The sequence below is a fragment of the Haemophilus sp. SZY H68 genome (genome assembly GCF_018829685.1).
GTDB classification, from domain to species: domain Bacteria; phylum Pseudomonadota; class Gammaproteobacteria; order Enterobacterales; family Pasteurellaceae; genus Haemophilus; species Haemophilus haemolyticus_K.
Map to the genome: position 1 here is coordinate 1 of NZ_JAHKKB010000006.1, position 57,671 is coordinate 57,671.

Genomic DNA, 57,671 nt, shown 5'->3' on the forward strand with positions numbered 1-57,671 from the left:
AAAGAATTATCCTGGCGGCGATAGTGCGGTGGAACCACCTGACACCATACCGAACTCAGAAGTGAAACGCTGTAATGCCGATGGTAGTGTGGGGCTTCCCCATGTGAGAGTAGGGCACCGCCAGGTTTATTTTTTTAGTTTATTCCTTGAGTAAATTAAAAAAATAAAAAATTTTTGGCAGAGATAGTGCAATAGATCCACCTGATACCATACCGAACTCAGAAGTGAAATGTTGTAACGCTGATGGTAGTGTGGGGTATCCCCATGTGAGAGTAAGGCACTGCCAATTACCATACTTAGCGGAGTGGTAGTTCAGCTGGTTAGAATACCTGCCTGTCACGCAGGGGGTCGCGGGTTCGAGTCCCGTCCATTCCGCCAATTTATTCATACCAATAGGGGCGTAGTTCAATTGGTAGAGCACCGGTCTCCAAAACCGGGTGTTGGGAGTTCGAGCCTCTCCGCCCCTGCCATTAAGATATTCTTTTCAATTGATCATAAAATATCTTTATATTCATACCTTTTTCATATTATTTAATAATTCTTTTTATTTTTCTTTTTGAATTAGATATATAATTATTGAGTTCAAAATATAAAAATAATTAGTATGAAACCTCAATATTATCTTGGCATGATGTCTGGAACTAGTCTAGATGGAGTGGATGTTGCTCTCGTTGATTTTTCTGTAGATCCTCGACTTATCTTATCTGATTTTTTTCCTATGCCAGAAAATTTACGTCAGAAATTAACTAAACTCATTCAAGTTGGTGAAACTACTCTACAAAATTTAGGCGAACTCGATCATGAACTTGCTTTACTGTATTGTGATTGTGTAAATACTTTTCTACAAAAATATAATCTTATTCCAAGCCAAATTGAAGCTATTGGTTGTCATGGACAGACAGTATGGCATTCTCCTGTTTCTGCATTTCCTTTCACGATGCAACTAGGTGATATGAATTTATTGGCATCTAAGACGAGAATATCGGTTATTGGTGATTTTCGTCGTAAAGATATGGCTTTAGGCGGACAAGGGGCTCCTCTTGTACCCGCTTTCCATAAAGCTGTATTCTCAAATGCTAATTTTGCTACAGTTGTTTTAAATATTGGTGGGATTAGTAACGTTTCTATATTGTTGCCTAATCAACCTGTAATTGGGTTTGATATAGGTCCAGGTAATACATTATTAGATCAATGGATAGAAAAACACCAAGGCCTTCGCTATGACAAAAATGGTGACTGGGCTTCAAAAGGCAACATGAATCAAGTTCTGCTTGATGAATTATTAAATGAACCTTTTTTCTCTTTACCTGCTCCAAAAAGTACAGGGAGAGAATTATTTAATCTTGATTGGTTAATTGGCAAAGTAGAAAAAACATCTGAAAAACTTACCGCGCTTTGCTCCAAAATCACATTATCCCCAGAAGACGTGCAAGCGACGCTTGTTGAATTGACTGTAACAAGCATTGTCAATGCACTAAATCAACTCCAAACAGATTTACCAAAACGTTTATTAGTATGTGGCGGCGGCGCAAAGAATAGCTTTATTATGCGTGAATTGCATGATAATTTACTCGATTGGCAGGTTGGTACAACGACAGAGCAAGGTTTTGATATTGATTATGTAGAAGCTGCTGCCTTTGCTTGGTTGGCTTATTGCCGAATGAACAATTTACCAGCAAACCTGCCTAGCGTAACTGGCGCAAAAAGTGCGGTTAGTTTGGGGGCTATTTTTCCTAAAGACTAAGGCCAAAATATGAATGACATTATATTAAAAAGTTTATCCACATTAATTACTGAACAACGAAATCCGAATTCAGTTGATATTGATCGTCAAAGTGCTTTAGATATTGTTCGATTAATGAATAAGGAAGATAAACAAGTTCCTTTAGCTATTGAAGCATGTTTGCCTGAGATTTCGTTAGCGGTAGATAAAATCGTTTATGCTTTTCAACAGGGAGGGCGTCTAGTATATATTGGGGCTGGGACGAGCGGTCGTCTCGGCGTATTGGATGCGTCAGAATGTCCTCCTACATTTGGTGTATCTTCGGAAATGGTCAAAGGTATTATTGCGGGGGGGGAACGTGCTATTCGTCATCCTGTTGAAGGTGCGGAAGATAATACTAAAACAGTACTTGATGATCTACAGCGTATTCATTTTTCAAAAAATGATGTATTAGTTGGTATCGCTGCAAGTGGCCGCACACCTTATGTTATTGCAGGTCTTCAGTACGCTAAATCTCTTGGTGCTTTGACAATTTGTATTGCGAGTAATCCAAAATCTGCGATGGCTGAGATAGCCGATATTGTGATTGAGACTATTGTTGGCCCTGAAATATTGACGGGTTCTAGCCGCTTAAAATCTGGCACCGCACAAAAAATGGTACTGAATATGCTGACTACGGCAAGTATGATTTTATTGGGTAAATGTTACGAAAATTTGATGGTCGATGTACAAGCCAGTAATGAAAAGCTTAAAGCACGCGCTGTACGCATTGTGATGCAAGCAACGGATTGTGATAAAGTGCTCGCTGAGCAGACATTAATTGAAACAGATCAAAATGCCAAGCTTGCAATTATGATGATTTTAAGTAATTTATCAAAATTAGAGGCGAAGGCATTATTAGAAAGACATCAAGGTAAATTAAGAAATGCACTTTCTAAATAAGACAAAAACCTGATTTTAAAATCAGGTTTTTATTTTGGAATTCCACGTAGTAATCCTACGGGTTCAAAAGGTCCCATTGAGGTTGGTGCAGGCATTTCTGTAAATAATAAAATAAATGGTTTAGGCGGGGTTACTTTTTCATTATGCCATAAGTTGCCCATTCCAACAAGTTGGATATCTTCAGGTAAATTGTTAATTCCTGCTTGTAACACTGCTATTGTATTTGGGCGAGGATGTCCTATCGCAATCGCTGTACCATGTTTCCTTGCATATTGAATTGCTGCTTGAAATTGATGTTGAACCGCAGCTAGTTCGTTACTGTCATCTAAAAATATATGACGATCTAATGAACGAACCCCTTGTTCTTTTGCTATTTTTCCTGCTACAGATTTTCCTATTGTTCGGCTATCTAAAAAGAATAAATGTTTTTCTTGAAGTGCGGTCATTAAATAAGTCATTAATTGGGGATCGGCCGTAGCCGCACTGCCCATGTGATTATTCATGCCAATTGCATAATTCACGATATTTTTGGCTGTATTTACCCGATCATTGACCTGCGCTGAAGACATTCCTAAATGTAGTCCTCCATCCTCTATTTTCACCGCACTTACTGGTTGCATCGGCATATGAATTAAAATGTCTCGACCTTGAGATTTTGCTTCTTGATTTCGTGCTCGAGCATGAGGTGCAGCAGGAATAATTGCTACGGAAATTTCTCGCGGCATTGCAAAAATAGCCGCATCTTCTTTGAGATGATAGCCTACATCATCAATAACAATAGCAAGTTTATTTTGCGCAAGGGAGATAGAAGTATAAAGTGCGGTAGAAAAAACGATGAAATTTTTCACCGCACTTTTTATGAGAAGTTTCATTAACGGATCCATCCAGCTGGATTCACTGGTGTGCCTTTTCGGCTAATTCCAAAATAGAGTGCGGAACGAGAGATTTCACCAGTATTACCCACTTGAGCAATAGTTTGTCCAGCAGAAACAAGTTGACCAATTTTTACCAATACGGCTTGATTGAAACCATACAAACTTAAGTCGGTTTCTCCATGTTTAACGATGACCATATAACCGTAGCCATTCAAATACCCAGCTAAAATTACACGTCCAGCTGCAATGGCTTTGACTGCAGTTCCAGCGGAGGCACCAATAACCATGCCTTTCCAACGAACTTCACCGGCCTGAATAGTTCCAAAATTATGTAAAGTTGGACCTGAAACTGGTGCAGAATATTGTTTTTTTGCAATCCCTAAACCACTTGTGCTGTTAAGCAATTGACGTTCTTGTGCTGTCGGTTGATAAGGCTTGGAAGTCCGTTTTTCTTCAGCTTTTTGTCGTTGTGCAAGTGCTTCTCGCTCTCTTTTTTCTTGTTCTAAGGCCGCTTTTTCTGCTCGTTGAATTTCTTGACGGAGTGCTTGCTCATTAGCCTTTAGGCTATCTAATTTATTTTGATCTCTCGCTAAATTTTTATTAAGTTCATTTAGTGTAGATTGACGTTCTTGTTGTGATTTTTGTAATTCTTGTTGCTGTTTTTTTTGCGTTAAAAGTTGATCTCGATGATTTTTTTGTTGGCCTAAAATTGATTCTTTTTGGGATACAATTTGAGCTTGTGTTGCTTTTAAACTATCAATTATTTCGATTCGAACTTGGTTTAAATGTTGATAGTACACTTTCATGCGTTCTGCTTTTTCCGCATTTTTAGAAAACATTCTTTCAATGACGGAAGGATTTAAACCTGAGCGATAAATCATATCCATTTGTTTCGCTAAGCGTGATTTTTGTTCAGATTCTTGTTTTTCCAATTGTTTGAGTTGTTTATCTGAATCAGAAATTTGCTTACGAATTTCTTTCAAGCTCATTTCTGTTTCATGTAACTCACCCACGACAGCATTAATTTTACTTTCATGGTTTTTTAAATTAGCTTGTAACTTAGCTTGCTCGCGTTTTTGTTCAGCAATTTTAGATTCTTGTTGCTTAATTTGCTTTTGAATCTGGTTAAGATCGGAAGCATGACTTATTGGGGAAAAAATCAACAACCCGCAGCTAAAAAGTGCGGTGAAAAATGGCGATATTTTTTTGTTTAATCCCGAAGACTGCATAATTTTTCCTAAATTCTTAAAATCGCACAAATCTTATCATATTTGTTAAAAGGCGAAAAAGTTTAGCCTCTATTTTTTGCTAAAGATCAGGAAAACTCGCCTTTTTGCTTTTAAACATACTCAATTTTTGCTATAAAGTGTGAATTATCTTTTACTTAAATTTTAGGAGATTCTTATGGAATTAGTATTTATCCGTCACGGTTTTAGTGAATGGAATGCGAAAAACTTGTTCACAGGCTGGCGTGATGTAAATTTAACAGAACGCGGTGTAGAAGAAGCAAAAGCAGCGGGCAAAAAATTATTAGATGCTGGCTATGAGTTTGATATCGCATTTACATCTGTGCTAACTCGTGCAATCAAAACTTGTAACATCGTGTTAGAAGAATCCCATCAATTATGGATTCCTCAAGTGAAAAACTGGCGTTTAAATGAACGTCATTATGGTGCTTTACAAGGTTTAGATAAAAAAGCGACTGCGGAACAATACGGTGACGAACAAGTTCATATTTGGCGTCGTTCTTATGACATTTCTCCACCAGATTTAGATCCACAAGATCCAAATTCTGCACATAATGACCGTCGTTACGCAAATATTCCGTCTGACGTTGTGCCAAATGCAGAAAACTTAAAAATTACTTTAGAGCGTGCACTTCCATTCTGGGAAGATCAAATTGCACCAGCAATGCTTTCTGGTAAACGCGTTTTAGTTGTTGCTCACGGTAATTCACTCCGTGCATTAGCAAAACATATTATTGGTATTTCTGATGCTGAAATTATGGATTTTGAAATCCCAACAGGTCAACCTTTAGTGTTAAAACTAGATGATAAATTAAATTACGTAGAACACTACTACCTTTAATTTATCGCTTTATTTTTTAATTTAACATTCAAAGTGCGGTTAATTTTAACCGCACTTTATGTTTAAGGAGACATGAATGAGAAAATTGATAATGTTCATTTTGGTATTGTTGCCATTTTTTACAACATCAGTTATTGCAGCACCAGTACATAAAAATCAAATAAATAAAAAAATTGTAGTAACTAAATCTTTGGATAAAAAACAACAAACTAAAAAAACGAAAGAAACTAAATTAGTTCTAACCAAGAAAAATAGTACTAAGAATAAAAAACAAGTTGAGAAATTGACAGACAAAAAGTCTAAAGCTTTGGTAAAGCAAATTAGCTCGAAACCTAAGGTATCTATTGAGAAAAAACCGACAACAGTTGTTTCAACAAAACATGAAAAAACAGCAAAGGACAAATCAGTTTATAAGCCAGTGATCGTGCCACAGTGTAATGATTTTTCTGTATCAAAAGTGTTATCTGATGCATTTAAGCAGCAAGGAGATGCAACTAAAACCAGTATGATGGTGAAACAAATTTTTCAAGCAAGAGAAACGCAATTTTATCCACAAAAAGGCATTCGAAGCTGCCATGCTTTAGTGGTGACGGATGGAAAAAGTTATCAAACAGATTACAGCGTTATTTTGAATGATAAAGGATTCTTTATTCAAGTAGAAAATGCTCAGTAGAAAAATGCGCTTGGCTTTTTAACCTTGCGCATTTTTGTAAACTATTTATTGTTTTGTTCAAAAAAGAGTACAGTTGCGGCTACACGAGAGTGCACATTGAGTTTACGTAATAAATTACGAATATGTACTTTCACGGTTTCTTCTGAAATAAAAAGTTGGGCTGCAATTTGTTTGTTTGATAATCCTGTCGCAATTTGACGAAGTACATCCATTTCACGATCTGTTAAGCTATCTAATGGATTTTGCTCATGTCTTCGTTCAAGTAATAAATCTTTAATAGAATCACTTAAGATCACTTCACCTTGCGCTATTTGCTTAATTTGTTCTAGTAAGGTTTCGGGTTCTGTATCCTTTAGCAAATAGCCATCAGCGCCGGCGTCAATTAACGTATAAATATCATTTTTAGCATCAGAGACAGTTAAAATTAGGATCCGCGCATCAACGCCTTCTGCGCGTAATCCTTTGAGCGTATCTAACCCTGAAAGTCCTTTCATGTTGAGATCTAAAATGATCACATCAGGTGATGTTTGTAATGCCACGGAAATCCCTTCTGTGCCACTGCCTACGTCAGCCACCACTTCAAAGTTATCGTCTAATTCTATAAGTTGTTTAATGCCACGACGCATTAATGGATGATCGTCAATTAATAAAACGCTTAGTTTTTCTTGCATAAATTCCCCCTTAGTGACGATAAACGTGCCATTTTATAAATAATTTCTATTAGTTCCAATGACGAACCGATAGAAATTTGATTTTACGCATAAAGTTACTGTTTTTTAGGTATATTATAAGTGAATAAATTATATGGTTAGATTAAAATTTAATCAAAAGGTGATTAAATGGTTGACTCTAATGCCCAAAGTTCCTGTAAGGTTTCTCGACGACGAATTAAATAAGATTTATCGCCATCTACTAAAACTTCTGCAGTACGAGGTCTTGAGTTATAGTTTGATGACATGCTTGCTCCATAGGCGCCAGCTGAGCATTGAGCAATATAATCACCTTCAGAAATAGAAAGTTCCCGTTGTTTACCCAAGAAATCAGACGTTTCGCAAACTGGCCCCACAACATCATAAATGGCTTTTTCTCTTGCTAAAGTGCGGTCAATTTCTACGATATTCATATAAGCCTCATACAATGCAGGGCGGATCATATCGTTCATTCCAGTGTCGGTAATCGCGAAATTACGACTTTCATTATTTTTTAGGTATTGCACTTTGGCCACTAAAATTCCCGCATTTGCAGAAATCGCTCTGCCAGGTTCAAGAATAATTTCAAGTTCAGGATAATTTTGTAGTTTTTCTAACAATGCATTCGCGTAATCACTTGGATGCGGTGGTGTTTCATCCGTATAAGTCACGCCTAAACCACCGCCCAGATCGAGATGTTTTAATTTTATTCCATCTTCTTTTAATTGTTCCATTAGGACAATTAAGCGATCCGTTGCATCTAAAAATGGTTGTAATTCAGTGAGCTGTGATCCTATGTGGCAATCCATCCCTGTTATTTTTATATTTGGCAACGTTGAGGCTAATTTATATACCTCTCGAGCTTCATTTACGTTTACACCAAATTTATTTTCTTTTAATCCTGTTGAGATATAAGGGTGTGTATGCGCATCAACATCTGGATTTACTCGTAAAGATATTGGCGCTATTTTCCCCATCTCGCCTGCGATATGGTTAATGTATTTGAGTTCAGAAACTGATTCCACATTAAAGCAACGTATTCCAACTTCTAGTGCATGAATAATTTCTTCTCGGGATTTGGCAACGCCCGAAAAGACTACTTTTGATGCATCTCCATCTGCGGCGAGTACACGCTCAAGTTCGCCTTGCGAGACAATATCGAAACCTGAACCTAGTTTTGCCATGATATTTAATACGCCGATATTCGAGCAAGATTTTACGGCAAAGCAAATTAAGTGAGGATGCTTACCGAAGGCTGAGTCAAAAGCATGCCAATGGCGTTCAAGCGTTGCACGAGAATATACATAAAGAGGTGTACCGAATTGTTCAGCAAGTTGTTGAACCGGAATATCTTCAGCATAAAGCTTATTATTTTTATATTGGAAGAAATTCATATTGTGTTCCTGTTTTTTATTTTTGGATTGTAACTGGATAATGGTTTATTTAGTTTGTTGTGCTTGTTCTTTTTCTGGGAAATATAAAGGACCTTTCACGCCACATCCTGTTGCCATAATGCAAATTGTACTAAGCACTAAAATTGATAGTAGTTTTTTCATTTTTCTCTCTCTTACTTATCGGTAAATCCGCCTTTCACAAGTTTAAGAAAGGCTTTATAATTTGCCGCATTCTATCAGATTTAAATAGGAACATTTTATGAATATTGCAGAATTTCACCAAAATATTGAACAAGTTTGGCAAAAAATTGAAGAAGAATTAGAAGAGCAAGGTGCGGATGTAGATTGTGAAACGCAAGGTTCAGTATTTACCATCACCTTTGATAATCGCACACAAATAGTGATTAACAAGCAAGAACCATTACTTGAGCTTTGGATTGCGAGTAAATTAGGTGGTTTTCATTTTGCTTTTAAAAATGGCGACTGGGTTTCTAACGACGGAAAACGTTTTTGGGATTGTTTAGTAGAAGCTTGTGCTGCACATGGCGAGAACGTGCAGTTCTAAGATGCTTGATTCTCCTTTATCACCAAAAATAATAGAAAAACCGACCGCACTTTCTGTTTTGAAATCGGTTTTCGGTTATCAATCTTTCCGTAAAGGACAGGAAGAAGTCATCAATGCCGCATTAAACGGACAAGATGCTTTGGTGGTAATGGCAACAGGGAATGGCAAATCGCTTTGTTACCAAATTCCCGCGCTTTGTTTTGAGGGGTTAACTTTAGTGATTTCTCCGCTGATTTCCTTGATGAAAGATCAAGTAGATCAGCTTCAAGCTAATGGAATTGAGGCAGATTTTCTTAATTCTAGTCAGACTTTAGAACAGCAGCAACAAGTACAAAATAAGCTTATTTCTGGGCAACTTAAACTGCTTTATGTGTCGCCAGAAAAAGTGATGACGAACAGTTTCTTTCCACTTATTTCTTATAGTAAAGTCAGCTTTATTGCGATTGATGAAGCACACTGCATTTCTCAATGGGGGCATGATTTTCGCCCTGAGTATACCCAGCTTGGCGGTTTAAAAGCTAGTTTCCCTCATGCGCCAATTATGGCGCTCACCGCGACAGCAGATTATGCCACTCGCCAAGATATTTTGACTCACCTCAAGCTGGAAAATCCGCATAAATATATTGGTAGTTTTGATCGACCAAACATTCGTTATACCTTGGAAGAAAAATATAAACCAATGGAGCAATTGACGCGTTTTGTGTTGGTTCAAAAGGGCAAGAGTGGGATTATTTATTGCAACAGCCGGAACAAGGTTGAGCGAATTGCGGAAAGTTTACGCAATAAAGGCGTCTCTGCTGCAGCTTATCATGCGGGAATGGAAACGGCACTGCGTGAGCGCGTGCAACAAGATTTTCAGCGTGATAATGTTCAAGTGGTGGTCGCAACCATTGCTTTTGGAATGGGGATTAATAAATCCAATGTACGGTTTGTTGCCCATTTTGATTTACCTCGTAGCATTGAATCTTACTATCAGGAAACGGGGCGAGCGGGACGTGATGATTTACCAGCTGAGGCGGTTTTGTTTTATGAGCCAGCGGATTACGCTTGGTTACAAAAAATTCTTTTAGAAAAAACAGAAACGCCACAGCGTCAGATTGAGCAACATAAATTAGAAGCTATTGGTGAATTTGCAGAAAGCCAGACCTGTCGCCGTTTAGTGCTTCTCAATTATTTTGGTGAGCATAGACAAACACCGTGCAATAATTGTGATATTTGCCTTGATCCTCCTAAAAAATATGATGGATTAGTCGATGCGCAAAAAGTAATGTCTACTATTTATCGAGTGGGACAATGTTTCGGTGCACATTATGTGATTGCGGTGCTGCGTGGCATGCACAATCAAAAAATTATTGAACGCCAACATGATAAACTTTCAGTATATGGCATTGGAAAAGATAAAAGCAAAGAGCATTGGCAGTCTGTCATTCGTCAGCTTATCCATTTGGGTTTTGTGCAACAGGTCATTAGCGAATTAAATACAACGTTACAACTTACTGAAAGTGCAAAAGCGATTTTGAAAGGTGAGGAACCATTGGAACTGGCAATGCCTCGTATTTCTGCAATTAGTAAGATTGCCCATAATCCACAACGTCAAGGTGTTGCAAATTACGATAAGGATTTATTTGCACGCTTGCGTTTCTTACGCAAACAAATTGCCGATAAAGAAAATATTCCGCCGTACATTGTCTTTAATGATGCGACGTTGCAAGAAATGGCACAATATATGCCAACAAGCAATATTGAAATGCTGCAAATTAATGGTGTGGGCTCTATCAAATTAGAACGGTTTGGCCAGCCGTTTATGGTATTGATTCAGGAACATAAAGCAATTTTGGCGAAATCGCAAAATAATCAGTAAGTATCGAAAGTGCGGTTAAAAATCACCGCACTTTTTGTTATACTTACGCCAATTTTTTCAGTTCTTAGAATCTAAGGTTAAACAATGCGTACAAGTCAATATTTATTTTCCACCCTTAAAGAAACGCCAAATGATGCTCAGGTAGTGAGCCACCAATTAATGTTGCGTGCGGGTATGATTCGCCCAATGGCATCAGGTTTATATAACTGGTTGCCGACGGGTATTCGCGTATTGAAAAAAGTAGAAAAGATTATTCGCGAAGAGATGAACAAAGGTGGTGCAATTGAGGTATTAATGCCAGTGGTGCAACCTGCGGAATTATGGGAAGAGTCTGGTCGTTGGGAGCAATATGGTCCTGAGCTCCTTCGTTTCGAAGACCGCGGAAACCGTAACTTTGTACTTGGTCCAACTCACGAAGAAGTAATTACTGATTTAGTGCGCCGAGAAGTTTCTTCATATAAACAACTTCCACTTAATTTATACCAAATTCAAACCAAATTCCGTGATGAAGTACGTCCTCGTTTTGGTGTGATGCGTTCACGTGAATTTATTATGAAAGATGCCTACTCGTTTCACACTACACAAGAAAGTTTGCAAGAAACCTATGATGTGATGTACCAAGTGTACAGTAACATTTTTAACCGTTTAGGCTTAGATTTCCGTGCGGTACAAGCGGATACAGGGTCTATTGGTGGTTCTGCTTCCCATGAGTTCCAAGTGTTAGCTTCAAGCGGTGAAGATGACGTGGTATTCTCAACAGAATCGGATTTTGCCGCGAATATTGAGCTTGCTGAAGCGGTAGCTATCGGTGAGCGTCAAGCGCCAACCGCAGAAATGACATTGGTGGATACGCCAAATGCGAAAACTATTGCAGAGTTGGTTGAGCAATTCAACTTACCAATTACGAAAACTGTAAAAACCTTGATTGTGAAAGGCGCAGACGAAAATCAACCGCTTGTAGCGTTAATCATTCGCGGCGACCACGAGTTAAACGAAATCAAAGCACAAAAACACCCATTAGTAGCAGATCCTCTTGAGTTTGCAGATGAAGCTGATATTAAAGGGAAAATTGGTGCGGGAGTTGGTTCATTAGGTCCTGTGAATTTAAATATTCCAGTAATTATTGACCGCACTGTGGCGTTAATGTCTGATTTTAGTTGTGGCGCGAATATCGATGGAAAACATTATTTCAATGTAAACTGGGAACGCGATGTAGCAATGCCTGAAGTGTTCGACTTGCGTAACGTGGTGGAAGGCGACCCAAGCCCAGATGGTAAAGGCGTGCTTCAAATCAAACGTGGGATTGAGGTTGGACACATCTTCCAACTGGGCAAAAAATACTCCGAAGCAATGAAAGCGACCGTGCAAGGCGAAGACGGCAAACCGCTTGTAATGACCATGGGTTGTTATGGTATCGGCGTGACTCGCGTGGTAGCTTCTGCGATTGAACAGCACCACGACGACCGCGGTATCATCTGGCCTTCTGATGAAATCGCCCCATTCACCGTGGCAATCGTGCCAATGAATATGCACAAATCTGAAACCGTGCAAAAATACTCTGAAGAACTTTACCGCATTTTACAATCACAAGGCGTAGATGTGATTTTTGATGATCGTAAAGAACGCCCGGGCGTGATGTTCGCTGATATGGAATTGATTGGCGTGCCACATATGGTGGTAATTGGAGAGAAAAACCTAGAGAACGGTGAAATTGAATATAAGAACCGTCTTACCGGTGAAAAGAAAATGATTGCTAAAGATGAGCTATTGGCATTTTTGGAAGAGAATGTGAAGGCATAGTTTTCTTATCAAGTAAAATGCGGTAAACGTTCACCGCATTTTTATTTTATGGCTTAATATCTCTTAAAATTGGATTTTGCATTGAAATCAGTGTTTCTGTAGATTGAATCTCATCAATTAGCTGAATTTTAGTTGCCAGAACGGAATGTAATTCTGCAATAGTATGTGTCATTACTTTCAGAAAAATTGAATAATTGCCAGTTGTGTAATAGGCTTCAACAACTTCATCAAAACTTTCTAACTTTTTAATAACTTTTTCGTAGTCTTTTGCACTTTTCAAAATAATACCTATAAAGCAGCAAACGTCATAACCTAATTTTTGTTCATCAATAATGACTTTTGTGCCTTCAATAATGCCGGATTGGCGCATTTTTTCTACACGTACATGGATTGTTCCTGGGCTTACACCAAAGTTTTTAGCCATTTCGGCATAGGGAGTTCTCGCATCTTTGGTGAGTACACGTAAGATTTGCTGATCTAAATTATCAATGTTGTGCATAAAATCATCTCCTTTAGATTTTATTTAATTTTTATAACTTAGATTAGATAATATTTAACTTATAAAAGAAAGTAAATAAAATACTTGAAATAATGCTCGATTTTATTAAATAATGCTTAACAAATAAAACAACAGATTAAAAAGGTTATAAAAATGAAAAAGACATTTATTTTACAACAACAAGAAATCAGCTTTGTGAAGAATACCTTCACCCAAAACCTTATTGAACAACTTGGCATTATTGAAGTACAAGGTCCGATCTTGAGCCAAGTGGGTAACGGAATGCAAGATAACTTATCTGGTATTGAAAAAGCCGTTCAGGTTAACGTGAAATGTATTCCAAATGCAGTATTTGAAGTGGTGCATTCCCTAGCTAAATGGAAACGCCATACCCTTGCTCGCTTCAATTTTAAAGAAGGCGAAGGCTTGTTTGTTCATATGAAAGCATTACGTCCAGATGAAGACTCTCTTGACCCAACTCACTCTGTTTATGTGGATCAATGGGACTGGGAAAAAGTGATTCCTGAAGGTCGTCGTAATTTTGAATACTTAAAAGAAACGGTAAATTCTATTTATCGTGCTATTCGCTTAACGGAATTAGCCGTAGAAGCACGCTTTGATATCCCTTCAATTCTTCCAAAACACATTACCTTTGTGCATAGCGAAGATTTAGTAAAACGCTATCCAGATTTAAGCAGTAAAGAGCGTGAAAACGCAATTTGTAAAGAATACGGCGCAGTATTCTTGATTGGGATTGGCGGTAAACTTTCAGATGGCAAACCTCATGATGGTCGTGCACCTGACTATGATGACTGGACAACTGAATCTGAAAACGGCTACAAAGGATTAAACGGTGATATTTTGGTATGGAATGATCAATTAGGCAAAGCATTTGAACTTTCCTCAATGGGTATCCGCGTAGATGAAAGTGCATTACGTTTACAAGTTGGTATAACGGGTGATGAAGACCGTTTAAAAATGGATTGGCACCAAGATTTATTAAACGGAAAATTACCATTAACTATCGGCGGTGGTATCGGCCAATCTCGCTTAGCGATGCTTTTACTTCGTAAAAAACATATTGGTGAAGTACAATCAAGCGTATGGCCAAAAGAAATGTTAGAAGAGTTTGCCCATATTTTATAAGATAGGTATTAATACAAAGATACAAAAAAACACGATGATTTCTCATCGTGTTTTTTATTTCAGAAAGCAATAGCAGACTTCATTGCTAAAGTGCGGTAATGTTTTCGGCTGTTTTTAATTAATGACCGCCACAGCCACAGCTGCCGTGACCGTGTCCATGCCCGTGACCACCGCCGCAGCATCCGCTGTGCTCGTGATCATGGTCGTGATGGTGGTGATGACCGCCACAGCCACAACCGTGACCTTCTTCGTCATCATCGTGGTGGTGGCTATGTGCGCCATGAACGTGGCCGTGTGCGATTTCTTCTAATGTTGCTTCACGCGTTGCGACAACTTCAACGGTGAAGTGTAATTCTTGACCCGCTAACATGTGATTTCCATCAACGACAACTTCATCACCATCGATTTCAGTAATCACCACTGGAACTGGACCAATGTCTGTATCCGCTAAGAAACGCATGCCTACTTCAAGCTCATCAACACCTTGGAATACATCCTTTGGTACACGTTGAACCATATTTTCGCTATATGCACCGTAACCCTCTTCAGGTTGTACACGTACTTCAAATTTGTCGCCTACTTCTTTACCTTCAAGCGCTTTTTCAAGACCGATCACTAAATTATTATGGCCCTGTAAATATTCTAGTGGTTGATTCGCTGGAGCTTCATCTACCAATACGCCATCTTGTGTGCGAACTTGGTAAGCAATGCTCACCACTACATTTTTTGCTACTTTCATTATGTTTTCCTTATAAAAAAATCGGTTAAAAAAGTCGTACCATTGTAGCGAAAATTATTCCGCACGCAATGCAATTCGCGCACTAATGCGTGCTTTTATTTTCTCTTTACTATTTTCAAGATAAGCATCGCTAGAAGGATCCACCGCACTTATATCGGCAGATTTTGCCATCGCCATCATATAAGGTCGTGGGCTCATGGTTTGTTCATTCACGGAAGACACATCTAAATCTAAAATTTGATAGCCTTTCATATTCAATGAATTTTGAATTAATGTAGCTTTGTTTTTAAATTTATCCAATGCGGCTTGAGTTAATTCATTTTCTAAACTCATTAATTTTTCTGATGAAATAAGTGTATTCGTACTTTCCACCGCCATAACACCATCAAGCTCGCTAATCACTTTGGAGATAGCTTGGAAATCTTTGCTTTCTAATACAAGTTCCACACGATCAATCCAGCCAGATTGCTTGCCTTGATTGTTATAACGCACACTGGTATGACGAAAATGATCTTTGATTTCTACGGCACTTTCGTTTTTCGCGATAGAAAGCGCTTTGCTTAATTTCTCATTGATTGTTTTATTTAGGGTTGAAAGTGATGTGCCTTCTGCCTGATAAAAAAGCGTAACTTGTAACAAATCTCGTGAAACTTCTTTTTCGACTTCAGCATTAAAAGAAACAATATTATTTTGCACCGCACTTTGAGAATTATCTGCCAATGCAGGCAAAGCAAGAGGCAATGCCAATAATGCCAAGGAAAGAGATTTTAATTTCATATTGAAACTCCTAAAAAAATAACCGCACTTATCAAGTGCGGTTAAAAAGAATGATTAATGCACACGAGGCTCTTCGACATCCTCGTCATCAAAAAATTCCCCATCATCACCGTATTCATCGTCATCAGCATTCGGGTCTTCAAAATAGGTGCCCCAACCATCATAAATGCCTTTATGTTTTTCTAATAACGGAAGAATTTCTTTTTGTTGCGCATCAATAATTTCCGCTTTTAATTCTACTTCACTGATAATGTCAAAACAAAAAATTGGTTTGCCATCATCATCTTCAAATTCTTCTGCTTCGGAAACTTCATAACCGGCTTTAAAAGCATCTACGGCGATTTTTTCTAATAAATCAAAATCGTGATGAGCAATGTGATGCTCAATAATGTAAAGCGCATCCGGGTCACTACCATCGTTAAGTAAATCAGCGATAATTTCACGGGTTTCTGCTTGTAATTCAGCCAATTTTGACATAATAAAATCCTTCAACAAGAACAAAAGTGCGGTTATTTTAGTGGATAAATCACTAAAAGTCGCATAAAATTTCGTGCAATTGTTTTCTATAAAAAAGAACCCTAACCATGCTCGAACAACTCCCTTATTTGGCATTAAAAACACCGCCAAAAACCACCGCACTTTTAAAGGCTGAATGTGTGGATTTTATTGTAAAAGAGCATTTAGGCTATGAAATGTCAGGCGAAGGTGAGTTTGTTGCGTTGTATGTACGTAAAACAGATTGCAACACCTTATTTGTTGGCGAAAAATTAGCTAAATTTGCCGGTGTTTCTGAACGCAATATGGGATATGCGGGGTTGAAAGATCGTCGAGCGGTGACAGAACAATGGTTTTGTTTGCAAATGCCAGGAATGGAAACGCCCGATTTCAGTCAATTTGAATTAGATGGCGTAGAGATTTTAACGGTTACTCGACATAACCGAAAAATTCGCACGGGTAGCCTTGAGGGAAATTATTTCGATATTTTATTGCGCGGTGCGGAAGAATCAGATGAGCTTAAAGCTCGGTTAGATTTTGTGGCAAATTTTGGTTTCCCCAATTATTTTACGGAACAACGTTTTGGTCGAGATGGTCATAACCTCACGCAAGCATTGCGTTGGGCGCAAGGGGAAATCAAGGTAAAAGATCGCAAAAAACGTAGTTTTTATCTTTCCGCCGCGCGCAGTGAAATTTTTAATTTAGTTGTGGCAGCTCGTATTGAAAAGAGCGCAACAAATCAAGTTTTGCCAAATGATATTGTGCAATTATCCGGTTCGCACAGTTGGTTCAAAGCGGATGAAAAAGAAGACTTAAATGCCTTGCAAGTGCGGTTAGAAAATCAAGATATTTTACTCACCGCCCCTTTAATTGGCGAAGATGTGTTGGCCGCAAGTGATATTGAAAATGAAATCGTAAATCAACATTCAGTTTTCGATCCTTTAATGAAACAAGAGAGAATGAAGGCAGCGCGTCGCCCATTATTAATGAAGGCAAAAGCGTTTTCTTGGGCATTTGAGCCTGAAGGATTGCGTTTGAAATTTTATTTGCCTGCGGGCAGTTATGCCACGGCATTAGTTCGTGAGTTAGTAAATTATACAGAAGCATAAGGAAGTACAATGCGAATTTTAGTCAGTAATGATGACGGTTTTCACGCGGAAGGCATTCAAGTTTTAGCAACTGAATTAAGAAAAATTGCAGAAGTTATTGTTGTTGCACCTGATCGTAATCGAAGTGCAGCATCAAGCTCGCTTACATTAGTGGAGCCACTTCGCCCACGCCATTTAGACAATGGCGATTATTGTGTGAATGGTACGCCAGCAGATTGTGTACATTTAGCATTAAACGGATTTTTATCTGGCAAAGTGGATTTAGTGGTATCGGGCATTAATGCGGGTTGTAATATGGGCGATGATACGATTTATTCAGGCACATTAGCAGCAGCTCTTGAAGGGCGTCATTTAGGCTTGCCTGCTATTGCGGTTTCGTTAGATGGTCGTCAACATTATGAAACAGCAGCACGAGTGGTGTGTGATCTCATTCCAAAATTACATCATCAATTATTAAATCCTCGTGAAATTATTAATATTAATGTGCCGGATTTACCTTTTGAAGAATTAAAGGGTTACAAGGTATGTCGCTTGGGTTACCGTGCGTCGTCTGCAGAAGTCATCAAACAAAGGGATCCTAGAGATGAAACCATTTATTGGATTGGCCCTTCAGCATTACCCGAAGATGAAAGCGAGGGAACAGATTTCCATGCGGTGAAAAATGGTTATGTGTCTATCACGCCAATTCAGGTAGATCTTACTGCACATCATTCACTTTCAGCTTTACAAGATTGGTTAGAGCAGGAATAATGGCGCGTTTTACCAAATAGAGAAGAAATATGAAAATTTTCGGCACGATGTACGATAAAACCATGCAATGGTCAACGCACCGTTTTGCGACTTTCTGGCTCTCTTTTGTTAGTTTTATCGAGGCGATATTTTTTCCTATTCCGCCTGATGTGATGTTGATCCCAATGTCTATGTCAAAGCCAAAAAGTGCGGTGAAATTTGCATTTTATACGGCAATTTCTTCTGTCATCGGTGGGGTTATCGGTTATGCAATTGGTTATTATGCAACGGACTGGGTGGAAAACATTGTACAACAATGGGGATATAGTGCGCATTGGGCAAAAGCCATAAATTGGTTTGAGCAATGGGGCGTATTAGTTGTGTTTGTGGCTGGGTTTAGCCCAATTCCTTATAAGGTGTTTACTCTCTGCTCTGGCGTAATGCAAATGGCATTTTTCCCTTTTGCCATCACGGCATTTGTTTCACGTTTAGCGCGTTTCTTGCTGGTGGCAAAATTAGCCGCGTGGGGCGGTGAAAAATTCGCAGCAAAATTGCGAAGATCTATTGAAATTATTGGTTGGTCAGTCGTTGTGCTGGCTGTCATTACTTACTTTATATTGAAAAACTAGGATAAAAAATGAATAAATTAGGTCTTATTTTAATGACTGGATTAGTATTAGCTGGATGTGCATCAGAACAAGTAAAAGATCCAGACGCGTTGCCAAACGGCATCATGCAACCAGTAGAAGGCACAGGTGCTGTTGCTGGCGGTAGCTTTATGCCAGAAATTCAAAAAAACACAATGCCAGCGCAAACGAAATAATAGAGGAACAATAAGGAATTACTATGAAAAAATCATTTCTCTTACTCCCTTTGAGTCTTGTTGTATTATCGGCTTGTACCTCTAATTCTCCCGCTCCAATCAGCAATGCTGATGGCAATCTTTCACCTGGTATCATGCAACCCGTAAATGGTGAAAGTGCGGGTGGTTCTTGGCAACCTGAAATTCAAAAAAACACGGTACCCGCGATGGGTGGCGTACCAACAGGCATGCAAACTCCACAGCCAAATTTCCAACCAACCTATCAACAGCCTACTATGCCAGCGACGCCTGCTCAGCCGGCATTTAAACCTGCACAGCCAGCGTTTCAGCCAGCTCAAAAACCAGTAGCGCCAACACCAGCTCCAGCGCCAGCTGTGCAAACAAAAACCATCACTAAAACTGTTTCTGATTGCGTAGGTTCGCAACATATTAATGTTCCACGCAATCCAAATACCAATGCACCAGATTATAGCCAAATTGAAAAAGGCTCTTACAAAGGCAATACCTATAAAGTGAACAAAGGCGATACCATGTTCTTAATAGCCTACTTGGCGGGGATTGATGTAAAAGAATTAGCTGCATTGAACAACATGACTGAGCCTTATAGTTTGAGTCTAGGACAAACTTTAAAAATCTCTAATTGTGGTACAAAAACCGTGACAACAACGGTTCCTGTAAAACAACCTGCGGCAGCAACGACAACAACTACTGCGGCTGTACCGACAGCACCAGCAGAATCGGTAGTCACCTATACGCCAGGCGCAAACGGTACGCAAATAGGATCAGATGGAACAATCATTGGCCCAATTAAATCTGGTGCAGGTGTAGCGAATAGCGCACCAGCAATGGTACCGGTTGCGACAACACCAGTTGCTCCTGCGACAACGCCATCAGTACCAACTACGCCAGTAGATAACACCAATAGTACACCGATTAATGCCAATGTTGTTGCGCCAATCGCATCGAATGTTGCATGGCAATGGCCGACTTCAGGTAATATTATCCAAGGTTTCTCAGATACTGATGGTGGAAATAAAGGAATTGATATTAGTGGTTCTCGTGGACAGTCTGTAAAAGCAGCTGCATCAGGTCGCGTTGTGTATGCTGGCAATGCTTTACGTGGTTACGGTAATTTAATCATCATCAAACATAATGATGATTTCTTAAGTGCTTATGCGCATAACGACAAAATTCTTGTAACCGATCAACAAGAAGTCAAAGCTGGTCAAGAAATCGCAAAAATGGGTAGCTCCGGTACAAATACTGTGAAACTTCATTTTGAGATTCGTTATAAAGGTAAATCAGTTGATCCTATTCGTTATTTACCAAGACGTTAAGCTAAGTTATATAGGGCGGTAAAAATACTGTGGTTTTTACCGCACATTTTTAATGATAAAAAAGAAAATGTCTGAAATTATTATTACTCAAACTCTTGATACTATGGGGCTTCGTTGCCCAGAACCGGTCATGCTTGTACGTAAAAATATTCGTCATTTAAATGAGGGAGAGGTATTACTTATTATTGCTGATGATCCGGCCACAACACGTGATATTCCTAGTTTTTGTCAATTTATGGATCATACGTTGTTGCAAAGTGAAGTAGGAGCACCGCCATTCAAATATTGGGTGAAGAAAGGAAAATAAAAAAATCGGTCATCATGAAAGGGTGACCGATTTTTTATCTATTTTTTAAAGATTACGTAATGCTTCAATGCGTTTTTCAAGCGGTGGATGACTCATAAAGAGTTCACTACGTTTACCGTTAATCATGAAAGCATTGAGTGAGCCTTCAAGGTTTTGTGGTTCATGTAATTGTTGTAAACGCTGTAATGCCATAATCATTTTTTCTTTGCCGACAAGGCTTGCAGAACCCGCATCGGCTCGAAATTCACGATAACGTGAGAACCACATTGCAATAATGCTGGCAAGTACGCCAAATACCATCTCTAACACCATTGACACTAAAAAATATAAGCTAGAACTACGCGTTTCCTCACCGTTATTATTACGTGAGCTTGCGACTGCTGTTGCAATAATACGTGATAAGAAAATTACAAAAGTATTTAACACACCTTGTAATAAAGCCATAGTTACCATATCACCATTTGCTATATGAGAAATCTCATGAGCAAGTACGGCTTCCGCTTCGGCTTCTGTCATGTTATTCAATAAGCCAGTACTCACTGCGACTAATGAATTACTTTTTGTTGCACCTGTTGCAAAAGCGTTGACATCTGGTGAATGGTAAATTGCTACTTCTGGCATTGGAATCCCCGCAAGTTGTGCTTGTCGAGCAACGGTGTCCATTAACCAATGTTCTGTTTGGTTACGAGGTTGAGTAATAACTTCGCCATCAACTGAACGCAATGCCATTGTTTTTGACAGAAATAAAGAAATCAAAGATCCGGCAAAACCAAATAGTAAGGCCATAATTAAAATACCACTGGTACTGTTTCCAGCTATACCTGTGACACTTAAAATAATTCCCAACACCAACATAACGGCCATATTGGTAGCAAGGAAAAGAAGAATACGCATCATAATATGTTCTCTCTAAGTTAGGATTAATCTTCCTCTTTTAGTGGGGAAGGGTTATTAAAATTCAAGGTAGAATAGAAATATTTATATAAAAATGCGGTCAGAAACACGCAAGTTTATGACCGCATTTTTGATAATTGGTTGCAGAAGTTATTATTTTCGTATTGCAATGGCTTCAATTTCTAACCCTACATCTTTTGGTAATCGCGCTACTTCTACGCAAGAGCGTGCGGGAAAGTGAGGATGATGATTTTCTTTGAAAAAACGTTCATATTCAGCATTTACTGCTGCGAAGTCATTGAGATCTTTTACAAAAACTGTTGTTTTGACAATATCTGCTACAGTTAAACCTGCTTGTTCAATGATTGCTTTTATATTTTCTAAGGATTGGCGTGCTTGCGCTACGATATCTGTTGGTATATCTCCTGTTGTTGGATTGACAGGAATTTGACCCGATGTAAGTACTAAATTGCCTAAATCAATGGCTTGAACATAAGGGCCAATTGCTGCAGGGGCATGCTCGGTATGAATAATTGTTGTCATGGTTTTCTCCTTGATTGATGAAAGTGCGGAGAAAATTACCGCACTTTTGTTTATTGATCAATTTCTTTTAGCACATCATCAGGAAGTGTCTCTTGATGATCTTCAGATTTTCCATTACTGACCTTGAATTGAAGATTTTGGTAATAAGCCTCGCGAAATGTTACGTATGGATCTTGGGCTTGACGTAATAGCTCTGCGTTATCGAGATTTTTAGCACGGGTATCTACAGCTTGAACACCATATTTAACGAGGGACCATGGCCCGCCTATCCATTCCCAGAAAGGATACATATAAGCGGCATCTACTACGGCACCAGTTAATTGGCGCGGTGTAGTGGCATTATAGATAGGTAAAACAATATATGTGCCAGCATCAACGCCATAGCTTCCAAGTGTTTCACCAAATCCGCGTTGGTGATCAATGCGTAATTCTTTACTTGCACTCGCAAAATCAACAAAACCACCTAAACCAAATATAGTGTTGATCCAAAAACGGTTAAAATGTACAAAGGCTTTTTTCGGTTCACCTTCAATTAATCGGTTTACAAAGCTTACAGGCTCATCAAGATTGTTCGCCATACTTGTAAGGCCTGAAGAAACGCGCTTAGGGACGTAATTATTCCAGCCCTTAGCTACAGGTTCAAGAACATAACGATCCATCACATTATAGTTAAACTTCCACATTGTTCTATTGAACCCTTCAAGGGAGTCATTACGTTCTCCATCAGGTTTATTTGCACATCCTGTTAGTAAGAATGTACCTAAAAGTGCGGCTAAAATTGCTTGTTTTTTCATTCATAATCTCCAGTATAAAATTTGGCTTATTCTACCTAATTTGCCTAGTAACAACAAAATAAATCTGCCGTAAGTAGTTATTTCTTACTGATTGAAATTGATTTTGTAATAAGTTTTGCATATTGAACATAATGTTGCAAAATAAGCAAAAATTAAGATGTGTTTTAGAAAAATGATTGTATTTAATAATATTTCCTTAAAGCGTGGACAAACGGAATTACTCGACAATGCGGTAGCTACGATTACCCCTAAACAAAAAGTTGGTTTAGTGGGTAAAAATGGTTGTGGTAAATCCTCTCTTTTGGCGTTGTTAAAAAAAGAACTTCAGCCAGAAGGCGGAGATGTGACTTATCCATCAAATTGGGCGGTATCTTGGGTGAATCAAGAAACGCCTGCACTGGATGTTTCTGCAATTGATTATGTAATTCAAGGTGATCGAGAATATTGCCGCTTACAGCAAGAATTAGCTTGGGCGAATGAACAAAACGATGGTAATGCGATTGCACGTATTCACGATAGACTTGATGCTATTAATGCGTGGACAATTCGCTCTCGTGCGGAAACACTTTTACATGGTTTGGGCTTTACTCAGGTAGAAACCAGTCATGCTGTGAAATCCTTCTCCGGTGGTTGGCGAATGAGATTGAATTTAGCACAGGCGTTGCTTTGCCCGTCAGATTTATTGTTACTTGATGAGCCGACGAACCACTTAGATTTGGAGGCAGTGATTTGGTTGGAACGTTGGTTAGTGAATTATCAAGGTACATTGGTGCTGATTTCTCACGACCGTGATTTTCTTGATCCGATCGTGAATAAAATTTTGCATATTGAACATCAAAAACTGAATGAATACACCGGTGATTATTCGTCTTTTGAGGTGCAGCGCGCGACTAAACTTGCACAACAGGTTGCGATGTATCGACAGCAACAACAAAAAATTGCTCATTTACAAAACTATATTGATCGCTTTAAGGCAAAAGCGACTAAGGCAAAACAGGCGCAAAGTCGAGTGAAAGCGTTAGAACGAATGGAACTTATTGCACCAGCTTATGCAGATAATCCCTTCACCTTTGCATTTCGTTCCCCTGCTACTTTGCCAAGCCCTTTAGTGATGATTGAACAAGCTAGTGCGGGTTATGGAGAAGGGGAAAGTGTGGTTGAAATTTTGAGTAAAATTAAACTTAATCTTGTGCCAGGTTCACGCATTGGTTTATTGGGGAAAAATGGTGCAGGTAAATCAACTTTGATTAAACTTTTAGCTGGAGAGCTGACCGCACTTTCAGGCAATGTTCAACTTGCTAAAGGTGTACAGCTTGGTTATTTTGCTCAACATCAGTTGGATACGCTTCGTGCGGAAGAATCTGCGCTTTGGCATATGCAAAAAATCGCACCAGAACAAACTGAACAACAGGTACGTGATTATCTTGGTAGTTTTGCTTTTCACGGAGATAAAGTGAATCAAGCGGTGAAGTCCTTTTCCGGTGGTGAAAAAGCGAGATTAGTTTTAGCATTAATTGTATGGCAACGCCCAAATTTGCTGTTATTGGATGAGCCAACTAACCACTTGGATTTAGATATGCGCCAAGCTTTAACAGAAGCCTTGGTTGATTACGAAGGTTCGCTAGTTGTTGTCTCTCACGATCGTCATTTACTACGTAATACGGTAGAAGAATTTTATTTAGTACATGATAAACAAGTGGAAGAATTTAAGGGGGACTTAGACGATTATCAGAAATGGTTAACCGAACAAAATAGTCAATTGATATCCAAATCTAATGATGAAATTGAAGCTACAGAAAATGCTACTTCTAACCAAAATCGTAAAGAACAAAAACGCCGTGAGGCGGAATTACGTCAACAAACCGCACCATTTCGTAAAAAAATTGTTCAGTTGGAAGACAAAATGGATAAGTACTCTCAACAACTTGTAGAGATCGAAAATCAGCTGTCGGATTCAGAGCTTTATAATGCAGAAAATAAAGAAAAATTAACCGCACTTTTGAATGAACAAGTGACAGTGAAAAAGTCGTTAGAAATAGTGGAAGCAGATTGGATGATTGCGCAGGAAACGTTGGAAGGAATGTTGAATCTTTAGATTGAGTTAGGGCGGAAAACTGCCGCCCTATTTTAAAGATATCTTACAAAATTGTTAGTAACTGAGAAAAATCATCGAATACCCAATCTGGGTTGGAATCGCTAATAGGCATATTATAGTTATACCCATAGGTTAATCCGACAGCGGGGCAACCTGCTGCGTGTGCAGCAAGAATATCATTTTTAGAATCACCAACAAAAAGTATTTGGCGTGGTTCAACACCGAATTTCCCACATAAATAATAAAGTGGCCCTGGATGGGGTTTGATTGCAGGTAGTGATTGTCCACCAAGCATTTCGCTAAATAAATGATCAATACTAAATGCGGACAACACAGGTTGAACATGACGTGTTGGCTTATTTGTTACGACTGCAAGCGTATAGCCTTTTTCTTTTAAATTTTCTAAAGTTTCCTTCACATTGGGATATAAACGGCTGATATTGCATAAATTTTCACCGTAGTAAAAATTAAACCGCGCTTTTACTTTTTCAATCTCAGACACTGTTAATTCTCGACCGCTTTGAGCACAAGCCCAATCTAATGCTCGGGCAATTAAGACAGGTGCACCGTTGCCAATCCAAGTGAGTACTAATTCTTCGGATGCTTGAGGTAAGCTAAATTCAGTTAATGCAGAGTTTACTGATAAGGCTAAATCTGGCAGGCTATTTACTAAGGTTCCGTCTAAATCAAATCCAATAAGTTTAAATTGTGTATTCATTTGTTATCTCTTCTAAAAATATTATTGGGCTTTCATATTTGATAATTGTGTACGCATTTGATCTATTACTTGTCTATAATCGGATTTTCCAAAAATGGCTGAGCCCGCCACAAACATATCAGCACCTGCAGCAGCAATTTCTGCAATATTATCGACTTTAACACCACCATCAACTTCGAGACGAATATCATAGCCACTGTTATCAATAATTTTACGTGCTTGTTGAAGTTTTTGTAAGGTTGCAGGAATAAAGGATTGACCACCAAAACCTGGGTTTACTGACATTAATAATACAATGTCAATTTTGTCTAACACATAATCTAAATAACTTAGTGGTGTTGCGGGGTTAAAAACTAAACCAGATTTACAACCGTGATCACGAATGAGTTGTAAAGTGCGGTCAATATGTTCGCTAGATTCTGGATGAAATGTAATATAGTTTGCCCCAGCTTTGGCAAAGTCAGGAATAATTCTATCCACAGGTTTTACCATTAAATGTACATCAATTGGCGCGGTAATCCCATAATCCCGTAAGGACTGGCATACTGCGGGGCCAAAAGTGAGATTAGGCACATAATGGTTATCCATCACATCGAAATGAATGACATCTGCGCCAGCATTAAGCACACGTTGTACATCATCTCCAAGTCGAGCAAGATCGGCAGACAGAATAGAGGGGGCAATGAGATAAGGTTTCATGATGATTCTCCATTGAGAAAATAATATCTTTAGTTTACTGATTTGAGATAAAAAAACCAATAAAAAACGACCGCACTTACGATCGTTTTGAAGTAATGAACATTTGAAAATAGGCAATAAAAAATTATTCTTCATCCTCTTTTGCCCATTCTAATGAGCGTTTAACGGCTTTTTTCCAGCCTTTGTAGCGACGTTCGCGTTTTTCATTGTCGCTGTCTGGGCTGAAAGTGCGTTCTACACGGGCTTTATCACGAAGCTCGTCTAAATCTTTCCAGAAGCCTGTTGCTAAACCTGCAAGGTAAGCGGCGCCTAGCGCAGTCACTTCTTTTACAACTGGGCGCTCAACATTTACATCTAAAATATCAGCTTGGAATTGCATTAAGAAGTTATTGTTGGTCGCGCCACCATCTACACGGAGGTATTGTAAGCGTTCACCTGAATCTGATTGCATAGCCTCTAAGACATCGCGGGTTTGGTAAGCAATAGATTCTAATGTTGCACGAACAATATGATTACGGTTTGCACCGCGAGAAAGGCCAAAAATTGCACCGCGCGCATATGGATCCCAATATGGTGCACCTAACCCAGTGAAAGCTGGAACAACATATACGCCATTACTATCAGTTACTTTTTGTGCAAAGTATTCAGAGTCAAAACTATCGTGAACAATTTTGAGTTCATCACGGAGCCATTGGATTGATGCACCCGCGATAAATACTGAACCTTCTAAGGCATATTCTGGTTCGCCTTTTGCATTACAAGCAATGGTTGTGAGAAGTCCATTTTTGGATGTAATAGCTTTGTTACCTGTGTGGAGCAACATAAAGCAACCTGTGCCGTAAGTGTTTTTGGCTTGGCCTGCATGTACGCAAAGATGTCCGTAAAGTGCAGCTTGTTGGTCACCTGCAATCCCTGCAACAGGAATACGAACACCGCCTTTACCACCGATATTGGTTTGGCCGTAAATTTCAGAAGAGTTGCGTACTTCAGGTAACATTGAACGTGGAATATTCAAGATTTCAAGCATCTTGTCGTCCCATTGTTTGGTATGAATGTTGAATAACATGGTACGAGATGCATTGGTGTAATCGGTTACGTGCACTCGGCCTTGAGTCAGTTTCCATACAAGCCAAGTATCAACGGTACCAAATAATAATTCGCCTCGTTCTGCTTTTTCTCGAGCACCTTCAACATTATCCAAAATCCATTTCACTTTTGTACCAGAGAAGTAAGGGTCAACCACTAAGCCTGTGGTATTGCGAATGTATTCTTCATGACCATCGGCTTTTAATTTATCGGTAATGTCTGCAGTACGGCGACATTGCCATACGATAGCGTTATAAACAGGCGTACCAGTTGCTTTTTCCCATACAATGGTGGTTTCACGTTGGTTGGTGATACCGATAGCAGCAATTTCATCAGATGTAATGCCCGCTTTGGCAACGACTTCGTTTAAGGTTGAGCTTTGAGTTGCCCAAATTTCCATAGGGTTATGTTCTACCCAGCCTGCTCGAGGGTAGATTTGGGTAAATTCACGTTGTGCAATTTCAACCACATTCGCATTATGATCTAATAATACTGCGCGAGAGCTTGTTGTGCCTTGGTCTAATGCAATGATGTATTTTTTGTCTGTCATAGTATTACTCCTTCAAATAATTATTCGCAGCCGCAATTACAAGGTAAATTGCCGCCAATTGCTTTTTTGTATAACCATGCACCAGCTAATGCGCCTAAAACGGGTGCAACCATTGGAACGATAAAATAAGGGATTTCGCGTCCGCCAGTTAAAGCGAGTTCGCCCCAGCCAGCGAGATAAGCAAAGAATTTTGGTCCGAAGTCACGTGCTGGATTCATGGCAAAACCTGTTAATGGGCCCATAGCACCGCCGAGAACCGCGATTAATACACCAATTAATAATGGGGCAAGTGGACCACGAGGTACACCGTTTCCATCGTCAGTTAATGCCATAATTAATGCCATAAGAATTGCAGTAATCACAAATTCCACAGCAAAGGCGCCACCAACGCTTAAACTTGGATGAGGATAAGTGGAGAATGTACCCGCAAGGCTTAAACTTTCTTGTGTACCGCGAACAATATTGTGGGCTGTTTCATAATCGATAAAAACATTGCGGTATAAGGCATAAACTAATGCTGCAGCAAAGAATGCGCCGAGCATTTGTGAAATGATGTAAGGAATTACTTTTTTGCCATCAAAGCAAGCAAATTTCCAAAGGGCAATGGTTACTGCTGGGTTTAAATGTGCGCCAGATAAACCAGCTGTTGCATATACTGCAAGTGCAACGCCCATCCCCCACATAATGCTGATTTCCCACAAGCCAAAACTAGCGCCTGCTACTTTTAGTGCTGCAACGCAGCCCACACCAAAGAAAATCAATAAGGCTGTACCTAAAAACTCGCCAATACAGTTCGCTTTTAATGATTTATCCATAGATCACTCCTTAGAAGTGCGGTTGAAATGAAGAGTGTTTTCCCTAAATAAAGGGGAAGAATTTATTAAAAAGAATACGGAGTGTTTTGAAATAGCCTCCTTATTTGAATTCTAGGTTAGAACACCTAGATTGATTATGATGTTACTCTGTTAGAGTAAATTTTTAGCTTCTACAATATAGAAACCTAGTTAACCGTGGGTATGTTTACCCACGGTTGTGAGGGATATTATTTTTTCCCTTTTAAGAATTCCACGCCAGTATCTGGGAAATCAGTAAATACGCCTGTTGCACCTGATTTATTCAATAATGCATCGTACATTTGATTTACATCTGTGAAGAATTCTGGCAATGCGTCTTTACGCACTGTATATGGATGAAGTTCAACTTTGTATTGAGCAAGCTCTTTTACTAATGGTGTGTATACAATGTTGCCTGGTTTAGATTTTTCTTTATCTACTAACATATACCAACCCGGACCAACACCATCAGCATATTTTACCACTTCTGCCATTGCACCTGGTTTAAACATCCAATCGTAATCGTAGTTTACCCATTTACCTTTCGCATCTTTTTCTTGCGTTTCTTTCCAATCTGTATAAGCCACTAATTGAACTAATTTCAAATCCATGCCCATTTTTGGAAGTAATTCAGTTTTGATACGTTTTAACTCATTAAAGTCGAAAGTTTGTAAGTAAACCATATCGGTTTTCTTATCATAGCCATATTTTTTCAATACTTTGAGCGTTTCTACGGCAATATCTTTGCCATTTTGATGGTGGAACCAAGGTGCCTTGATTTCTGGATAAATCCCTACTTTTTTGCCTGTAGATTTTTCCAAGCCTTGGATAAATTCAATTTCATCTTCAAAGGTGTGAATTCTGAAGTGTGATTTCCAAAGTGGGAAACGACCAGGATAAACTTGTGCTTGTTTGCCATCTTTGGTTTCAAAGTTTTCTGTCATTTCTAAACTTTGAATTTCTTTCAAGGTAAAGTCGATGACATAGTAACGACCGTCTTTACGGTGACGATGTGGGAATTTTTTCGCTACATCAGTCAAGCCATCTAAAAAGTGATCGTGAATAACCACTAAACGACCATCTTTAGTCATGGCTAAATCTTGCTCTAAATAATCAGCATGTTGTGCAAACGCAAGTGCTTTAGATTCTAAAGTATGCTCTGGTAAATAACCGCTAGCACCACGGTGAGCAATAATGATTTTGTCTGATTTCATTTGGGTGTTTGCCATGCTTGATGAATGGCTGCTGCAACCTGCAAGTACGCCAGCTGCTAATAAAGAAAGCGCTAAAGTTTTAAGTTTCATAAGTATTTTCTCCTTAAGAGTGCGGTAAATTTTTATGGTTTTTTTAGATTTTAGTTACAAAAAAGGCGACTAAGCAATTTGCCCGTCGCCTTTTTTAAGCTAATTATTTAGTACCGTAAGTATCGCCTAATTTCGCTTTGTGTTTTCCTTCTTCAACCATTACGATTAAGAGTAATAACACAGCTAATACGCCACCGCCGATCATTACGTAGAAACCACCGTCCCATCCGTAATGTTGAGCAGCCCAACCGATAACTGCAGATGCAGAAACTGTACCACCTAAGTAACCGAATAAACCGGTGAAACCTGCTGCAGTACCTGCTGCTTTTTTCGGTGCTAACTCAAGAGCATGTAAACCGATTAACATTACAGGACCATAGATTAAGAAACCGATTAAAGTCATTAAAATGAAGTCAGTTAATTGGTATGGGTTTTGATACCATGCGCTGTAGTTTGCTAATTCAGCTTCTGGTGTAGCAGGGTTCATCCAGTACGCAATAACCGCTGCAGTTGTTAAGATCATGAAGATGAAACCAGTTAAACCACGTTTACCTTTGAATACTTTATCTGATACCCAACCACATAATAATGTACCTGGAACCGCTGCTAATTCATAGATTGTATACGCCCATGCGGTACCTTTGATGTTGAAGTGTTTTACTTCGCTCAAATAAACCGGAGACCATTTTAATACACCGTAGCGGATTAAATATACGAACACGTTAGCAAGTGCGATGTACCATAACAATTTGTTTTTCAATACATAAGTAACGAAGATTTCTTTTGTGCTTAAATCGTTTTCGTAAGTTTTTTCGTTATAGTCATCAGGGTAGTCATTACGCCATTTTTCGATAGATGGTAAACCACAAGATTGTGGAGTATCACGCATCACGAAGTAAACTGGAATTGCACAGATCATTGCTGCAATACCCGGATAGTATAGGGATTGTTGCCAAATGTCTTTTGCTTGTGCTTCGATACCATGAGTGCTGAAGAAGACGGCACTTGCTAATAGCACCATTGCACCAGGCATCATACCACCGATATTGTGCGCAGTATTCCAAATTGACACGATAGTACCGCGTTCAGATTTAGACCACCAGTGCACCATAGTACGACCACATGGAGGCCATCCCATACCTTGGAACCAACCATTTAAGAAGATCATCGCCCACATGATAGCGATGCCAGAGGTTGCCCATGGGAATAGACCCATTAAGGTCATACATAAACCAGATAGTAATAAACCAAATGGTAGGAATACACGAGGGTTAGAACGGTCAGACATACCAGCCATGACGAATTTTGATAAACCGTAAGCAAGACCAGCTGCAGAACCGATTACACCAAGCTCAGCTTTTGTATAAAGACCTGCTTGAATTAAACCAGGTTGTGCTAAGTCAAAGTTTGCACGCACGAAATAGTATGCGGCATAACCAAAGAAGATCCCTGCGAATACTTGCCAACGTAAGCGTCTATACGTGGAATCAATTTTTTCCGCTGGAAGTTCCGCAATATGCGGAGCGGGTTTAAATGGACCAAACATAATTTTTCTCCAACTTTGTAATTATGTGTTATTGAAATTTACCCTTCAGATAGTAAGGGATGTGCTGCATCATAAAAGAAAATAAAAAATAAGAAAGTAGTAAAATGCAAAAATGTGAAGTGTTTCACAAAAATTTTACTTTGTCTGAGCGAATGCGAAAATTATTGTGATCAACTTCACAAATTCATTTTCTTTTCCGCTCAAAATGTTGTTAATTTAAGCATACTTAAATACAATACTCTCTGTATTTTTTATATTACTTTTTTGTTAAATTTTGGGAATTGGGGGTAAACATGGGATTATCGCCTAGCATGTACAAAGATGTTGGAGATTTTTCGCCACTCAGTACCGATGTCATTATTATTGGTGGTGGCGCAACGGGTGCTGGTATTGCGCGTGACTGTGCACTTCGTGGTATTGATTGTATTTTATTGGAACGCCGAGACATCGCAACGGGTGCGACAGGACGTAACCACGGATTATTACACAGTGGTGCACGTTATGCCGTAAACGACCAAGAATCTGCTGAAGAATGTATTAAAGAAAACCGCATTTTGCGCAAAATTGCGCGCCATTGCGTAGATGAAACGGAAGGCTTATTTATCACTTTGCCTGAAGATTCTCTCGACTATCAAAAAACCTTCCTTGAGAGTTGTGCAAAATCTGGAATTGATGCGCAAGCCATTGATCCTGACTTAGCTAAAATTATGGAGCCTTCTGTAAATCCAGATTTAGTGGGCGCTGTTGTTGTGCCAGATGGTTCTATTGACCCATTCCGTTTAACTGCCTCTAATATGATGGATGCGACAGAAAACGGCGCAAAAATGTTCACTTATTGCGAAGTAAAAAATTTGATTCGTGAAGGTGGAAAAGTGATTGGTGTGAATGTGTACGATCATAAAAATCGTAGAGAACGCCAATTTTTTGCACCGTTGGTTGTGAATGCTGGTGGTATTTGGGGACAAGGGATTGCGGAATATGTCGATCTCAAAATCAAAATGTTCCCTGCGAAAGGTGCATTGCTCGTAATGGGCCATCGTATTAATAAACTTGTCATTAACCGCTGCCGTAAACCAGCTGATGCGGATATTCTTGTTCCAGGCGATACAATTTGTGTTATTGGTACAACGTCAAGTCGTGTGCCTTATGATCAAATCGATAACATGCAAGTGACGCCAGAGGAGGTGGATATTCTTTTCCGTGAAGGTGAAAAACTTGCACCGAGTTTACGTCATACTCGCGTATTACGTGCTTATGCAGGGGTGCGTCCATTAGTTGCGAGTGATGATGATCCATCAGGTCGTAATGTGAGTCGTGGTATTGTGTTACTTGACCACGCAGAACGCGATGGCTTAGATGGCTTTATTACTATTACAGGCGGTAAGTTAATGACTTATCGTTTAATGGCTGAATGGGCGACCGACCTTGTTTGTAAAAAACTCAATAAAACGGCTCGTTGTGTCACTGCGGAGCAACCTTTGCCAGGCTCTACTGAAAGCCGTCAAGAGACCAATCAAAAAGTCATTTCATTACCAAGTACTATTCGTTATTCCGCCGTGTATCGTCATGGTTCACGTGCTACTCGTTTGCTTGAAAAAGAACGTTTAGATCGTTCAATGGTTTGCGAATGTGAAGCGGTGACGGCGGGCGAAGTGCGCTATGCGATTGATGAACTGGGCGTAAATAACATTGTGGATTTACGTCGCCGTACTCGTGTTGGTATGGGTACTTGCCAAGCTGAGCTTTGTGCATGTCGTGCTGCTGGCTTAATGAACCGTTTTGAAGTGGCAACACCAACTCAATCAACGACTCAACTTTCTGCCTTTATGGAAGAACGCTGGCGCGGTATTGAGCCGATTGCTTGGGGTGAAGCTATTCGCGAAGCCGAATTTACATCTTGGATGTATGGTAGCGTATTAGGTTTAAATGATGTGAAACCGCTTGATGAACAAGCACAACAAGGGACGGATAGCAATGAATTTTGATGTAGCCATTATTGGCGGTGGTTTAGCGGGTTTAACCTGTGGTATCGCTCTTCAACAACGCGGCAAACGTTGCGTGATAATCAACAACGGTCAAGCAGCCATTGATTTTGCATCCGGCTCTTTAGATTTATTAAGCCGTATACCATCAACTCCAAATGGAGAAGGTCGCGCGGTAGAAAATTTAAAAGAAAATATTACCGCACTTCGCAATGAATTACCTGCTCACCCTTATAGTTTATTAGGTGCAGAGAAAGTACTTGCTAAAGCGCAAGATTTTGAACGTTTAGCTAATGAATTAAATCTTGATTTAATTGGTTCTACGGAAAAGAACCATTGGCGTGTAACTGGCTTAGGCAGTTTGCGTGGTGCGTGGCTTTCACCAAATAGTGTGCCAATTGTACAAGGCAATGAACGTTTTCCGCATAAACGTATTGCTGTGCTTGGTATTGAAGGTTATCACGATTTTCAACCGCAACTTTTGGCGGCAAATTTGGTGTTAAACCCACAATTTGAGCATTGTGAGGTGACTAGTGGTTTCTTAAATATTCCACAATTAGACGAGCTTCGTAAAAATGCTCGTGAGTTCCGCAGTGTAAACATCTCTCAACTTCTAGAGCACAAACTTGCGTTTAATGATCTTGTTAAAGAAATTATTGAATCAGCACAAGGTGCAGAAGCAGTATTTTTACCGGCTTGTTTTGGTTTAGAAAACCAAGAATTTATGACCGCACTTCGTGATGCAACTAAACTCGCATTATTTGAATTACCAACGTTGCCACCATCATTACTTGGTATGCGTCAACGTATTCAATTACGCCGTAAATTTGAATCCCTTGGTGGTTTAATGATTAACGGTGATAGTGCATTGAGCGCAACATTTGAAGGAAACCAAGTACGTTGTATCAACACTCGCTTGCTCGAAGATGAAGAAATTACTGCAGATAACTTCGTACTAGCTTCAGGCAGTTTCTTCAGTAAAGGACTCATTTCTGAATTCGATAAAATTTATGAGCCGGTTTTTGAATCCGATATTATCGGTGTTGAAGGGTTTAACGATAAAGATCGTTTTACTTGGACTGCTCATCGTTTTGCTCATCCACAACCTTATCAATCTGCTGGTGTGGCAATTAATGCGCAATGCCAAGTGCAAAAGAGCGGTCAATATTTAACGAATTTATATGCCGTCGGTAATGTAATTGGTGGTTTTAATGCGCTTGAACTAGGTTGTGGTTCGGGTGTCGCAGTTGTAACTGCCTTGGCGGTTGCTGATGAAATCTTGGCGAAATAAGGGGGAATAATATGGATAATAATATTCAACGACTCATTGATAGTGCAAAACAATCCCTAAATTCACCTGAAAGCCATAAATATATCGACGAAAGTTTTGAAAGCTGTATTAAATGTACGGCTTGTACCGCTGTTTGTCCGGTTTCACGCAACAATCCGCTTTATCCTGGTCCAAAACAATCTGGCCCAGATGGTGAGCGTTTACGCTTAAAATCTGCTGAACTTTACGATGAAGCACTTAAATATTGTACCAACTGTAAACGTTGTGAAGTGGCTTGTCCGTCTGATGTGAAAATCGGTGATTTAATTGTGCGTGCACGTAATAACCACTTAGCACAATCTAAAAAACCGTTAATGAATAAATTGCGTGATGCGATTTTAAGTAACACGGATGTCATGGGGAAAATCAATACGCCATTAGCGCCGATTGTAAACACTATCACAAGCCTAAAAGCTACCAAATTTATGTTGGAAAAAACGCTTAAAATTAGTAAAGAACGTACTTTACCTAAATATGCGTTTGGCACGTTCCGCAGCTGGTATATGAAAAATGCGTTACAAGGCCAACAAAAATTTGAGCGTAAAGTCGCGTATTATCATGGTTGTTATGTGAACTACAATAATCCGCAGCTTGGTAAAGAATTCCTTAAAGTATTCAATGCGATGAACATTGGAGTGATGTTACTAGAAAAAGAAAAATGCTGTGGTTTACCATTAATGGTGAATGGTTTCCCAGAACGTGCACGTAATATCGCACGGTTCAATACCGATTACATTGGAAAAATGGTAGATGAAAATGGACTAGATGTGATAAGTGAGGCATCAAGTTGTTCACTTAATCTGCGTGATGAATACCATCATATTTTAGGTATCGATAATGCTAAAGTGCGTCCGCATATTCATATGGTGACGCCATTCTTATACCAACTGTTCAAAGAAGGTAAAACATTACCGTTGAAACCACTTAAACTTCGAGTGGCTTATCACACCGCTTGTCACGTAGATAAGGCGGGTTGGGCACCTTATACTTTGGAAGTGTTGAAAAAAATTCCTGGTTTAGAAATCATTATGTTACCTAGCCAATGCTGTGGTATTGCTGGGACTTACGGTTTTAAATCAGAAAACTATGAGGTTTCACAATCTATTGGTAAAAACCTATTCGATAATATTAACGAAGGTGGGTTTGATTACGTCATATCTGAATGCCAAACCTGTAAATGGCAAATTGATATGTCATCCAATGTGACCTGTATTCACCCATTAACCTTACTCTGTATGTCGATGGATGCTTAGTTAAGAAAATGTTACACCTTAATCATCTATATTCTAGATTAAGGTGTAATAAATCGAATGATAGAATAGTACCGCGCTATTTCGTTTAATTCTTTTGCTTTCCTACACCTCAAGTGGTAAATTACTTAGTAATTTTTGCTGTTCTGGTAAGGACGCCGCTTGGAATATAATCTTGAACGAGCCAAACAATGGGTAAAGGCTTTAGATAAACGTCGTTTTGAACGAGCGTTACTGGGTTCTGGCGATGCGTTTCAACATGTGTTATCAATAGTTCCTTTACTTTTACAGAGTAATCACCCACAGCTTCCTGGCTATGTCATTCATGCTCCATCAGGGGTTTCCGGTTTCCATATTTCTGATTATCAAAAGCGATGGCTTGTTAATGAATACGGTATTAATTATGCCGATTGTAAATATATAAATCATCAAAGTGCGGTAAATTTTCAATCTGTTTTGCCTCCTATTTTAGGTGTGTATGTGATGGGGAGTTTTGGTTCTATTAGCCAAACTTCATCTTCTGATTTAGATACTTGGATTTGTGTCCGTGATGGCCTTAGTTCAGATGAATGTGCACTTATTACCAAAAAAGCTAAACGTATTTCTGAATGGGCGACTCAGTTTAATGTAGAAATTAATTTCTATTTAGTAGATCAGCAACGCTTTCGCCATGAACATTATGCTGATTCACTCACCGCCGAAAATAGTGGATCCGCACAGTATATGTTGCTGTTGGATGAATTTTATCGGTCAGCAGTTCGTTTAGCGGGTAAACCTTTGTTATGGCTACATTTATGGGTTGAAAACGAAAAGGATTATGAAAAGGAAGTTGAACGACTGATTGAATCTGGGGAACTCGATCCAAATGATTGGGTTGATTTTGGCGGTTTAGGTCAATTCTCGGCGAGTGAATATTTTGGGGCTAGCTTATGGCAGCTTTATAAAGGAATTGATTCTCCTTATAAATCAGTACTCAAAATTTTACTGCTAGAAGCTTATTCTAAAGAATATCCTAATACCTGTTTAATTGCACGCACCTTTAAACGCGATTTACTTTCAGGTTGTGCTAATCCAGATCACCATTTTGATCCTTATATTGCTATCCTTTCAAAAGTTACTCAATATTTAACCGCACTTTCTGAATTTAAGCGCCTTGATTTTGTACGTCGTTGTTTTTATGTGAAAGCAACGAAGGATCTTGCACTTTACCAAGCAGATAATTGGCGTATCCGTTATATGGAAATTTTGGCTCGGGAATGGGGATGGTCTGATGAAACTGTACAATTCCTTAATTGTCGCCCACTTTGGAAAATCAAAGCAGTCAAAGAAAATCATGATAATGTGGTGAAGTTTTTGATGTTGAGTTACCGTAACTTAGTTGAGTTTGCTCGAAAACATCGAATTCACTCAAGTGTTGTACCACAAGATATTAATATTCTTTCACGTAAACTTTATACGGCCTTTGAAGCAATTCCGGGTAAGGTCACTTTACTCAACACGCAAATTTCCCATAATTTGTCGGAAGATCATATTACCTTCTTAGAAGTACGAGGAAATAAGCATTTTAAAGATGGCTGGTATCTTATTAATCAGTCGCCAAATCATATTATGTTTTCTAAAGAGCGAGTGATTGAATATGGTGAGAGCTTAAATAAACTCGTCGCATGGGCATATTTTAATCGTCTTTTAACTGAGAAGACGCACTTATCTATTTTCAGTAAAAAAGTGAGTTCAGCAACATTATATCGTTTTGTAAGTAATCTTCGAGTGGCATTTCCAAGTACTGTCGCACCTCAACCAAGTAATAGTGATTTATTAAATCAGTGTGAAATTCGTAGTTTGTTTATTGCTATTAATCTGACGTTAGATCCAACAGCGAATGTAGAAGAAGTATTAACAGATATTTCATCAAGAGATTTATTTAGTTTTGGTGCAATGGAGCAAAGCCTTGTAGGAAGTATTGATTTTACTTATCGTAATATTTGGAATGAAATTCGTACCCTTCATTTTGAAGGTCAAAATGCGATTTTGCTTGCTCTAAAAGTGCTTTCTAACAAAATTTATCGTGGAGTGAATCGACCTGATTCGATTCAAGTATATTGTTATAGCAAACGTTATAGACAAGATTTATGCCAGCTTGTTAGCGGGTTAGTTAATCGTTGTGTGAGTATTCAGGTTGGAGAGACGTCATTAAGTCATTCCTCTCGTTTACGTGTTGCCGGTAAAAATTGGCAATTCTTCTTTGAAGAGCGTGGTATCACTTTACAAGAAATCCAGAATGATTCTGCGCTTGATGATATAAAAAGTGCGGTAGATTTTGATGAAGTTTTACAAAATCCTATTAAGGATAGTGAAATGACCCAAGAAAGCCGTTGTTATCCAGCAGAAATGGATGCGTTTGCTCGAGAAGGTTTCTTACAGTTTTTCTTTGAAGATAATCCAGATCACAGTTTTAATGTTTATATTTTAGATGAAGCTAATCGTCTTGAAATTTATCGCCGATGTGATGGTGAAAAGGATGATAAAGTGCGTGAGATTAATCAACTTTACCAAAATGCTAAGCATGAGGGAGATAATAATCCTTATAATATCATTTTGCGTAATTTTAATTATCCGCAATTTTATCAATTACAAAATAGTGAAAAAGGAAGGGTGATAGTGCCTTTTCAATTTCGTTTAGCTAATGTTTAGTTGATATTGCGTTATAATTTTGTTGGATAAATTAAGATATGGCCAGGCTTGCCAATAAAATGGGCGGAGAAAGGGGATATAATATGACATTAGAGGTATGGCAGTACATCCGTCAAGAGGCCAAAATGCTCGCAGAGCATGAGCCTATGTTAGCAAGTTTCTTTCACTCTACTATTTTGAAACATCAAAATCTTGGTAGTGCATTGAGTTATTTACTTGCTAATAAATTAGCGAATCCTATTATGCCAGCGATCTCTTTACGAGAAATCATTGAAGAAGCCTATCAAGCTAATCCTTCAATTATTGATTGTGCAGCAAGTGATATTAAAGCTGTGCGTCAGCGCGATCCAGCGGTGGAATTGTGGACTACGCCATTACTTTATTTAAAAGGTTTCCATGCTATTCAGAGTTATCGGATTACACATTATTTGTGGAATCAGAATCGAAAAGCGCTTGCGCTTTATTTGCAAAATCAGATTTCAGTAGCCTTTGATGTAGATATTCATCCTGCAGCTAAAATTGGTCATGGCATCATGTTTGATCATGCCACAGGAATTGTCGTAGGGGAGACCTCTATAATTGAGAATGATGTGTCTATTTTGCAAGGTGTAACACTTGGCGGAACAGGTAAAGAATCTGGTGATCGTCATCCAAAAGTACGCGAGGGCGTGATGATTGGTGCTGGTGCTAAAATTTTAGGTAATATCGAAGTTGGAAAATATGCCAAAATTGGGGCTAATTCAGTCGTGCTTCATCCTGTACCAGAATACGCGACAGCTGCTGGGGTACCGGCGAGAATTGTTGGGCAAGATAAAGCTGCAAAACCTGCATTTGATATGAACCAATATTTTATTGGACTTGATGATGGTATGAATTTAAATATTTAGAAAAGTAAAATGATAAATAAAGATACTCAACTCTGTATGTCGTTGTCAGGACGACCAGGTAATTTTGGAACCACATTTCATAATTATTTATATGAAAAGTTAGGGTTAAATTTCATTTATAAAGCCTTTACGACACAAGATATTGAACATGCAGTGAAAGGTATACGAGCATTAGGTGTTCGTGGTTGTGCTGTTTCTATGCCGTTTAAAGAAAGTTGTATGCCTTTTTTAGATGAAATCCATTCTTCAGCAAAAGCGATAGAATCAGTAAATACTATTGTGAATGATGATGGTTTCTTACGTGCTTATAACACAGATTATATTGCTATTGTAAAATTAATTGAGAAATATCAACTGAATAATTATGCTTCCGTGATTGTACAAGGCAGTGGCGGGATGGCGAAGGCCGTTGTTGCTGCATTTAAAAATAGGGGCTTTGAGAAGCTTAAAATTTATGCTCGCAATGCAAAAACAGGGCGATATTTAGCCGCACTTTATGGTTATGAATATATTGATTCGTTGGTAAATCAGTGTGCAGAAATTTTGGTAAATGTCACCCCGATAGGCATGAAAGGTGGAAAAGAAGAAACTGAGTTGGCTTTTCCACAATCTATGATTAATGCTGCAAATATCGCTTTTGATGTTGTTGCTATTCCGGCTGAAACCCCCTTTATCCGTTATGCAGAATCTAAAGGGAAAAAGGTTATTTCAGGTGCTGAGGTTATTGTTTTACAAGCGGTTGAACAATTTGAACTTTACACGCATCAGCGTCCAAGTAATGAATTAATAGAAGAAGCGGCAGCATTTGCAAGAACAAGAAGTTAAATAAAATCTCCATTAAATAACATTTAATGGAGATTTTTTATCAACTACTATTAATGATAACAGACTATTTACCATCCCATGCTTGTACGGCATCTAGACGTGCTTTAATTTTGCCTTGGGTATCTTTTTTAAAGTAACCGTCAGCTAATCCACCTTCCCAGCCACCGTAATTTGCATTTGGTAATACAATAAAGGTTTTACCAAATTTAGCCTGATTTTGTTGTACAAATGAACGACGTTCATTGTTACTTTTTCCGTAGACTGTATCTCCGAAATCGTCTAGGTTATCGCCAGCGTAAAGAACAATCTCATAGCCTTGTTTTTCAATCTCGGCAAAACGCGCAGCTTTAGCAGATTTATCTTTTTTAAAGTAAAAGGATGAATCATCTAAGCCTTTAAAGCCAAGACGTTTCATATCGTCAATGGTACCGGTTTTTTCTGTGCTATCTTTACGGTTAGTCACGTAAAACATTTTACCGTTATGTGAATTTACATAATTATTAAATTCTACTGCGCCAGGGATAGCTCGGGATTGGCGAGCTTCAACCCAACGCGTCCAATCTTTTCCATCAAATGGTTTATTGTTTTTTACTTGCCAACCAGCATAAAGGCTGTTATCTAACATGGTTTCATCTAAATCAACAACAACCGCTTTTTTCTTTCCTTTAGTAACTTTTGCGTGATCAAAGGCAACTTTTGCTGCATTGTATGCTTGATAAGTTAATGCTTGGTATTCACCCGAATCTTGCATCCAGTTTAATCCAAGAACTGCTTGTTGTTGCAATTGTGCATTAGCATGTTCCTTTGAATCCATTGAATGAGTACTACATCCAGCGAGAACAAAAGCAGAAATTGCAGCAAGTGCGGTCATTTTTAAGGTTGTTTTCATGTTAAATTACTCTCCATATTAAGGCAGTTAAATACTGTGGGGAGTATATCAAGTCTTTTGGTTTTTTACTTCATCTTCTCTGAATATCTCTTTAGTTTGTGACATGGATCACATTTTTCTTTTCATTTTGTGACGAATATGTACAGCATTTTTTTATGCTATCGCCTTTCCTCTTTTTTCACGGTAAACTATCAGCATTTTTCTTGTATAACATAAAGATTATGCGACTTTTGATTCTTATTCTTTTCGCCATATTGGCACTGTTTCAATATGATTTATGGTTTGGACGCAATGGATTTTGGGATTATCGTGAAACTGCGGTAAAAATTGTAGAAAATCATGCTGAAAATGAAAAACTTTCCCAGCGTAATCAACGCATTAATGCGGAAATTCAAGGATTAACAAAGGGGTTTGAATCGATTGAAGAACGAGCAAGGATGCAGCATGGTATGGTAAAAGAAAATGAAGTGTTTTATCACATTGTGAAAGAGAATAAATAATGGATCGTCCAATTGTTGTTGTATTACCTGCAGCTGGAGTAGGCTCGCGTATGCAAGCGGATAAACCAAAACAATACCTAGCGTTGTTAGGTAAAACGTTGTTAGAACATACGCTTGATATCATGCTAACTCATACAGCGATTTCGAAGATTATATTAGTCGTGAGTAAAGATGATCCTTATATAGCCAATTTATCACTTTCACCTAAAATTCAATTGGTAGAAGGTGGTGAAACGAGGGCTGAATCAGTGCTAAATGGTTTGAATGCAATTTGTGATAAAAATGCTTGGGTACTAGTACATGATGCGGCTCGTCCTTGTTTACAGCATACTGATATTGATAAATTATTAACCATTGATGATGAACAGGGGGCAATTTTAGCAATTCCCGTAACAGACACAATTAAGCGTTCAGATAATCAACAACGTATAGTTGTGACTGAAGATCGTAGTCAGCTTTGGCAGGCTCAAACACCACAATTTTTTCAAGTGGAATGCTTGAAAAAAGCACTTTCTACAGCCCTACAGCAAGGGCTTCAAATTACGGATGAGGCTTCTGCAATGGAGCATGCGGGTTTTCGACCGCACTTGGTAGCTGGTCGTAGTGATAATTTGAAAGTCACGCGTCCCGAGGATTTGGCATTAGCTGAATTTTATTTAACAAGGAATAAATTATGATGAGAATTGGACATGGGTTTGATGTTCATGCTTTTGGAGAGAATCGCCCATTAATTATCGGTGGTGTAGAAGTACCATATCACACTGGTTTTATAGCACATTCGGATGGTGATGTGGCTTTACATGCCTTGACTGATGCAATTTTAGGCGCGGCAGCACTAGGCGATATTGGCAAACTTTTCCCTGATACAGATATGCAATATAAAAATGCAGATAGTCGTGGTTTATTACGTGAAGCTTTTCGTCAGGTTCAAGAAAAGGGATATAAAATTGGGAATGTTGATGTAACTATTATTGCTCAGTCACCCAAAATGCGCCCATATATTGATGCAATGCGTGTAAAAATTGCTGAGGATTTACAATGTGATATTGAGCAAGTCAATGTAAAGGCCACGACCACGGAAAAATTAGGTTTTACAGGGCGAAGTGAAGGCATCGCCTGTGAGGCCGTTGCATTGTTAGTATATTGATAGTGATATATCGTAAGTGCGATAGCGTGCCTAAAAGAATTTTATCGTATTTCAAATTTTGTGATCTAGATCACAGTTTCTAAAAGTGAAAAGTCATACCATATATCTGCACAGTAAGTTTGTTGTCAATGACGCAAGCTATAAATCAAGATTTAGGCACAAGAATGGACGTTTGTGCCATTTGGCATAGAGCTGTGCATCTTGCCTATTGGGTTTGGCGGACTGTTGTCTGACATTCCCGAACGATATCCTAATCAGTGAAATGATAACGAGTGAGTCGCTCACCTTTATTATGAAGTGGCCATTGATGATAGGACAACATCCATAGCTGGATGTGGGGCAAATGGAGGGCTTCAGTCCGCTTCTTTGTCCACCAACCTTGTTGTTAGGTGCGATATTGTTAGTTGTTGTTGGCTAATGGAATGCTTATATGGGGTGTAATGATGTAACCATTCCATTAGTCAAACTATCTCAAATTCTAATTTTTATTAATCTATTAGTCATCCTTGTAATTCTAATTTTATCTGCTGATATTTATTGGGTTTCAGATATAAAAAAACGCACTTTCTACAAAGTGCGTTTTATTTTTAGAAACGATTAATTAGCAGGCTTGTTTGCCATAAGCATCTTGGCGAAGAATGTGACGAACACCTTCATCAAATTCTGCTAATACGCGATCTGCATCTTTTGGATCTTTACCGCGCGCATCCAAGTAGAATTTAATTTTTGGTTCAGTACCTGAAGGACGAGCAATTAAGCGTCCGCCATTTTCCAAGTTGAATACAAGGATATCGCTTTGACGATCTGTTTTAGTATGGTCGATAAATTGTGCCACTTTCACTCCAGCGATTTCTGCTAGTGGATTGTTACGAAGTGCGGTCATTAATTTTCCGATTTCTGAAAGATCACTTACTCGAATAGAGATTTGTCCACTCACATAAGCACCAAATTCTTTGGTAAATTCATCAGCATAATCCGCTAAAGTTTTGCCTTGTTTTTTCAAGTTACGCACAAGATCTAAGAACACGATTGCTGCAGAAATACCGTCTTTATCGCGTACCTTGTCTGGGTCAACTAAATAACCCAATGCTTCTTCAAAACCAAACAATAAGCCAGATACTTTACCGATATATTTGAAACCAGTTAAGGTTTCTTCTGATTGGAAACCGTATTTTTTCGCAATTTCAGCGAGCGCAGGAGAAGAAACAAGTGAGCAAGCCAATGTGCCTTGTTTGCCTTGATATTGTTTTGCTAAGTACCAACCTAAGAAACAGCCTACCACGTTGCCGTGTAGTGATTTCCAGTTGCCTTGTGCATCAGGCACAGCAACCGCTAAACGGTCTGCATCTGGGTCATTAGCAATGATAAATTCAGCATTCTTTTCTTTTGCCACTTTAATTGCTAAATCTAATGCGCCTTTTTCTTCTGGATTTGGAAAGTTCACGGTTGGGAATGTGCCATCTGGCCAAACTTGATCTGCGACTACGTGTGGTTGTGGTAAGCCTGCTTTTGCCAGCGTCTTACTTAAAACTTCATAGCCAACACCGTGCATAGCGGTATAAACATAGTTAATGTCGCAAGCTGGCTCTTTAGCTAATGATGCAGTTTTTGCAATGTACGCATCTACCACTTCATCATTTAACACCACATAATTATCACTACGTGGTAAATCTTGGATATTGCCTGCCGAAACTTTATCAATTAATGCTGCGATGTCTTTATCTGCTGGTGAAACGATTTGACCGCCGCCATTTGCTTTACCTAAATACACTTTATAACCGTTATCTTCCGGTGGATTATGGCTTGCTGTCACCATTACACCTGCAGTGGTATCAAAATATTGGATAGCATAAGCCAATACTGGCGTAGGTAATTTACGTGGTAATAAATAAGCTTTTACGCCTGCACCCGCCATAATTTCAGCCGTGTCACGGGCAAAAACATCAGAGTTTTTACGGCCGTCGTAACCAATTACGATAGATGGTTCTTTATCGTAATCTTTTAAATATTCCGCTAAACCGCCAGCAGCTTGAGAAACTAACACTCGGTTCATCCCCATTGAGCCAGCTTGTAAACGGCCACGTAAACCTGCCGTACCAAATTGTAAACGACCATCAAAACGCGCATGTAATTCTGCTTCTGCTGCTTTATCTCCGCCTTTTGCCGCATCTAAAAGTGCGGTTAATTCTGCATGAGTTTCTGCGTCAGGATCTTGGTTTAACCAATTTTGCGCTACATGAAAAAGAGTTGTCATAGGATCATCCTTATTCTCTTGAAATAAATAAATCGCTGCTAGACTAGCCGAAATCACCCAAAATGGGAACGGATAATTATCAAAATTTTGATCTACTTAACATTTTTTGTTCACGCAATCGGTTATCCGAGCTAATTAGGAAAGCCGTTTGTTGCATAGGCATTTGTTTGAAAAATTCGCTATAATACCGCCTCAATATTTACGGCAAAATTTAACCGCACTTTAAGGATTTTCAATGTCATCCCAGCCTCGTTTCGTCCATCTTCGCACGCACACAGATTTTTCGATGATTGACAGTATCGTCAAAGTGAAACCGCTAGTAAAAGCCTGTGCTGCTAATGAAATGGTTGCAATGGCACTAACGGATTTTACAAATTTTTGCGGTGTGGTGCGCTTTTATGGCGAGATGCTTTCTTTAGGGATGAAGCCAATTATCGGGGCAGATGTAAAAGTCAAAAGTACATTATGTGGCGATGAATACTTTGATCTGACTTTGTTGGCTAAAAATAATGAAGGCTATAAAAATATTACTTTATTGTTATCAAAAGCTTACCAGCGAGGTTATAACGACTTACCTTATATTGATCAAGATTGGCTTATTGATTATCGAGAAGGGGTGATTATCTTATCTGGTGGTATACAGGGAGATGTGGGAAAGAAATTATTAAAAGATAATGCTGATGAGATTGAAAGTACGGTCGCATTTTATCAAGAATTTTTTCCCGAGCATTTTTATCTTGCTCTTAGCCGCACAGGAAGAGCGGATGAAGAAAGTTATATCCACGCAGCACTAAAATTAGCTGAACGTTACCATTTACCGTTAGTTGCTACAAATGATGTGGTATTCCTCAAGCAAGATGATTTTGAAGCCCACGAAATTCGTGTGGCGATTAGAGATGGTTATACTTTAGATGATCCTAAACGCCCAAAACGTTATACCTCCGAACAATATTTCCGTTCAGAAGAGGAAATGTGTGAGTTATTTGCAGATATTCCCTCAGCTTTAGAAAATACGCTTTTAATTGCTCAGCGTTGTAGTGTAACGCTTCGTCTTGGTCAATATTTTTTACCAAAATTTCCAACGGGTGAATTGAGCACGGAGGATTTCTTAATAAAAAAAGCCAGAGAAGGACTAGAGGAGCGTTTAGTATTTCTATTTCCGGATGAGAAAATTAGGGCCGAAAGACGGGCAGAATATGATGAACGTTTAGAAGTGGAATTAGGTGTTATCAACCAAATGGGATTCCCTGGTTATTTCTTGATTGTGATGGAATTTATTCAGTGGTCAAAAGATAATGATATTCCAGTGGGACCAGGACGAGGTTCGGGGGCTGGTTCTTTAGTTGCCTATGCATTGAAAATTACCGATTTAGATCCGCTTGAGTTTGATTTGCTGTTTGAGCGTTTTTTAAATCCAGAACGGGTATCTATGCCTGACTTTGACGTGGATTTTTGTATGGATGGTCGAGATCGTGTTATTGAGCATGTTGCTGAAACTTACGGACGCGGTGCAGTATCACAAATTATCACCTTTGGTACCATGGCGGCAAAAGCGGTGATTCGCGATGTAGGGCGCGTATTGGGACATCCTTATGGTTTCGTTGATCGTATTTCGAAATTGATTCCTCCAGATCCAGGAATGACGCTCGCAAAAGCGTTTGAAGTTGAGCCACAATTGCAAGTGGCGTATGACAGTGATGAAGAGGTGCAAGCCTTAATAGATATGGCGCGTAAGTTGGAAGGTGTAACCCGTAATGCGGGTAAACATGCGGGAGGCGTAGTAATTTCTCCAACTTTAATTACGGATTTTGCGCCGCTTTATTGCGATAATGAAGGGCTTCACCCTGTTACCCATTTTGATAAAAGCGATGTGGAATATGCAGGGCTTGTGAAGTTTGATTTCTTAGGATTACGTACTCTGACTATCATTAAGTGGGCATTAGATATGATTAATGCTCGCATGGCTCGAGAAGGTAAGCCACTTGTTGATATTGCAGCGATCCCTCTAGATGATCATGAATCTTTTGAACTGCTTAAACGTTCTGAAACTACAGCTGTATTCCAGCTAGAATCTCGTGGTATGAAAGATTTGATCAAACGCCTTCAACCTGACTGTTTTGAAGATATTATCGCGTTGGTAGCATTGTTCCGTCCTGGTCCTTTGCAGTCAGGAATGGTGGATAATTTTATTGATCGTAAACATGGACGAGAAGAAGTATCCTACCCTGATGCAGAATATCAACATGAAAGCTTGAAGCCTATTCTTGAGCCAACTTACGGTATTATTTTGTATCAAGAGCAAGTGATGCAGATTGCGCAAGTGTTGGCTGGTTATACGTTGGGTGGAGCAGACTTATTGCGTCGAGCGATGGGGAAAAAGAAGCCAGAGGAAATGGCAAAGCAGCGTTCTGTGTTTAAAGAGGGGGCGGTAAAAAACGGTGTTGATGGTGAGCTTTCCATGAAGATTTTCGACTTGGTGGAAAAATTTGCTGGCTATGGTTTTAATAAATCTCACTCCGCTGCTTATGCCTTGGTGTCTTACCAAACGCTTTGGCTCAAAACCCATTTCCCTGCAGAGTTTATGGCTGCGGTGATGACATCTGAAATGGATAACACGGATAAAATTGTGGGTTTATATGATGAATGTTTACGTATGGGATTAAAGGTTGCTCCACCAGATATTAACGTGGGTAAGCATCATTTTAGTGTTAATGACCAAGGTGAAATTGTATATGGTATTGGCGCAATTAAAGGTGTGGGGGAAGGCCCGATTGAGGCACTTGTGACCGCTAGAAATGAAGGGGGAATTTTCAAAGACTTATTTGATTTATGTGCTCGAGTAGATTTGAAGAAAATTAACCGCCGGACTTTTGAAAGCCTAATTATGTCCGGTGCCTTTGATAAATTAGGTCCACATCGCGCCGCACTTTCTAAGAATTTAGAAGATGCCCTTAAAGCATCTGATCAACATGCTAAAGATGAAGCTATGGGACAAACGGATATGTTTGGGGTACTGACTGAAACCCACGAAGAAGTCGAGAATGCCTATGCTAATACCCCTCCTTACTCAGAAAAACAAATTCTTGATGGTGAGCGTGAAACACTAGGGCTTTATTTAAGTAGTCATCCTGTAAGCCGATATTTAAAAGAATTATCTCATTACACATCAATACGTTTAAAAGATTTGACACCAAATCGTCGTGGGCAAATAAGTACTGCCGCAGGATTGTTAGTTTCATCTCGTATAGCAATGACTAAAAAAGGTAATCGACTCGGTATTGCAACATTAGATGATCGTTCTGGTCGTTTAGATTTAACTTTATTTGGTGAAAGTTTAGAGCAATTTGGTGAAAAGTTACAAAAAGATACTGTAGTGATTGCTTCTGGACAGGTCAGTGTTGATGATTTCTCAGGTGGCTTAAAAATGACGGTGCGAGAGTTAATGACCTTAGATGAGGCTCGTTCTCGTTATGTCAAATCCTTAGCTATTAGTCTTTCTGAGCATCAAATTACACCAAGTTTCATTAAACAACTTAAAGCATTACTTGAGCCGGTGAGTGGTGGAACTTTGCCGATTAACGTGTATTACCAAAGTCCGAGAGGTCGTGCGTTGTTACGTTTGGGCGTGCAATGGTCGATCATTCCAACAGATGAAATTCTGACAGAATTAGTGAATTTACTTGGCGAAAGTGCGGTGGAATTAGAGTTTGAATAATACAAAGGCGTGAAAAATATCACGCCTTTTTTATAAGATTAACGTAAGAAATAACGATAAGATTTGCTTTCTGTTACATCTTCAAAAACATAATTGAGTTGAGCAAGTGCCTGTTCAAATTCTGCTTGTTCGCGTTTTTCAATTTGGAAACCAGCAAGGATATTTCCATAGTCCGCGCCGTGGGCACGATAGTGGAATAATGAAATATTCCAACGATTTTGTAATGTTTCCAAGAATTTTAATAACGCACCTTTTTGCTCAGGGAATTCGAACGTATATAAGCGTTCGTTATCATTGGCTGCTCGTCCCCCCATTAAATAGCGAACGTGCGTTTTCGCAATATCATCATCAGACATATCCTCAACATCAAAACCATTTTTTGTGAGGTCTGCAATAATGTCTGCTTTTTCTTGCTCATTTGTCGTTCTTACCCCAACAAACACGCAAGCACGTTTATCATCTGCATAACGGTAACTGAATTCGGTTACAGCTCGGTTACCTAATACATAAGCAAATTTTAAGAAACTACCGGGTTGCTCAGGCATGGTCACAGCTAATAAAGCCTCTCGGTTTTCACCAATTTCACAACGTTCAGATACATAACGTAATGTATGGAAATTCAAGTTCGCGCCAGACAAAATTGCCGCCATATTTTGGCCTTCAATATGGTTTTGTTTCACATATTTTTTCAAACCGGCTAAACCTAATGCACCTGATGGCTCCGCAACAGCACGAACGTTCTCAAATAAATCTTTCATTGCTGCGCACGCTTCGTCACTATCGACCAATACCATATCGTCAAGATATTGCTGACATAGACGGAATGTTTCGTCACCAATGCGTTTTACGGCAACACCATCCGCAAATAATCCAACATGGGTTAAATCTGTGGGTTCGCCTTTATCGAGAGCGGCTTTTAAACATGCAGAATCCTTTGATTCTACACCGATGATTTTAATTTCTGGCATAAATTGCTTAAGCAAAATTGCCACGCCTGCAGCTAAACCACCGCCTCCGACTTGTACAAACACATAATCCAAATCTGCCACTTGTTGTAGCATTTCCATCGCTAACGTGCCTTGTCCTGCGATCACTAATGGATGATCGAATGGAGGAATAAATGTCATATTTTTTTCTTTTGAAAGCTCAATCGCTTTTGCTTTGGCTTCATCGAAATTAGCACCGTGCAACAACACCTCGCCACCAAATCCACGCACTGCATCCACTTTAATGCTTGGGGTATTTTGTGGCATGACGATCAATGCTTTTAAGCCTAATTGTTTCGCTGATAATGCCACGCCTTGTGCATGGTTACCCGCAGATGCCGCTATCACTCCTGCTTCTTTTTGTTCTGCTGAAAGGCTAGAAATCATTGCGTAAGCACCGCGTAGTTTAAAACTATTTACTGGCTGACGGTCTTCGCGTTTAATCCAGATATTATTGTGCAGTCGTTCAGAAAGTTTTCCCATTTTTTGTAAAGGGGTCACTTGCGCAGCTTCATATACGCGTGAACCAAGTTTAACAATAGCATTGATATAATCTGATTGAGAAGGTTGAGGATTGGTGAGTAGGTTTTTCATAGTGTTTGTTTTAATGATGAAGTGCGGTTAGTTTTTCCTTTGTTTTATCCCCCTCTTATGAAGGAGGGGGGAACCGTTAAATTATTTTAATAATGTTTTATCGCGTACCGCACCTTTGTCCGCAGAGGTGGCGAAGTGACCGAATACTTTCAATGCGAAAGATACTTCACGCTCACGGTTAGCTGGTTGCCAACCTTTTTGATCTTGTTCAGTTCTGCGTGCTGCGAGTTCTTCATTACTGATTTCTAAGTTAATTGCACGATTTGGAATATCAATGTTGATAATATCGCCATCACGTACTAAGCCGATTGCACCGCCAGAAGCGGCTTCTGGTGAAGCATGTCCAATAGACAAGCCTGATGTACCACCAGAGAAACGACCATCCGTTAATAAAGCACATTTTTTGCCCAAGCCCATCGATTTTAAGTAACTGGTTGGGTATAACATTTCTTGCATACCAGGTCCGCCTTTAGGGCCTTCGTAACGGATAACAACGACATGACCTTCTTTGACTTTGCCACCTAAAATACCTGCAACCGCATCTTCTTGGCTTTCAAATACGATTGCACGGCCGGTGAATTTCCAAATAGATTCATCTACACCCGCGGTTTTAACGATACATCCGTCTTCAGCGAGATTACCGAATAATACGGCTAAGCCACCTTCTTGTGAAATCGCATTTTCTTTATTGCGAATACAACCATTTACACGATCATTATCGACGGTATCCCAGCGGCAATCTTGTGAGAATGCTTGAGTTGTGCGGATGCCTGCAGGGCCTGCACGGAAGAATTTATGTAATTCTTCATCTTGATTGCGAATAATATCGTATTGGTCTAGTTGTTCTCCCATGCTCATTCCAAGCACGGTGTGCGTATTTTTATGAATTAATCCAGCGCGATCTAATTCCCCCAACAATCCCATAATACCGCCTGCGCGGTGTACGTCTTCCATGTGGTATTTATTGGTGTTTGGTGCAATTTTGCTTAAACAAGGTACTTTGCGCGATAAACGGTCAATATCTGCCATTTTAAAATCTACGCCAGCTTCTTGTGCTGCCGCTAACAAGTGTAAAACTGTATTGCTTGAACCACCCATTGCGATATCGAGGCTCATTGCATTCTCAAAGGCATCAAAAGTACCGATTGAACGAGGCAATACGCTTGCATCATCTTGTTCGTAATAACGTTTGCAAAGCTCGACAATTTGACGACCAGCTTTTAAGAATAATTCTTTTCGGTCAGCATGGGTCGCCAACATAGAACCATTGCCTGGTAAAGATAAACCTAACGCTTCAGTTAAGCAGTTCATAGAGTTTGCGGTAAACATTCCTGAGCAAGAACCACAAGTTGGGCACGCACTGCGTTCAATGGCATCAATGCGTTCATCTGACACATTTGGATCGGCTGCCTCAATCATCGCATCAACCAAATCTAAGCGGATTAATTGATCAGAAAGTTTTGTTTTACCCGCTTCCATTGGGCCGCCTGAGACAAAAATTGTCGGAATATTTAAACGCATTGCCGCCATTAACATTCCTGGGGTGATTTTGTCACAGTTGGAAATACACACCATCGCATCAGCACAGTGTGCATTGACCATATATTCCACGCTGTCTGCAATTAAATCACGGCTTGGCAAAGAATAAAGCATTCCACCGTGTCCCATCGCGATACCATCATCCACCGCAATGGTGTTAAATTCTTTTGCTACACCGCCCGCTTTTTCAATTTCTGCGGCAACAAGCTGTCCCATATCTTTTAAATGCACATGCCCTGGCACAAATTGGGTGAAAGAGTTCACCACCGCAATAATCGGTTTACCAAAGTCATTTTCTTTCATTCCTGTCGCACGCCATAAGGCACGAGCGCCTGCCATATTACGACCTTGTGTACTAGTCGCTGAACGTAGTTTTGGCATAAATAATCTCTCCGAGTAAAATTTTGTTAGAGTAGTGTGCAATGCCTTGCACTTAATTCTTATTTTATTTCGTTTACATCTGGCAATTTCGCCAACTGATTCACTAATAGATCTAAAGTGCGGTCAGATTTTACGGTGATTTTTAACCGCACTTGGGTTTCAATCAATGTCATTTCCATTGTTGTAACGGTAAACCCGCGATGGCGTGCTACACGCAAAATGCGTTCTAGTACTTCAGGACGATGGCGAGCGACGAGTTCAATTTTATATTCATTCATTAGTTCATCTCCTCTACCATATCCGCGTTACATGCACCCGGTGGCACAAGTGGCCATACACATTCATCAGGTGGAATACATACTTGTAATAAATAGGCTGTTTTGCTGTTTAATAATCGGTTGAGTGCTGCATCCACATCATCAGCTGACTTAATACGTTCTGCAGGAATACCGAACGCATTAGCAAGCATCACAAAATCTGGGTTGTCATCTAAAATGGTTTCACTGCGCCGTTTATTCCAGAATAAATCTTGCCATTGACGAACCATACCTAAGCGTTGGTTATCTAATAGCAAAATTTTTACTGGTAAATTGCCACGTTTGATTGAGCCCAATTCTTGGATATTCATCATGAGTGAGCCATCACCCGTAACCAAAATGACTTCATCTTGCGGGCGTGCTTTTTTTGCCCCAACAGCGGCGGGTAAGCCAAAGCCCATTGTGCCGAAACCTGCCGAAGTAATGTAGTTCTCTGGTGCAAAATGCTTCATATGTTGCGCTGACCACATTTGATGCTGACCTACATCGGTACAAATTACCGCATTATTTGGTTTGTGATTAGATAGGGTGTTGAGTAATGCCCAAGGATCAATCGGGCGGTTACCTTGATTTTCAATATAAGTGAAATCTAATTTTGTTTTGAAATTTCTGATTTGTTCACGCCAAGGTTCAATATCAAGATCTTGTTTGAGTGCATTAAGTGCTTGGATTAAATCCCCTTGTAATGCAACATCTGCACGGCGTAATTTATGGATTTCTGCCGCATCAATATCACAATGAATCACTTTGGCATGAGGCGCAAAAGTATCGAGTTTACCTGTTACACGATCGTCAAAACGAGCACCGCATACGAGTAATAAATCGCTTTCTTGCACGGCAAAATTAGCAGCTTTTGTACCATGCATACCAATCATTCCCATATACACATCATTGTTTGGATGAATTGCACCTAAACCTTTTAAAGTGGAGACTGATGGCATTTGGGTTTGAGCTAAAAATTCGCGTAAGGCAGGAACAGCTTTCGCCATACCAACACCGCCACCCACATAAAGCACCGGTTTTTTAGCATTTTTTAATAATTCTTTTGCTTCAGCGAGTTTATCTACTGAAAGTGCGGTTGGTTTTTCTGGTGTTTTAACATAGGCTTTTACATTCTCAGGCACTTCACCAATTTGAATATCGCGAGGCACATCAATAAGAACTGGGCCGGGGCGTCCGCTTTGGGCAATTTCAAAGGCTTCCGCAAAAACATCGGCTAATTCATCCGTACTTTGCACGATAAAACTGTGTTTAGTGCAAGCAAGGGATAGTCCTAGAACATCAGCTTCTTGGAACGCATCCGTGCCGATTAATGGAGAGGAAACTTGACCGGTAATGGCTACAACTGGAATGGAGTCCATCATGGCATCGCCTAATCCAGTGACTAAATTGGTGGCGCCTGGGCCTGATGTTGCAATACAGACGCCCACTTTTCCTGTGGAGCGAGCATAACCGATCGCCGCGATGGCAGCTCCTTGTTCATTACGACAAAGTAAGTGATCTAAGCCTGCATCATAAAGGGCATCGTAGGTTGGCATGATTGCGCCACCTGGATAGCCAAAAAGAGTCGTGACGTGGTGTGCTTTCAGGCACTCCATGATGAGTTGTGCACCTGTCATTGTGTTTGTTTCCGGGTCTTTTATTATTTTTGTCTGAGCTTTCATTGTAACGAAATTTTATAGCATTGGTAGGGCTAGCCTGAAAAAAAGTCAAATATTGAGACAGAAATTTTAAAAAAAAGACCAATAACTTAAATTATTGGTCGTGACTTTCATTAGTAGATTAGTTTGGGTCATAAAGGTGTGTAATTAATTGACCATTCAAATATTCACCAATATATACCTGATTTACAGTGAGTTTATTAGTATCTAATTCAGCATGAACCCAATTTTCATCTCGATTAATGATATCAAGAATATCGTAATCAATTTGCCCATCAATAATTAATGGATAGCGTAAATCTTCATCTCCGTATTGAATGATTGATAGTTGCCCATTTTGTTCAAGTACAGCTCGTTTTACGGTAGAGATTTCATATATGCCTGCTGCACGGAGTTTAAACATTAAATCATGGGCTGAGATACCATTTTTCATACATTCACTAGTTTGTACTTTGCCATCTAAAATTACCCAAACTGGGCTCCCATCGATAATATTTTTCACAAATCGGTTATGATTTTTGATAAAACGTAGTGTAAAAATTAATAATGTCCATAAAATGAGAACAAGGGAAAATTGTAGTATGCCAATATTGTCATTATAAATGACAGCGCCAATAATGCCGCCCAGTACATAATTTTGTACTTGATCCATGGCTGATGTTGGAGCAAGGTTTCCCTTACCCATTAAATTAATCTGTAAAACAAGACCAATAATGCCCATTGTAAGTTTTATAGCAAGAAATGAATAACTTTCCATTATTTATTTTCCTTATCAATAATATTGATATTCGGGTTGACTAAATTGATTTCAGAGAGTGTATAAGCAGTAAAATCATTATTAAAATTTACCTGATAGTATTTATCCTTAATATTTAAGATCATACCATTTGTAATTTTCTGGTTATTTACTCGTAGATCCTCAAATTGTAAATTTTGTGATGTTTTTACTGAGTTCAAAAATGTAACAATGCGAGAAGTATCATTTGCATATACTTGATTTTGTTCATATTGATTATATTGAATACCAAGTAAGAGAATAATTAAGAGCAGAAAAATAATACTGAGATCTCGGTATTTGGTTTCTAAACGATGGCGAAGATATAAACTTGTTACTAACAGAAGCGCACCAAGTGAAGTAAAAATTGCGATGTATTTAAAATAATCTTGAAAATACATACGGTTTTCTAAATAGAAATAAGTAAAAAAAGACATAAAAATATCCCAAGCTTAGATAAGAAAATCCCTTGCAGAGCAAGGGATTTAGTAATGCGTTAAAGTGCGGTAGAAATTACCAACCTTTTACAACACCATCTTTAAAGTGTTTTTTAGCTTCTTGGTAAACTTCTTCTGTTTGGTAAGATTTTACGAAGTCTTGAACAGCTTTGCTGTCTTTGTTATCGGTACGAGAAACGATAATGTTCACATATGGAGAATCTTTATCTTCTACAAATACACCGTTATCTTGAGCATTTAAGCCTACTTGACCCGCATAAGTATTGTTTACTACAGCTAAATCAACATCGTCTAATGCGCGTGCCGCAACGGAAGTATCTACTTCAGTGATGTTTAATTTTTTCGGATTTTCAACAATATCTAATACAGTTGAAAGAAGGTTATTTGCATCTTTTAATTTGATTAAACCTTGTTTTTCAAGAAGAATTAATGCACGGCCACGGTTTGTTGGATCGTTAGGAACAACAACTTTAGCACCTTCTTGTAATTCATTCACATTTTTGATTTTTTTAGAATAACCCGCTAATGGATAGACGAAAGTATTACCCACGATGACTAAGTTATTTAAATTTTTCGCTTTTGCATCTTCATCTAAATAAGGTTTATGTTGCATTGCGTTTGCATCTAAATCACCTTTAGATACCGCTTCATTTGGTAATGCGTAGTCATTGAATTCAACGAATTGAACGTCTAAACCATATTTTTCTTTAGCGACTTTTGCGGCAATTTCTGCAACTTGGTGCTCAGGGCCAGACATCACGCCGACTTTGATTTTAAGTGGTTCAGCTGCAGCTTCAGGTTTTTTATCTTCTTTACAGCCTGTTAAAACGAGAGCTGATGCGATTGCAGTGATTGCAAAAAGTTGTTTTAATTTCATAGGATTTCCTTCCTGTTTAAGTTAAGAGTTGTGTTTAATTAACGATGATCCACTTTTTTAGCCAGTGTATCGCCGAGTTTTTGGCTAATCATAACGAATAGCACAATAATAATGGTGGCCACCCAGGTGACATAAGGCATATTGCGATATACGCCGTAGTTGATAGCGAGGCTACCTAAACCACCGCCGCCTTGCGTCCCCGCCATTGCAGAATAACCAACTAAAGTGACTAGTGTGAGCGTGATGCCATTAATTAGTGTCGGTAGTGCTTCTGGCAAATAGAATTTACGTACAATTTGCCATTTAGTCGCGCCCATTGCTTGAGCGGCTTCGGTTAAACCATTTGGAATTTCCATTAATGCATTAGCAGTTAAGCGAGCTACGAATGGCATCGCACAAATACTTAATGGAATAATCGCTGCCGTTGTGCCTAATACGGTTCCCACGATAAAACGAGTTACAGGTAATAATATTAAGAGCAAAATAATAAATGGAATGGAACGTCCAATATTAATGATCGTGTTTAACACAAAATGAGTGCGGTTATTTTGTAAAATCTCATTTTTTCCAGTTAAGAAAGTCCATACGCCAACAGGCACCCCGACTACTACGGCAAGTAAAGTAGATGCAAAGCTGATATAAATAGTTTCATAAGTTGCGGTTGCGACAACACCCCACATTTGAGGTGTTAATTGCTGGCTGAATGTTGCCAAGAAATCATTGAACATAACCTAGCACCTCCACGCGCACGTTGTTTTCCATTAAATAAACTTTGGTTTGAGTAATAGCATCTTCATCGCCTTCTACTTCAGCAATGGTATAACCAAATTTCACACCTCCAGCATAATCAATTTGTGAGGTTAAAATACTGAGCTCCACGCCAAATTTTTTTGATGCTTGAGAAAGTAACGGAGCATCGACTGAGCGACCGGTAAATTCAAATTTGATAATTGGATACGCTTTGCTATGTTTCGGCGTAT

54 protein-coding genes, 2 tRNA genes and 2 rRNA genes (1 of these 58 running past the window's edge) are annotated in these 57,671 nt (G+C 39.1%); 29 read left to right on the top strand and 29 right to left on the bottom strand.

Features of this window, described 5'->3' with window-relative positions; translation table 11 throughout:
- The first annotated feature begins 10 nt into the window (after window positions 1-10).
- The 6 genes from rrf (KP712_RS08490) to murQ all read left to right on the top strand — a co-directional run bounded on the left by rrf (KP712_RS08490) (window position 11) and on the right by murQ (window position 2,665).
- Window positions 11-126, top strand: a 5S ribosomal RNA gene (rrf, locus tag KP712_RS08490).
- A gap of 47 nt (window positions 127-173) precedes the next feature.
- A 5S ribosomal RNA gene (gene rrf, locus KP712_RS08495) occupies window positions 174-289 on the top strand.
- Window positions 290-301: 12 nt separating this feature from the next.
- Window positions 302-378: transfer RNA gene (locus KP712_RS08500), tRNA-Asp, on the top strand.
- A gap of 16 nt (window positions 379-394) precedes the next feature.
- A tRNA-Trp gene (locus KP712_RS08505) sits at window positions 395-470 on the top strand.
- 134 nt (window positions 471-604) lie between these two features.
- On the top strand, window positions 605-1,744 hold the full coding sequence (locus KP712_RS08510; RefSeq protein WP_165818758.1) for an anhydro-N-acetylmuramic acid kinase: 1,140 nt from the start codon (window positions 605-607) through the stop codon (window positions 1,742-1,744).
- Between the two features lie 9 nt (window positions 1,745-1,753).
- Complete coding sequence (gene murQ, locus KP712_RS08515) at window positions 1,754-2,665, top strand: N-acetylmuramic acid 6-phosphate etherase (protein ID WP_111407927.1); 912 nt, start codon at window positions 1,754-1,756, stop codon at window positions 2,663-2,665.
- Window positions 2,666-2,694: 29 nt separating this feature from the next.
- On the opposite strand, the gene KP712_RS08520 is transcribed toward murQ, so the two are convergent.
- Complete coding sequence (locus tag KP712_RS08520) at window positions 2,695-3,537, bottom strand: divergent polysaccharide deacetylase family protein (protein WP_111407926.1); 843 nt, start codon at window positions 3,535-3,537, stop codon at window positions 2,695-2,697.
- The gene (envC, locus tag KP712_RS08525) at window positions 3,537-4,769 is read right to left on the bottom strand and encodes a murein hydrolase activator EnvC (RefSeq protein ID WP_111407925.1); all 1,233 of its coding nucleotides are present in this window, start codon (window positions 4,767-4,769) and stop codon (window positions 3,537-3,539) included. Before envC ends, KP712_RS08520 begins: the two co-directional genes overlap by 1 nt.
- Window positions 4,770-4,944: 175 nt before the next feature.
- On the opposite strand from envC, the gene KP712_RS08530 reads away from it, so the two are divergent.
- Together KP712_RS08530 and KP712_RS08535 are read left to right on the top strand one after the other, a co-directional pair.
- Window positions 4,945-5,628 (top strand): 2,3-diphosphoglycerate-dependent phosphoglycerate mutase, encoded by a 684-nt coding sequence (locus tag KP712_RS08530; protein ID WP_005625827.1) that lies wholly within the window; start codon window positions 4,945-4,947, stop codon window positions 5,626-5,628.
- A 76-nt stretch (window positions 5,629-5,704) separates the two neighbouring features.
- On the top strand, window positions 5,705-6,301 hold the full coding sequence (locus tag KP712_RS08535) for a hypothetical protein (protein ID WP_048953117.1): 597 nt from the start codon (window positions 5,705-5,707) through the stop codon (window positions 6,299-6,301).
- Window positions 6,302-6,342: 41 nt separating this feature from the next.
- Here the strand turns inward: KP712_RS08535 and KP712_RS08540 are convergent, their stop codons facing one another.
- The 3 genes from KP712_RS08540 to KP712_RS09150 form a co-directional block, all read right to left on the bottom strand.
- Complete coding sequence (locus tag KP712_RS08540; RefSeq protein ID WP_048953116.1) at window positions 6,343-6,972, bottom strand: response regulator; 630 nt, start codon at window positions 6,970-6,972, stop codon at window positions 6,343-6,345.
- A gap of 164 nt (window positions 6,973-7,136) precedes the next feature.
- Window positions 7,137-8,384, bottom strand: coding sequence for a diaminopimelate decarboxylase (gene lysA / locus KP712_RS08545; RefSeq protein ID WP_048953115.1), 1,248 nt, complete (start codon window positions 8,382-8,384; stop codon window positions 7,137-7,139).
- A gap of 45 nt (window positions 8,385-8,429) precedes the next feature.
- Window positions 8,430-8,546 carry a lipoprotein gene (locus tag KP712_RS09150; protein ID WP_080351536.1) on the bottom strand — a complete coding sequence of 39 codons (117 nt, stop codon included), beginning with the start codon at window positions 8,544-8,546 and terminating at the stop codon, window positions 8,430-8,432.
- Between the two features lie 97 nt (window positions 8,547-8,643).
- On the opposite strand from KP712_RS09150, the gene cyaY reads away from it, so the two are divergent.
- From cyaY to proS, 3 genes are all read left to right on the top strand, one after another.
- Complete coding sequence (gene cyaY, locus KP712_RS08550; RefSeq protein WP_005643206.1) at window positions 8,644-8,949, top strand: iron donor protein CyaY; 306 nt, start codon at window positions 8,644-8,646, stop codon at window positions 8,947-8,949.
- Between the two features lies 1 nt (window position 8,950).
- Entirely contained in the window at window positions 8,951-10,810 is a 1,860-nt protein-coding gene (gene recQ / locus KP712_RS08555) for a DNA helicase RecQ (protein ID WP_048953114.1), read from the top strand.
- An 84-nt stretch (window positions 10,811-10,894) separates the two neighbouring features.
- Window positions 10,895-12,610: a proline--tRNA ligase gene (proS, locus tag KP712_RS08560; protein ID WP_048953113.1), complete on the top strand. Its 1,716-nt coding sequence runs from the start codon at window positions 10,895-10,897 to the stop codon at window positions 12,608-12,610.
- A gap of 46 nt (window positions 12,611-12,656) precedes the next feature.
- On the opposite strand, the gene asnC is transcribed toward proS, so the two are convergent.
- Entirely contained in the window at window positions 12,657-13,109 is a 453-nt protein-coding gene (gene asnC, locus KP712_RS08565) for a transcriptional regulator AsnC (protein WP_048953112.1), read from the bottom strand.
- 153 nt (window positions 13,110-13,262) lie between these two features.
- Between asnC and asnA the strand changes: the two genes are divergently transcribed.
- Window positions 13,263-14,255 carry an aspartate--ammonia ligase gene (gene asnA, locus KP712_RS08570; RefSeq protein WP_048953111.1) on the top strand — a complete coding sequence of 331 codons (993 nt, stop codon included), beginning with the start codon at window positions 13,263-13,265 and terminating at the stop codon, window positions 14,253-14,255.
- Window positions 14,256-14,373: 118 nt separating this feature from the next.
- On the opposite strand, the gene slyD is transcribed toward asnA, so the two are convergent.
- From slyD to rraB, 3 genes are read right to left on the bottom strand one after another with little or no spacing between them, the layout of a single operon-like run.
- Window positions 14,374-14,994, bottom strand: a complete 621-nt coding sequence (slyD, locus tag KP712_RS08575) for a peptidylprolyl isomerase (protein ID WP_005644067.1) — start codon at window positions 14,992-14,994, stop codon at window positions 14,374-14,376.
- A 54-nt stretch (window positions 14,995-15,048) separates the two neighbouring features.
- Window positions 15,049-15,771 (bottom strand): SIMPL domain-containing protein, encoded by a 723-nt coding sequence (locus KP712_RS08580; protein WP_048953110.1) that lies wholly within the window; start codon window positions 15,769-15,771, stop codon window positions 15,049-15,051.
- A gap of 54 nt (window positions 15,772-15,825) precedes the next feature.
- The gene (gene rraB, locus KP712_RS08585) at window positions 15,826-16,248 is read right to left on the bottom strand and encodes a ribonuclease E inhibitor RraB (protein WP_005638439.1); all 423 of its coding nucleotides are present in this window, start codon (window positions 16,246-16,248) and stop codon (window positions 15,826-15,828) included.
- A 107-nt stretch (window positions 16,249-16,355) separates the two neighbouring features.
- On the opposite strand from rraB, the gene truD reads away from it, so the two are divergent.
- The 6 genes from truD (at window position 16,356) to tusA (ending at window position 20,571) form a co-directional block, all read left to right on the top strand.
- A complete protein-coding gene (gene truD / locus KP712_RS08590; protein WP_048953109.1) occupies window positions 16,356-17,375 on the top strand; it encodes a tRNA pseudouridine(13) synthase TruD in 1,020 nt (339 codons plus the stop codon).
- 9 nt (window positions 17,376-17,384) lie between these two features.
- Window positions 17,385-18,125, top strand: coding sequence for a 5'/3'-nucleotidase SurE (surE, locus tag KP712_RS08595; RefSeq protein ID WP_048953108.1), 741 nt, complete (start codon window positions 17,385-17,387; stop codon window positions 18,123-18,125).
- Between the two features lie 29 nt (window positions 18,126-18,154).
- Entirely contained in the window at window positions 18,155-18,733 is a 579-nt protein-coding gene (locus KP712_RS08600; RefSeq protein ID WP_048953107.1) for a YqaA family protein, read from the top strand.
- Window positions 18,734-18,741: 8 nt separating this feature from the next.
- The gene (locus KP712_RS08605) at window positions 18,742-18,927 is read left to right on the top strand and encodes a hypothetical protein (protein ID WP_048953106.1); all 186 of its coding nucleotides are present in this window, start codon (window positions 18,742-18,744) and stop codon (window positions 18,925-18,927) included.
- 23 nt (window positions 18,928-18,950) lie between these two features.
- A complete protein-coding gene (gene nlpD, locus KP712_RS08610) occupies window positions 18,951-20,264 on the top strand; it encodes a murein hydrolase activator NlpD (protein ID WP_048953105.1) in 1,314 nt (437 codons plus the stop codon).
- 67 nt (window positions 20,265-20,331) lie between these two features.
- Window positions 20,332-20,571, top strand: coding sequence for a sulfurtransferase TusA (gene tusA, locus KP712_RS08615; protein WP_048953104.1), 240 nt, complete (start codon window positions 20,332-20,334; stop codon window positions 20,569-20,571).
- 45 nt (window positions 20,572-20,616) lie between these two features.
- Here tusA and htpX read toward each other — a convergent pair whose 3' ends face one another.
- From htpX to KP712_RS08630, 3 genes are all read right to left on the bottom strand, one after another.
- A complete protein-coding gene (gene htpX / locus KP712_RS08620; RefSeq protein ID WP_164994248.1) occupies window positions 20,617-21,471 on the bottom strand; it encodes a protease HtpX in 855 nt (284 codons plus the stop codon).
- 147 nt (window positions 21,472-21,618) lie between these two features.
- The gene (locus KP712_RS08625) at window positions 21,619-22,008 is read right to left on the bottom strand and encodes a RidA family protein (protein ID WP_048953102.1); all 390 of its coding nucleotides are present in this window, start codon (window positions 22,006-22,008) and stop codon (window positions 21,619-21,621) included.
- 50 nt (window positions 22,009-22,058) lie between these two features.
- Window positions 22,059-22,802 carry a VacJ family lipoprotein gene (locus tag KP712_RS08630; RefSeq protein ID WP_048953101.1) on the bottom strand — a complete coding sequence of 248 codons (744 nt, stop codon included), beginning with the start codon at window positions 22,800-22,802 and terminating at the stop codon, window positions 22,059-22,061.
- A gap of 172 nt (window positions 22,803-22,974) precedes the next feature.
- Between KP712_RS08630 and KP712_RS08635 the strand changes: the two genes are divergently transcribed.
- The gene (locus KP712_RS08635; protein ID WP_048953123.1) at window positions 22,975-24,897 is read left to right on the top strand and encodes an ABC transporter ATP-binding protein; all 1,923 of its coding nucleotides are present in this window, start codon (window positions 22,975-22,977) and stop codon (window positions 24,895-24,897) included.
- Window positions 24,898-24,940: 43 nt separating this feature from the next.
- Here KP712_RS08635 and KP712_RS08640 read toward each other — a convergent pair whose 3' ends face one another.
- The 6 genes from KP712_RS08640 to glpT all read right to left on the bottom strand — a co-directional run bounded on the left by KP712_RS08640 (window position 24,941) and on the right by glpT (window position 31,633).
- Complete coding sequence (locus KP712_RS08640) at window positions 24,941-25,615, bottom strand: phosphoglycolate phosphatase (RefSeq protein WP_048953100.1); 675 nt, start codon at window positions 25,613-25,615, stop codon at window positions 24,941-24,943.
- A 21-nt stretch (window positions 25,616-25,636) separates the two neighbouring features.
- Window positions 25,637-26,314, bottom strand: coding sequence for a ribulose-phosphate 3-epimerase (rpe, locus tag KP712_RS08645; RefSeq protein WP_048953099.1), 678 nt, complete (start codon window positions 26,312-26,314; stop codon window positions 25,637-25,639).
- Window positions 26,315-26,438: 124 nt separating this feature from the next.
- Window positions 26,439-27,950, bottom strand: a complete 1,512-nt coding sequence (glpK, locus tag KP712_RS08650) for a glycerol kinase GlpK (RefSeq protein ID WP_005635293.1) — start codon at window positions 27,948-27,950, stop codon at window positions 26,439-26,441.
- A 20-nt stretch (window positions 27,951-27,970) separates the two neighbouring features.
- Window positions 27,971-28,765 (bottom strand): MIP/aquaporin family protein, encoded by a 795-nt coding sequence (locus tag KP712_RS08655; protein ID WP_048953098.1) that lies wholly within the window; start codon window positions 28,763-28,765, stop codon window positions 27,971-27,973.
- 227 nt (window positions 28,766-28,992) lie between these two features.
- Complete coding sequence (gene glpQ / locus KP712_RS08660) at window positions 28,993-30,087, bottom strand: glycerophosphodiester phosphodiesterase (RefSeq protein ID WP_048953097.1); 1,095 nt, start codon at window positions 30,085-30,087, stop codon at window positions 28,993-28,995.
- 103 nt (window positions 30,088-30,190) lie between these two features.
- The gene (glpT, locus tag KP712_RS08665) at window positions 30,191-31,633 is read right to left on the bottom strand and encodes a glycerol-3-phosphate transporter (protein ID WP_048953096.1); all 1,443 of its coding nucleotides are present in this window, start codon (window positions 31,631-31,633) and stop codon (window positions 30,191-30,193) included.
- Window positions 31,634-31,926: 293 nt separating this feature from the next.
- Between glpT and glpA the strand changes: the two genes are divergently transcribed.
- The 6 genes from glpA to KP712_RS08695 all read left to right on the top strand — a co-directional run bounded on the left by glpA (window position 31,927) and on the right by KP712_RS08695 (window position 40,598).
- Complete coding sequence (gene glpA / locus KP712_RS08670) at window positions 31,927-33,618, top strand: anaerobic glycerol-3-phosphate dehydrogenase subunit A (RefSeq protein WP_048953095.1); 1,692 nt, start codon at window positions 31,927-31,929, stop codon at window positions 33,616-33,618.
- On the top strand, window positions 33,608-34,906 hold the full coding sequence (gene glpB / locus KP712_RS08675; protein ID WP_048953094.1) for a glycerol-3-phosphate dehydrogenase subunit GlpB: 1,299 nt from the start codon (window positions 33,608-33,610) through the stop codon (window positions 34,904-34,906). Before glpA ends, glpB begins: the two co-directional genes overlap by 11 nt.
- 11 nt (window positions 34,907-34,917) lie before the next feature.
- Window positions 34,918-36,198: an anaerobic glycerol-3-phosphate dehydrogenase subunit GlpC gene (gene glpC / locus KP712_RS08680; protein ID WP_048953093.1), complete on the top strand. Its 1,281-nt coding sequence runs from the start codon at window positions 34,918-34,920 to the stop codon at window positions 36,196-36,198.
- Window positions 36,199-36,357: 159 nt separating this feature from the next.
- Entirely contained in the window at window positions 36,358-38,886 is a 2,529-nt protein-coding gene (locus tag KP712_RS08685) for a class I adenylate cyclase (RefSeq protein WP_048953092.1), read from the top strand.
- An 83-nt stretch (window positions 38,887-38,969) separates the two neighbouring features.
- Window positions 38,970-39,773, top strand: a complete 804-nt coding sequence (gene cysE, locus KP712_RS08690; protein WP_048953091.1) for a serine O-acetyltransferase — start codon at window positions 38,970-38,972, stop codon at window positions 39,771-39,773.
- Between the two features lie 9 nt (window positions 39,774-39,782).
- A complete protein-coding gene (locus tag KP712_RS08695) occupies window positions 39,783-40,598 on the top strand; it encodes a shikimate 5-dehydrogenase (protein ID WP_048953090.1) in 816 nt (271 codons plus the stop codon).
- A 64-nt stretch (window positions 40,599-40,662) separates the two neighbouring features.
- On the opposite strand, the gene KP712_RS08700 is transcribed toward KP712_RS08695, so the two are convergent.
- Window positions 40,663-41,487, bottom strand: coding sequence for a 5'-nucleotidase, lipoprotein e(P4) family (locus tag KP712_RS08700; RefSeq protein ID WP_048953089.1), 825 nt, complete (start codon window positions 41,485-41,487; stop codon window positions 40,663-40,665).
- A 221-nt stretch (window positions 41,488-41,708) separates the two neighbouring features.
- On the opposite strand from KP712_RS08700, the gene ftsB reads away from it, so the two are divergent.
- From ftsB to ispF, 3 genes are read left to right on the top strand one after another with little or no spacing between them, the layout of a single operon-like run.
- Entirely contained in the window at window positions 41,709-41,987 is a 279-nt protein-coding gene (ftsB, locus tag KP712_RS08705) for a cell division protein FtsB (protein WP_048953088.1), read from the top strand.
- Window positions 41,987-42,664 carry a 2-C-methyl-D-erythritol 4-phosphate cytidylyltransferase gene (ispD, locus tag KP712_RS08710; protein WP_048953087.1) on the top strand — a complete coding sequence of 226 codons (678 nt, stop codon included), beginning with the start codon at window positions 41,987-41,989 and terminating at the stop codon, window positions 42,662-42,664. The genes ftsB and ispD overlap by 1 nt, the downstream gene beginning before the upstream one ends.
- The gene (gene ispF / locus KP712_RS08715; RefSeq protein ID WP_048953086.1) at window positions 42,661-43,134 is read left to right on the top strand and encodes a 2-C-methyl-D-erythritol 2,4-cyclodiphosphate synthase; all 474 of its coding nucleotides are present in this window, start codon (window positions 42,661-42,663) and stop codon (window positions 43,132-43,134) included. Before ispD ends, ispF begins: the two co-directional genes overlap by 4 nt.
- A 601-nt stretch (window positions 43,135-43,735) precedes the next feature.
- On the opposite strand, the gene KP712_RS08720 is transcribed toward ispF, so the two are convergent.
- Entirely contained in the window at window positions 43,736-45,388 is a 1,653-nt protein-coding gene (locus KP712_RS08720; RefSeq protein WP_048953085.1) for a phospho-sugar mutase, read from the bottom strand.
- 235 nt (window positions 45,389-45,623) lie between these two features.
- On the opposite strand from KP712_RS08720, the gene dnaE reads away from it, so the two are divergent.
- Window positions 45,624-49,103: a DNA polymerase III subunit alpha gene (gene dnaE, locus KP712_RS08725; protein ID WP_048953084.1), complete on the top strand. Its 3,480-nt coding sequence runs from the start codon at window positions 45,624-45,626 to the stop codon at window positions 49,101-49,103.
- Window positions 49,104-49,141: 38 nt separating this feature from the next.
- On the opposite strand, the gene ilvA is transcribed toward dnaE, so the two are convergent.
- The 9 genes from ilvA to metN all read right to left on the bottom strand — a co-directional run.
- Entirely contained in the window at window positions 49,142-50,683 is a 1,542-nt protein-coding gene (gene ilvA / locus KP712_RS08730; RefSeq protein ID WP_048953083.1) for a threonine ammonia-lyase, biosynthetic, read from the bottom strand.
- Window positions 50,684-50,764: 81 nt separating this feature from the next.
- Entirely contained in the window at window positions 50,765-52,603 is a 1,839-nt protein-coding gene (gene ilvD, locus KP712_RS08735) for a dihydroxy-acid dehydratase (RefSeq protein ID WP_048953082.1), read from the bottom strand.
- Between the two features lie 59 nt (window positions 52,604-52,662).
- The gene (gene ilvM / locus KP712_RS08740; RefSeq protein ID WP_048953081.1) at window positions 52,663-52,881 is read right to left on the bottom strand and encodes an acetolactate synthase 2 small subunit; all 219 of its coding nucleotides are present in this window, start codon (window positions 52,879-52,881) and stop codon (window positions 52,663-52,665) included.
- Complete coding sequence (ilvG, locus tag KP712_RS08745) at window positions 52,881-54,539, bottom strand: acetolactate synthase 2 catalytic subunit (RefSeq protein ID WP_048953080.1); 1,659 nt, start codon at window positions 54,537-54,539, stop codon at window positions 52,881-52,883. The genes ilvM and ilvG overlap by 1 nt, the downstream gene beginning before the upstream one ends.
- Before the next feature lie 163 nt (window positions 54,540-54,702).
- Window positions 54,703-55,338, bottom strand: coding sequence for a DUF421 domain-containing protein (locus KP712_RS08750; protein ID WP_048953079.1), 636 nt, complete (start codon window positions 55,336-55,338; stop codon window positions 54,703-54,705).
- A complete protein-coding gene (locus tag KP712_RS08755) occupies window positions 55,338-55,793 on the bottom strand; it encodes a DUF3290 family protein (protein WP_048953078.1) in 456 nt (151 codons plus the stop codon). The genes KP712_RS08750 and KP712_RS08755 overlap by 1 nt, the downstream gene beginning before the upstream one ends.
- Before the next feature lie 76 nt (window positions 55,794-55,869).
- The gene (locus KP712_RS08760) at window positions 55,870-56,691 is read right to left on the bottom strand and encodes a MetQ/NlpA family lipoprotein (RefSeq protein WP_048953077.1); all 822 of its coding nucleotides are present in this window, start codon (window positions 56,689-56,691) and stop codon (window positions 55,870-55,872) included.
- Between the two features lie 38 nt (window positions 56,692-56,729).
- Window positions 56,730-57,419: a methionine ABC transporter permease gene (locus KP712_RS08765; protein ID WP_005629721.1), complete on the bottom strand. Its 690-nt coding sequence runs from the start codon at window positions 57,417-57,419 to the stop codon at window positions 56,730-56,732.
- A protein-coding gene (gene metN / locus KP712_RS08770; protein WP_048953076.1) for a methionine ABC transporter ATP-binding protein MetN crosses the window boundary here: on the bottom strand, window positions 57,409-57,671 show its 3' portion. Its footprint extends 775 nt past the window's final position; only the last 263 of its 1,038 coding nucleotides appear in the window; its start codon lies beyond the right edge, outside the window; its stop codon occupies window positions 57,409-57,411. Before metN ends, KP712_RS08765 begins: the two co-directional genes overlap by 11 nt.

Excerpts from the sequence above, each read along its gene's own strand:
- proS (WP_048953113.1), top strand. The coding sequence starts at position 10,895 with ATGCGTACAAGTCAATATTTATTTTCCACCCTTAAAGAAACGCCAAAT.
- KP712_RS08540 (WP_048953116.1), bottom strand. The coding sequence starts at position 6,972 with ATGCAAGAAAAACTAAGCGTTTTATTAATTGACGATCATCCATTAATG.
- glpA (WP_048953095.1), top strand. The coding sequence starts at position 31,927 with ATGGGATTATCGCCTAGCATGTACAAAGATGTTGGAGATTTTTCGCCA.
- asnA (WP_048953111.1), top strand. The coding sequence starts at position 13,263 with ATGAAAAAGACATTTATTTTACAACAACAAGAAATCAGCTTTGTGAAG.
- glpT (WP_048953096.1), bottom strand. The coding sequence starts at position 31,633 with ATGTTTGGTCCATTTAAACCCGCTCCGCATATTGCGGAACTTCCAGCG.
- surE (WP_048953108.1), top strand. The coding sequence starts at position 17,385 with ATGCGAATTTTAGTCAGTAATGATGACGGTTTTCACGCGGAAGGCATT.
- envC (WP_111407925.1), bottom strand. The coding sequence starts at position 4,769 with ATGCAGTCTTCGGGATTAAACAAAAAAATATCGCCATTTTTCACCGCA.
- KP712_RS08750 (WP_048953079.1), bottom strand. The coding sequence starts at position 55,338 with ATGGAAAGTTATTCATTTCTTGCTATAAAACTTACAATGGGCATTATT.
- KP712_RS08510 (WP_165818758.1), top strand. The coding sequence starts at position 605 with ATGAAACCTCAATATTATCTTGGCATGATGTCTGGAACTAGTCTAGAT.
- KP712_RS08700 (WP_048953089.1), bottom strand. The coding sequence starts at position 41,487 with ATGAAAACAACCTTAAAAATGACCGCACTTGCTGCAATTTCTGCTTTT.
- lysA (WP_048953115.1), bottom strand. The coding sequence starts at position 8,384 with ATGAATTTCTTCCAATATAAAAATAATAAGCTTTATGCTGAAGATATT.
- KP712_RS08580 (WP_048953110.1), bottom strand. The coding sequence starts at position 15,771 with ATGAAATTAAAATCTCTTTCCTTGGCATTATTGGCATTGCCTCTTGCT.
- cyaY (WP_005643206.1), top strand. The coding sequence starts at position 8,644 with ATGAATATTGCAGAATTTCACCAAAATATTGAACAAGTTTGGCAAAAA.
- tusA (WP_048953104.1), top strand. The coding sequence starts at position 20,332 with ATGTCTGAAATTATTATTACTCAAACTCTTGATACTATGGGGCTTCGT.
- nlpD (WP_048953105.1), top strand. The coding sequence starts at position 18,951 with ATGAAAAAATCATTTCTCTTACTCCCTTTGAGTCTTGTTGTATTATCG.
- murQ (WP_111407927.1), top strand. The coding sequence starts at position 1,754 with ATGAATGACATTATATTAAAAAGTTTATCCACATTAATTACTGAACAA.
- rraB (WP_005638439.1), bottom strand. The coding sequence starts at position 16,248 with ATGTCAAAATTGGCTGAATTACAAGCAGAAACCCGTGAAATTATCGCT.
- KP712_RS08695 (WP_048953090.1), top strand. The coding sequence starts at position 39,783 with ATGATAAATAAAGATACTCAACTCTGTATGTCGTTGTCAGGACGACCA.
- KP712_RS09150 (WP_080351536.1), bottom strand. The coding sequence starts at position 8,546 with ATGAAAAAACTACTATCAATTTTAGTGCTTAGTACAATTTGCATTATG.
- glpK (WP_005635293.1), bottom strand. The coding sequence starts at position 27,950 with ATGACAGACAAAAAATACATCATTGCATTAGACCAAGGCACAACAAGC.
- KP712_RS08755 (WP_048953078.1), bottom strand. The coding sequence starts at position 55,793 with ATGTCTTTTTTTACTTATTTCTATTTAGAAAACCGTATGTATTTTCAA.
- ilvA (WP_048953083.1), bottom strand. The coding sequence starts at position 50,683 with ATGAAAAACCTACTCACCAATCCTCAACCTTCTCAATCAGATTATATC.
- ispF (WP_048953086.1), top strand. The coding sequence starts at position 42,661 with ATGATGAGAATTGGACATGGGTTTGATGTTCATGCTTTTGGAGAGAAT.
- ftsB (WP_048953088.1), top strand. The coding sequence starts at position 41,709 with ATGCGACTTTTGATTCTTATTCTTTTCGCCATATTGGCACTGTTTCAA.
- KP712_RS08765 (WP_005629721.1), bottom strand. The coding sequence starts at position 57,419 with ATGTTCAATGATTTCTTGGCAACATTCAGCCAGCAATTAACACCTCAA.
- ilvM (WP_048953081.1), bottom strand. The coding sequence starts at position 52,881 with ATGAATGAATATAAAATTGAACTCGTCGCTCGCCATCGTCCTGAAGTA.
- truD (WP_048953109.1), top strand. The coding sequence starts at position 16,356 with ATGCTCGAACAACTCCCTTATTTGGCATTAAAAACACCGCCAAAAACC.
- rpe (WP_048953099.1), bottom strand. The coding sequence starts at position 26,314 with ATGAAACCTTATCTCATTGCCCCCTCTATTCTGTCTGCCGATCTTGCT.
- glpQ (WP_048953097.1), bottom strand. The coding sequence starts at position 30,087 with ATGAAACTTAAAACTTTAGCGCTTTCTTTATTAGCAGCTGGCGTACTT.
- ilvG (WP_048953080.1), bottom strand. The coding sequence starts at position 54,539 with ATGACAGGTGCACAACTCATCATGGAGTGCCTGAAAGCACACCACGTC.
- KP712_RS08625 (WP_048953102.1), bottom strand. The coding sequence starts at position 22,008 with ATGACAACAATTATTCATACCGAGCATGCCCCTGCAGCAATTGGCCCT.
- asnC (WP_048953112.1), bottom strand. The coding sequence starts at position 13,109 with ATGCACAACATTGATAATTTAGATCAGCAAATCTTACGTGTACTCACC.
- slyD (WP_005644067.1), bottom strand. The coding sequence starts at position 14,994 with ATGAAAGTAGCAAAAAATGTAGTGGTGAGCATTGCTTACCAAGTTCGC.
- KP712_RS08640 (WP_048953100.1), bottom strand. The coding sequence starts at position 25,615 with ATGAATACACAATTTAAACTTATTGGATTTGATTTAGACGGAACCTTA.
- KP712_RS08655 (WP_048953098.1), bottom strand. The coding sequence starts at position 28,765 with ATGGATAAATCATTAAAAGCGAACTGTATTGGCGAGTTTTTAGGTACA.
- ispD (WP_048953087.1), top strand. The coding sequence starts at position 41,987 with ATGGATCGTCCAATTGTTGTTGTATTACCTGCAGCTGGAGTAGGCTCG.
- KP712_RS08605 (WP_048953106.1), top strand. The coding sequence starts at position 18,742 with ATGAATAAATTAGGTCTTATTTTAATGACTGGATTAGTATTAGCTGGA.
- KP712_RS08600 (WP_048953107.1), top strand. The coding sequence starts at position 18,155 with ATGAAAATTTTCGGCACGATGTACGATAAAACCATGCAATGGTCAACG.
- KP712_RS08535 (WP_048953117.1), top strand. The coding sequence starts at position 5,705 with ATGAGAAAATTGATAATGTTCATTTTGGTATTGTTGCCATTTTTTACA.
- KP712_RS08530 (WP_005625827.1), top strand. The coding sequence starts at position 4,945 with ATGGAATTAGTATTTATCCGTCACGGTTTTAGTGAATGGAATGCGAAA.
- ilvD (WP_048953082.1), bottom strand. The coding sequence starts at position 52,603 with ATGCCAAAACTACGTTCAGCGACTAGTACACAAGGTCGTAATATGGCA.
- KP712_RS08520 (WP_111407926.1), bottom strand. The coding sequence starts at position 3,537 with ATGAAACTTCTCATAAAAAGTGCGGTGAAAAATTTCATCGTTTTTTCT.
- KP712_RS08720 (WP_048953085.1), bottom strand. The coding sequence starts at position 45,388 with ATGACAACTCTTTTTCATGTAGCGCAAAATTGGTTAAACCAAGATCCT.
- recQ (WP_048953114.1), top strand. The coding sequence starts at position 8,951 with ATGCTTGATTCTCCTTTATCACCAAAAATAATAGAAAAACCGACCGCA.
- cysE (WP_048953091.1), top strand. The coding sequence starts at position 38,970 with ATGACATTAGAGGTATGGCAGTACATCCGTCAAGAGGCCAAAATGCTC.
- glpC (WP_048953093.1), top strand. The coding sequence starts at position 34,918 with ATGGATAATAATATTCAACGACTCATTGATAGTGCAAAACAATCCCTA.
- glpB (WP_048953094.1), top strand. The coding sequence starts at position 33,608 with ATGAATTTTGATGTAGCCATTATTGGCGGTGGTTTAGCGGGTTTAACC.
- dnaE (WP_048953084.1), top strand. The coding sequence starts at position 45,624 with ATGTCATCCCAGCCTCGTTTCGTCCATCTTCGCACGCACACAGATTTT.
- KP712_RS08630 (WP_048953101.1), bottom strand. The coding sequence starts at position 22,802 with ATGAAAAAACAAGCAATTTTAGCCGCACTTTTAGGTACATTCTTACTA.
- KP712_RS08635 (WP_048953123.1), top strand. The coding sequence starts at position 22,975 with ATGATTGTATTTAATAATATTTCCTTAAAGCGTGGACAAACGGAATTA.
- KP712_RS08760 (WP_048953077.1), bottom strand. The coding sequence starts at position 56,691 with ATGAAATTAAAACAACTTTTTGCAATCACTGCAATCGCATCAGCTCTC.